Annotated in this window: 54 protein-coding genes, 1 tRNA gene and 1 riboswitch (2 of these 56 running past the window's edge); of the genes, 35 read left to right on the forward strand and 20 right to left on the reverse strand. The window is 68.2% G+C overall.

All coding sequences use genetic code 11. The features are described from left to right. On the forward strand, nt 1–1,189 hold the final stretch of the coding sequence (gene clpB, locus TFU_RS00995) for an ATP-dependent chaperone ClpB (protein WP_011290647.1). Its footprint begins 1,415 nt before the window's first position; the window shows 1,189 of its 2,604 coding nt (coding positions 1,416–2,604); its start codon lies off the left edge, out of view; the stop codon is at nt 1,187–1,189. A 283-nt stretch (nt 1,190–1,472) separates the two neighbouring features. Continuing rightward, nucleotides 1,473–1,667 (forward strand): hypothetical protein, encoded by a 195-nt coding sequence (locus TFU_RS01000; RefSeq protein WP_011290648.1) that lies wholly within the window; start codon nt 1,473–1,475, stop codon nt 1,665–1,667. A gap of 254 nt (nt 1,668–1,921) precedes the next feature. Here TFU_RS01000 and TFU_RS01005 read toward each other — a convergent pair whose 3' ends face one another. Beyond that, nucleotides 1,922–2,485, reverse strand: coding sequence for a hypothetical protein (locus TFU_RS01005; protein WP_011290649.1), 564 nt, complete (start codon nt 2,483–2,485; stop codon nt 1,922–1,924). A gap of 336 nt (nt 2,486–2,821) precedes the next feature. On the opposite strand from TFU_RS01005, the gene TFU_RS01010 reads away from it, so the two are divergent. The 4 genes from TFU_RS01010 to mpaD are packed head-to-tail and all read left to right on the forward strand — an operon-like array spanning nt 2,822 to nt 6,979. Beyond that, on the forward strand, nt 2,822–3,784 hold the full coding sequence (locus TFU_RS01010) for an LLM class flavin-dependent oxidoreductase (RefSeq protein ID WP_011290650.1): 963 nt from the start codon (nt 2,822–2,824) through the stop codon (nt 3,782–3,784). Further along, nucleotides 3,781–4,884, forward strand: a complete 1,104-nt coding sequence (gene mpaB / locus TFU_RS01015; protein ID WP_370492316.1) for a daptide biosynthesis RiPP recognition protein — start codon at nt 3,781–3,783, stop codon at nt 4,882–4,884. Before TFU_RS01010 ends, mpaB begins: the two co-directional genes overlap by 4 nt. Then, the gene (gene mpaM, locus TFU_RS01020; RefSeq protein ID WP_011290652.1) at nt 4,884–5,687 is read left to right on the forward strand and encodes a daptide-type RiPP biosynthesis methyltransferase; all 804 of its coding nucleotides are present in this window, start codon (nt 4,884–4,886) and stop codon (nt 5,685–5,687) included. Before mpaB ends, mpaM begins: the two co-directional genes overlap by 1 nt. Continuing rightward, complete coding sequence (mpaD, locus tag TFU_RS01025) at nt 5,684–6,979, forward strand: daptide-type RiPP biosynthesis aminotransferase (protein ID WP_011290653.1); 1,296 nt, start codon at nt 5,684–5,686, stop codon at nt 6,977–6,979. The genes mpaM and mpaD overlap by 4 nt, the downstream gene beginning before the upstream one ends. On the opposite strand, the gene TFU_RS01030 is transcribed toward mpaD, so the two are convergent. Beyond that, on the reverse strand, nt 6,867–8,228 hold the full coding sequence (locus tag TFU_RS01030) for an AfsR/SARP family transcriptional regulator (RefSeq protein WP_011290654.1): 1,362 nt from the start codon (nt 8,226–8,228) through the stop codon (nt 6,867–6,869). The two genes, mpaD and TFU_RS01030, sit on opposite strands and share 113 nt — an antisense overlap. 288 nt (nt 8,229–8,516) lie before the next feature. On the opposite strand from TFU_RS01030, the gene TFU_RS15655 reads away from it, so the two are divergent. The 3 genes from TFU_RS15655 (at nt 8,517) to TFU_RS01045 (ending at nt 11,600) form a co-directional block, all read left to right on the forward strand. Next, nucleotides 8,517–8,900 carry a nuclear transport factor 2 family protein gene (locus TFU_RS15655; RefSeq protein ID WP_081430382.1) on the forward strand — a complete coding sequence of 128 codons (384 nt, stop codon included), beginning with the start codon at nt 8,517–8,519 and terminating at the stop codon, nt 8,898–8,900. A 240-nt stretch (nt 8,901–9,140) separates the two neighbouring features. Beyond that, complete coding sequence (locus tag TFU_RS01040) at nt 9,141–9,662, forward strand: hypothetical protein (protein WP_011290656.1); 522 nt, start codon at nt 9,141–9,143, stop codon at nt 9,660–9,662. Nucleotides 9,663–9,776: 114 nt separating this feature from the next. Beyond that, complete coding sequence (locus TFU_RS01045) at nt 9,777–11,600, forward strand: acyl-CoA dehydrogenase (protein ID WP_011290657.1); 1,824 nt, start codon at nt 9,777–9,779, stop codon at nt 11,598–11,600. Nucleotides 11,601–11,647: 47 nt separating this feature from the next. Here the strand turns inward: TFU_RS01045 and TFU_RS01050 are convergent, their stop codons facing one another. Continuing rightward, entirely contained in the window at nt 11,648–12,859 is a 1,212-nt protein-coding gene (locus TFU_RS01050) for a hypothetical protein (RefSeq protein WP_370492645.1), read from the reverse strand. Between the two features lie 543 nt (nt 12,860–13,402). Here TFU_RS01050 and cysS point away from each other — a divergent pair. The 4 genes from cysS (at nt 13,403) to TFU_RS01070 (ending at nt 17,016) form a co-directional block, all read left to right on the forward strand. After that, nucleotides 13,403–14,803 (forward strand): cysteine--tRNA ligase, encoded by a 1,401-nt coding sequence (gene cysS, locus TFU_RS01055; protein WP_011290659.1) that lies wholly within the window; start codon nt 13,403–13,405, stop codon nt 14,801–14,803. 75 nt (nt 14,804–14,878) lie between these two features. Then, a complete protein-coding gene (gene rlmB / locus TFU_RS01060; protein WP_011290660.1) occupies nt 14,879–15,853 on the forward strand; it encodes a 23S rRNA (guanosine(2251)-2'-O)-methyltransferase RlmB in 975 nt (324 codons plus the stop codon). A gap of 39 nt (nt 15,854–15,892) precedes the next feature. Then, a tRNA-Thr gene (locus tag TFU_RS01065) sits at nt 15,893–15,965 on the forward strand. A gap of 217 nt (nt 15,966–16,182) precedes the next feature. Then, nucleotides 16,183–17,016, forward strand: a complete 834-nt coding sequence (locus TFU_RS01070; RefSeq protein WP_011290661.1) for a tyrosine-type recombinase/integrase — start codon at nt 16,183–16,185, stop codon at nt 17,014–17,016. A gap of 101 nt (nt 17,017–17,117) precedes the next feature. Here the strand turns inward: TFU_RS01070 and TFU_RS01075 are convergent, their stop codons facing one another. Both TFU_RS01075 and TFU_RS01080 read right to left on the reverse strand, forming a co-directional pair. After that, the gene (locus TFU_RS01075; RefSeq protein ID WP_011290662.1) at nt 17,118–17,300 is read right to left on the reverse strand and encodes a DUF397 domain-containing protein; all 183 of its coding nucleotides are present in this window, start codon (nt 17,298–17,300) and stop codon (nt 17,118–17,120) included. A 10-nt stretch (nt 17,301–17,310) separates the two neighbouring features. After that, on the reverse strand, nt 17,311–18,147 hold the full coding sequence (locus TFU_RS01080; RefSeq protein ID WP_011290663.1) for a helix-turn-helix domain-containing protein: 837 nt from the start codon (nt 18,145–18,147) through the stop codon (nt 17,311–17,313). Nucleotides 18,148–18,349: 202 nt separating this feature from the next. On the opposite strand from TFU_RS01080, the gene TFU_RS01085 reads away from it, so the two are divergent. From TFU_RS01085 to TFU_RS15995, 3 genes are read left to right on the forward strand one after another with little or no spacing between them, the layout of a single operon-like run. After that, on the forward strand, nt 18,350–18,730 hold the full coding sequence (locus TFU_RS01085; protein WP_011290664.1) for a hypothetical protein: 381 nt from the start codon (nt 18,350–18,352) through the stop codon (nt 18,728–18,730). Then, nucleotides 18,730–18,933: a hypothetical protein gene (locus tag TFU_RS01090; protein ID WP_016188066.1), complete on the forward strand. Its 204-nt coding sequence runs from the start codon at nt 18,730–18,732 to the stop codon at nt 18,931–18,933. The genes TFU_RS01085 and TFU_RS01090 overlap by 1 nt, the downstream gene beginning before the upstream one ends. A 21-nt stretch (nt 18,934–18,954) precedes the next feature. Further along, nucleotides 18,955–19,110 (forward strand): hypothetical protein, encoded by a 156-nt coding sequence (locus TFU_RS15995; protein WP_155983525.1) that lies wholly within the window; start codon nt 18,955–18,957, stop codon nt 19,108–19,110. A 548-nt stretch (nt 19,111–19,658) separates the two neighbouring features. Here the strand turns inward: TFU_RS15995 and TFU_RS01095 are convergent. Then, entirely contained in the window at nt 19,659–19,931 is a 273-nt protein-coding gene (locus TFU_RS01095; RefSeq protein WP_011290665.1) for a hypothetical protein, read from the reverse strand. A 1,014-nt stretch (nt 19,932–20,945) separates the two neighbouring features. Here TFU_RS01095 and TFU_RS01100 point away from each other — a divergent pair. Continuing rightward, the gene (locus tag TFU_RS01100; protein ID WP_011290667.1) at nt 20,946–21,965 is read left to right on the forward strand and encodes a serine hydrolase domain-containing protein; all 1,020 of its coding nucleotides are present in this window, start codon (nt 20,946–20,948) and stop codon (nt 21,963–21,965) included. Here TFU_RS01100 and TFU_RS01105 read toward each other — a convergent pair. Then, nucleotides 21,955–23,205, reverse strand: coding sequence for a S8 family serine peptidase (locus TFU_RS01105; protein ID WP_011290668.1), 1,251 nt, complete (start codon nt 23,203–23,205; stop codon nt 21,955–21,957). The two genes, TFU_RS01100 and TFU_RS01105, sit on opposite strands and share 11 nt — an antisense overlap. A 70-nt stretch (nt 23,206–23,275) precedes the next feature. Beyond that, nucleotides 23,276–24,121, reverse strand: coding sequence for an SAM hydrolase/SAM-dependent halogenase family protein (locus tag TFU_RS01110; protein ID WP_011290669.1), 846 nt, complete (start codon nt 24,119–24,121; stop codon nt 23,276–23,278). Between the two features lie 73 nt (nt 24,122–24,194). Here TFU_RS01110 and TFU_RS01115 point away from each other — a divergent pair, with 73 nt between their 5' ends. After that, entirely contained in the window at nt 24,195–24,512 is a 318-nt protein-coding gene (locus TFU_RS01115) for a DUF3263 domain-containing protein (RefSeq protein ID WP_011290670.1), read from the forward strand. Between the two features lie 131 nt (nt 24,513–24,643). Beyond that, nucleotides 24,644–25,462 carry a trehalose-phosphatase gene (gene otsB / locus TFU_RS01120; protein WP_016188069.1) on the forward strand — a complete coding sequence of 273 codons (819 nt, stop codon included), beginning with the start codon at nt 24,644–24,646 and terminating at the stop codon, nt 25,460–25,462. Nucleotides 25,463–25,704: 242 nt separating this feature from the next. On the opposite strand, the gene TFU_RS01125 is transcribed toward otsB, so the two are convergent. Next, complete coding sequence (locus TFU_RS01125) at nt 25,705–27,144, reverse strand: alpha,alpha-trehalose-phosphate synthase (UDP-forming) (RefSeq protein WP_011290672.1); 1,440 nt, start codon at nt 27,142–27,144, stop codon at nt 25,705–25,707. A gap of 265 nt (nt 27,145–27,409) precedes the next feature. Further along, a riboswitch (SAM riboswitch) is annotated at nt 27,410–27,550 on the forward strand. Between the two features lie 11 nt (nt 27,551–27,561). On the opposite strand from TFU_RS01125, the gene thrC reads away from it, so the two are divergent. From thrC to groL, 3 genes are all read left to right on the forward strand, one after another. Next, nucleotides 27,562–28,830 (forward strand): threonine synthase, encoded by a 1,269-nt coding sequence (thrC, locus tag TFU_RS01130; protein WP_016188070.1) that lies wholly within the window; start codon nt 27,562–27,564, stop codon nt 28,828–28,830. Nucleotides 28,831–28,899: 69 nt separating this feature from the next. After that, nucleotides 28,900–29,178: a MoaD/ThiS family protein gene (locus TFU_RS01135; RefSeq protein ID WP_011290674.1), complete on the forward strand. Its 279-nt coding sequence runs from the start codon at nt 28,900–28,902 to the stop codon at nt 29,176–29,178. A 330-nt stretch (nt 29,179–29,508) separates the two neighbouring features. Next, a complete protein-coding gene (gene groL / locus TFU_RS01140; protein WP_011290675.1) occupies nt 29,509–31,134 on the forward strand; it encodes a chaperonin GroEL in 1,626 nt (541 codons plus the stop codon). A gap of 87 nt (nt 31,135–31,221) precedes the next feature. On the opposite strand, the gene TFU_RS01145 is transcribed toward groL, so the two are convergent. After that, nucleotides 31,222–31,647 (reverse strand): NUDIX hydrolase, encoded by a 426-nt coding sequence (locus TFU_RS01145; RefSeq protein WP_011290676.1) that lies wholly within the window; start codon nt 31,645–31,647, stop codon nt 31,222–31,224. Between the two features lie 132 nt (nt 31,648–31,779). Here TFU_RS01145 and TFU_RS01150 point away from each other — a divergent pair, with 132 nt between their 5' ends. Next, complete coding sequence (locus TFU_RS01150) at nt 31,780–32,091, forward strand: hypothetical protein (RefSeq protein WP_011290677.1); 312 nt, start codon at nt 31,780–31,782, stop codon at nt 32,089–32,091. 40 nt (nt 32,092–32,131) lie between these two features. On the opposite strand, the gene TFU_RS01155 is transcribed toward TFU_RS01150, so the two are convergent. Further along, on the reverse strand, nt 32,132–32,539 hold the full coding sequence (locus tag TFU_RS01155) for a hypothetical protein (RefSeq protein WP_011290678.1): 408 nt from the start codon (nt 32,537–32,539) through the stop codon (nt 32,132–32,134). Nucleotides 32,540–32,600: 61 nt separating this feature from the next. After that, nucleotides 32,601–33,008: a hypothetical protein gene (locus TFU_RS01160; protein WP_011290679.1), complete on the reverse strand. Its 408-nt coding sequence runs from the start codon at nt 33,006–33,008 to the stop codon at nt 32,601–32,603. A gap of 951 nt (nt 33,009–33,959) precedes the next feature. Between TFU_RS01160 and TFU_RS01165 the strand changes: the two genes are divergently transcribed. The 3 genes from TFU_RS01165 (at nt 33,960) to TFU_RS01175 (ending at nt 36,235) form a co-directional block, all read left to right on the forward strand. Then, nucleotides 33,960–34,343, forward strand: a complete 384-nt coding sequence (locus TFU_RS01165) for a cold-shock protein (protein ID WP_011290681.1) — start codon at nt 33,960–33,962, stop codon at nt 34,341–34,343. Nucleotides 34,344–34,479: 136 nt separating this feature from the next. Continuing rightward, nucleotides 34,480–35,298 carry a DUF3027 domain-containing protein gene (locus TFU_RS01170; RefSeq protein WP_011290682.1) on the forward strand — a complete coding sequence of 273 codons (819 nt, stop codon included), beginning with the start codon at nt 34,480–34,482 and terminating at the stop codon, nt 35,296–35,298. A gap of 277 nt (nt 35,299–35,575) precedes the next feature. After that, nucleotides 35,576–36,235, forward strand: coding sequence for an AIM24 family protein (locus tag TFU_RS01175; RefSeq protein WP_011290683.1), 660 nt, complete (start codon nt 35,576–35,578; stop codon nt 36,233–36,235). A gap of 5 nt (nt 36,236–36,240) precedes the next feature. Here the strand turns inward: TFU_RS01175 and TFU_RS01180 are convergent, their stop codons facing one another. The 3 genes from TFU_RS01180 to TFU_RS01190 form a co-directional block, all read right to left on the reverse strand. Beyond that, entirely contained in the window at nt 36,241–39,300 is a 3,060-nt protein-coding gene (locus TFU_RS01180) for a sacsin N-terminal ATP-binding-like domain-containing protein (protein WP_041427573.1), read from the reverse strand. Nucleotides 39,301–39,373: 73 nt separating this feature from the next. Further along, nucleotides 39,374–40,858 carry a DUF7059 domain-containing protein gene (locus TFU_RS01185; RefSeq protein ID WP_011290685.1) on the reverse strand — a complete coding sequence of 495 codons (1,485 nt, stop codon included), beginning with the start codon at nt 40,856–40,858 and terminating at the stop codon, nt 39,374–39,376. A gap of 38 nt (nt 40,859–40,896) precedes the next feature. Further along, nucleotides 40,897–41,241 carry a DUF2530 domain-containing protein gene (locus TFU_RS01190; protein ID WP_011290686.1) on the reverse strand — a complete coding sequence of 115 codons (345 nt, stop codon included), beginning with the start codon at nt 41,239–41,241 and terminating at the stop codon, nt 40,897–40,899. 130 nt (nt 41,242–41,371) lie between these two features. Between TFU_RS01190 and TFU_RS01195 the strand changes: the two genes are divergently transcribed. From TFU_RS01195 to TFU_RS01215, 5 genes are all read left to right on the forward strand, one after another. Further along, the gene (locus tag TFU_RS01195; RefSeq protein WP_011290687.1) at nt 41,372–42,853 is read left to right on the forward strand and encodes an NCS2 family permease; all 1,482 of its coding nucleotides are present in this window, start codon (nt 41,372–41,374) and stop codon (nt 42,851–42,853) included. Between the two features lie 145 nt (nt 42,854–42,998). Beyond that, entirely contained in the window at nt 42,999–43,448 is a 450-nt protein-coding gene (locus TFU_RS01200) for a MarR family winged helix-turn-helix transcriptional regulator (protein ID WP_038043139.1), read from the forward strand. Nucleotides 43,449–43,586: 138 nt separating this feature from the next. Then, nucleotides 43,587–44,861 (forward strand): MFS transporter, encoded by a 1,275-nt coding sequence (locus TFU_RS01205; protein WP_011290689.1) that lies wholly within the window; start codon nt 43,587–43,589, stop codon nt 44,859–44,861. Continuing rightward, on the forward strand, nt 44,861–45,409 hold the full coding sequence (gene thpR, locus TFU_RS01210; protein WP_011290690.1) for an RNA 2',3'-cyclic phosphodiesterase: 549 nt from the start codon (nt 44,861–44,863) through the stop codon (nt 45,407–45,409). The genes TFU_RS01205 and thpR overlap by 1 nt, the downstream gene beginning before the upstream one ends. 223 nt (nt 45,410–45,632) lie before the next feature. Beyond that, nucleotides 45,633–46,697, forward strand: coding sequence for a hypothetical protein (locus tag TFU_RS01215; protein WP_011290691.1), 1,065 nt, complete (start codon nt 45,633–45,635; stop codon nt 46,695–46,697). A 105-nt stretch (nt 46,698–46,802) separates the two neighbouring features. On the opposite strand, the gene TFU_RS01220 is transcribed toward TFU_RS01215, so the two are convergent. From TFU_RS01220 to TFU_RS01230, 3 genes are all read right to left on the reverse strand, one after another. Then, the gene (locus TFU_RS01220) at nt 46,803–47,801 is read right to left on the reverse strand and encodes a glycerophosphodiester phosphodiesterase family protein (protein WP_011290692.1); all 999 of its coding nucleotides are present in this window, start codon (nt 47,799–47,801) and stop codon (nt 46,803–46,805) included. Nucleotides 47,802–47,901: 100 nt separating this feature from the next. Continuing rightward, entirely contained in the window at nt 47,902–49,023 is a 1,122-nt protein-coding gene (serC, locus tag TFU_RS01225; protein ID WP_011290693.1) for a phosphoserine transaminase, read from the reverse strand. Nucleotides 49,024–49,180: 157 nt separating this feature from the next. Continuing rightward, entirely contained in the window at nt 49,181–50,287 is a 1,107-nt protein-coding gene (locus TFU_RS01230) for a citrate synthase 2 (protein WP_011290694.1), read from the reverse strand. A 140-nt stretch (nt 50,288–50,427) separates the two neighbouring features. Between TFU_RS01230 and pdxH the strand changes: the two genes are divergently transcribed. The 3 genes from pdxH (at nt 50,428) to TFU_RS01245 (ending at nt 54,505) form a co-directional block, all read left to right on the forward strand. After that, nucleotides 50,428–51,093, forward strand: a complete 666-nt coding sequence (gene pdxH / locus TFU_RS01235) for a pyridoxamine 5'-phosphate oxidase (RefSeq protein WP_011290695.1) — start codon at nt 50,428–50,430, stop codon at nt 51,091–51,093. A gap of 253 nt (nt 51,094–51,346) precedes the next feature. After that, nucleotides 51,347–52,057 carry a metal-dependent transcriptional regulator gene (locus TFU_RS01240; RefSeq protein WP_011290696.1) on the forward strand — a complete coding sequence of 237 codons (711 nt, stop codon included), beginning with the start codon at nt 51,347–51,349 and terminating at the stop codon, nt 52,055–52,057. 186 nt (nt 52,058–52,243) lie between these two features. Further along, on the forward strand, nt 52,244–54,505 hold the full coding sequence (locus tag TFU_RS01245; protein ID WP_011290697.1) for an ATP-binding SpoIIE family protein phosphatase: 2,262 nt from the start codon (nt 52,244–52,246) through the stop codon (nt 54,503–54,505). Nucleotides 54,506–54,564: 59 nt separating this feature from the next. Here TFU_RS01245 and TFU_RS01250 read toward each other — a convergent pair whose 3' ends face one another. Continuing rightward, on the reverse strand, nt 54,565–55,566 hold the full coding sequence (locus tag TFU_RS01250; RefSeq protein ID WP_011290698.1) for a YihY/virulence factor BrkB family protein: 1,002 nt from the start codon (nt 55,564–55,566) through the stop codon (nt 54,565–54,567). Between the two features lie 82 nt (nt 55,567–55,648). After that, nucleotides 55,649–55,819 carry a hypothetical protein gene (locus tag TFU_RS16140; protein ID WP_011290699.1) on the reverse strand — a complete coding sequence of 57 codons (171 nt, stop codon included), beginning with the start codon at nt 55,817–55,819 and terminating at the stop codon, nt 55,649–55,651. A 262-nt stretch (nt 55,820–56,081) separates the two neighbouring features. Here TFU_RS16140 and TFU_RS01260 point away from each other — a divergent pair, with 262 nt between their 5' ends. Continuing rightward, a protein-coding gene (locus tag TFU_RS01260) for an acetyl-CoA C-acetyltransferase (RefSeq protein ID WP_011290700.1) crosses the window boundary here: on the forward strand, nt 56,082–56,214 show its beginning. The gene runs 1,010 nt beyond the window's last position; the window shows 133 of its 1,143 coding nt (coding positions 1–133); it begins with the start codon at nt 56,082–56,084; its stop codon lies beyond the right edge, outside the window.

Raw genomic sequence — 56,214 nt, forward strand, 5'->3', positions numbered from 1 at the left:
CGGTGAGCTCAAGGAGAAGCTGGATGAGCTGCGGGGCCAGGCCGAACGCGCCCAGCGCGACGGCGACTTCGAGGAAGCCTCCCGGTTGATGTACGGGGAGATCCCGCAACTGGAGCGGCAGTTGGAGGAGGCTCTCTCCGAGGAAGACTCGGCCGAGCACGCTACCATGGTCAAGGAGGAGGTCGGCGCCGACGACGTGGCCGATGTGGTGTCGTCGTGGACCGGTATCCCCGTGGGGCGGCTCATGGAGGGGGAGAGCGCCAAGCTGCTCCGGATGGAGGAGGAGATCGGAAAGCGCCTGATCGGGCAGCGGCGCGCTGTGGCCGCCGTCTCCGATGCGGTGCGGCGGGCCCGCGCGGGGATCTCCGACCCTGACCGGCCGACCGGCTCCTTCCTGTTCCTCGGCCCCACCGGCGTGGGTAAGACGGAGCTGGCGAAGGCGCTCGCCGAGTTCCTGTTCGACGACGAGCGCGCGATTGTGCGCCTCGACATGAGCGAGTACTCCGAGAAGCACTCGGTGGCCCGACTGGTCGGTGCGCCCCCCGGCTACGTCGGCTACGAGGAGGGCGGCCAGCTCACCGAGGCGGTGCGGCGGCGCCCCTACACGGTGGTGCTGCTCGACGAGGTGGAGAAGGCCCACATCGAGGTCTTCGACACCCTGCTGCAGGTCTTGGACGACGGGCGGCTCACCGACGGGCAGGGCCGCCAGGTGGACTTCCGCAACACGCTGCTGATCCTGACCTCCAACCTGGGGTCGCAGTTCCTCATCGACCCCACGCTGGACGACGCCCAGCGGCACGAGAAGGTCATGCAGGTGGTGCGGAACACCTTCAAACCGGAGTTCTTGAACCGGTTGGACGACGTGATCGTGTTCGACGCGCTGTCCACCGACGACCTGACCAAGATCGTCGACCTGCAGGTGGATCGGCTGGCCCGGCGGCTGGCGGACCGGAGGCTCAAGCTGGAGGTCACTCCGGCTGCCCGCGAGTGGCTGGCGCTGGCCGGCTACGACCCGGTCTACGGTGCGCGTCCGCTGCGGCGGCTGGTGCAGACCGCGATCGGCGACCCGCTGGCCCGGGAACTGCTGGCGGGCAACCTCGTTGAGGGCGACACAGTCCGGGTGGATGTGGACGAGTCCAAGGATTCGTTGACAGTGGGTCCGGTGAAGGAGCCCGCGTCCGCCGCATAAGCGGTGACCGTAACCGGGGGCGGTGACATGCCGTTGTCACCGCCCCCGGTTGTTTTTTCTGCCCCGGTTTCCAGAACGGCCCACCGCGGCGCGGTTTGTGCAGGGGAGATATTCGGCGCCAAGGAATCCGAAATAGCTGTGACGTCGCATTTTCCTTCGGATGGGGCCGAAAACCCATTTTCAGGGGATCATCGGACATATCTCTGCAAGGACACGGAAAGTGATAAATTGAATACAGTCTTTTCTGTTGTGAGAACGCCGGAGTGATACGAAGGGGATAGTGATGGCGAAGAACGGTTCCTGGCACCACAACAACACCAACCTCGCAGGTCTCCTCGGCTTTGTTGCCGTGGCCAACGGTGTTGCCGGTCTCTTTTTCGGCGACACCGTCAAAATCGTCGTCCTCGTGCTGACCGTGATCATTGTCGGATGGGCCGTCTACCAGATGGCGTCCAATAAGAAGGCCGGACGCGCCTGAGCGCACAGCGGAGCCTTCGCGGACTCCAGCCACTGGATCCCGCGGAATCCCTTTCTGCAGGAAGCGGCCGTACTCAGCAATGCCGAGAACCCGGAACAAGATCACGCCGCGGACCTGAGTGGCCGAAGTCTTTTCCAGATTTCCGAAAAAACCGTCCGCTTCCTTCACCAGTCCCTACGCCGCGAGGGCGGCCGGAGCACTCCGGCCGCCCTCGCGGCGTAGGGGACGGCTCCGCGCCGTCACAGCCATCCCCCCTAGATCGCGGCTTCGAGACCGGCCAGCCACGACCGGCTGAGCGAGACCACCACGGCGTCGCCTCCCCGGCGCACCAGCTCCTGGCTGAGCTCCGGGTGCTTGACCACCCGGTCCACCGACGCCATCAACGCGACATCGTCGCTGAGCAGAGCCGCGCGGACCAGCCGCTCCTCCAGACTCGCCCGCATCTGCACCGCGAACGGGCTGTAGCTTTTCGGCAGGAACGGCCCCCGGTAACGGGCGACCGCCTCAGCCAGCCGGCCCTCTTCCACCAGCTCCAGCACTTCGACAACGTCGCAGCGCACCTCACCCGCCAGCAGATAGCAGCAGCGGTCGCGGTCGTAGCGCACGTCGATGCCGAGTTTGCGGGCCCGCAGCGCCAGCGTCGGCAAACTCGACGGGGCGGGGTCGCCTTCGAACAGAGTGGACAGCAGCCAGTCCCGCGGCGCCGACCCCTTCGCCAACGCCAGCACCGCCACGAGCTCCAACGCCCGGCCGTGCCGTACCGGGACCCCGTCCACCCGGCATCCGCCAAGCGTCTCCACTACGCGTGCATCGTTCATCGTCACACCTCGCATCCGTGGAAGCCGCCGGGACACAGCCCCGGCGAAGGCCACTCGAAGTCGGCTCCACGGACCACGGTGCCGCGCAGCAGCATCCACTGCCTATCCACGGGCTATCACTCCCGCCTGCACCACCAGCCCCACAGGACATCGCCCGGATAGTCCCCCTTTGACCTGGCACAACGGAGAAAAGCAAAAAATTCTGCGGGTGCGACAGCGGTGTGAAGCCCGGGCGATCGCCGACTGACAGATTCAGTGCCGTCCACCGGAGACGGCACACAGCCGGATCCACGAAACCCGGGGCTATGGCAGCCCGCCCACACCAAGGAGCCTCGCATGACCGACTATTCGGTACTCGTCCCGTTCCTCCCACGCCGCCCGGAGCAACTGCTGCCCTACGCCGCGCTGGTGAACTGGACCCGTGCGGAGCGCCTGTGGCAAGGGCAGGCCCTGCTGATCGAACCCCACCAGGGATTCGCCTACGCGGCCGGGGCAGGCTTCCGCGTCCCCGCCGGATTAGGCGTCACCCTGATGCCCTTCCGCCACCCCTACGAGGCGGCCCTCCAAGCCCGATCCCTGGCCATGGCCACCGGGCACCCCGCCATCGCCGGCTTCGGACCGGGAGCGCGCAGCCTCCAGCAGGGCATCCTGGGCGCCCCCTACCGCAGTCCGCTGACCGCGGCACGCGAATACCTCACCGCGGTCCGCGCTCTCCTCTCCGGGAAAGTGGTCCGGCTCGACGGCGAATACTTCACCGTCCACGCCCAACTGCCTCCCGCGGCAGCTCCCGAGGTCAAGCTCGGCCTCGGCGTGCTGCGGCCGGGAATGGCCGGAGTCGCCGGAGAACTCGCCGACGTGGCGATCACCTGGCTCACTCCCGCCGCCTACATCAGGGACACCCTCCTGCCCGCCATCCGCAAGAGCGCGGTGGAGGCCGGACGTCCCGCACCGACCGTCACCGCGATCGTCCCGGTGGCCTTGGAGCGGCCCGGCACCGATCCCGCCGAGGTAGCTCTCGCCAGCAACGCCGCGCACCTGCAAGGACCCCACTACCTCGACATGCTGCGCCGCGCCGGAGTCCACGTCCACGGCAGCAGCCCGCAGGACGCCGCCCGCGCCCTGATCAAAGGCGGGGCCTTCGTCAGCGGCGACCTGGACACCGTCTGCGCCGAACTCGACCGCTACCGCGAAGCCGGCGTGGACGAGGTCGTCCTCAACGTGACCGGCGTGTACAAGGCGTGCGGCCACCAGGCAGCCATGGACGACCTCAAGCAGATCCTCGCGGCGGTAACGCGATGACCACCCCACAGACGACCCACCCCACGACAGCGACGGGAAACACGATGATGGACAAGACCGAGTTGCGGCGGATCAAGCGGCACCTGATGTCCTGGAGCACCGGCCAGTTCGAGGTCGGCCTCGCCAACCAGGACTCCTGCTCGACCATCGTGGTGGCCGACCCGGCCCACCTCGCAGACCTCCTGGACACCGACCTCGTCGGCGACAACACCGTCGTGCTCGCCCCCGAAGGGCACGGAGCAGACCCCTCCCGCGTCGTCGGCTTCGCGGGCACGCTCGACGAACCCAACGCCGAGATGTCCATCGGCTACGACTTCTTCCTCCAAACCCAGGACTACGCCACCAGCCCGTTCATGTCGGTCCTCGGTCCGACCCTGGTCCGGGTGACCGGGCCCGACGACCTGGAACTCTTCCTCGCCGACGCCGACCGGGCCCGCGAAGAAGGCGTCTTTCCCGACATCGCTGTCGTGCCCGCAGTCCGCATCGCAGACCTCCCCGGGCTGGGAGCAGGCCCGGGAGTCGACGGTCCTCAGCTACGCCTCTACGTCAACGCCGAAGGCGAAATCTCCACCTCGATCGGTGGCTGCAGCCTCGGACGTGTCGGCGACACGCTCGCCTCCCTGCGAGCGAACTGGGACCGGCGCAACGCGGCAAGCACCGCACCGTGTGCGGTCTGCCTCCGAGCCGTCCTTCCCGAGGCAGACCGCACACGGGAACTGCTCGCCCGCCCCTGGCTCGGCCGCTACCTGGCCGCTGTCGACGGCCTGCGGATGCTCGCCACCCGCGAAATCGTCGGACTCCGCGTCTCCGGGTTCGGCCAGCGGCTCAACCCCGCCCTCGACCACCACCCCGACTCGGCTGACGCTGCCACGCCCCTGCTGTTCTGGAACGACGAGAGCGGATACGTCTACGAACCCGCCAGCGGACGCACCTTCCAGGTCAACCTGGCCGCCGCCACAGCAGTAGAAGCCCTCCTGGTCACCGGGTCGGCAGAGCAGGCGAGCGAATACGCGTCGCCCCGCAGCCTGGCCGCCGTGGACCGCTTCTTCACCGAATCCGGCGTGACCTTGACCGGAATCGGATCGGAGGTGGCTGTGTGATGGCTGCAACCACCCTCCTGCCCCCTGGCCGGGCCGGGCAGCTCGTAGCCGAACTCGGCGACCGCGCCCGCCTGTGCGACCTGTACGGGCCGCACGGGGCCCCCATCTACCACGACATGTCCCTCCGCGACACCGGCGAAGTCCGCCACCTGGTTGGACTGGTCCGCCCCCACCCGGGCCCGGTGCTGGACCTCGCCGCCGGATCGGGGCGGATCACCCTGCCCCTCCTGGCCCTGGGCCGCGAGGTCACCGCGTTGGACCTGTCCGCGGACATGCTGGCGCTGCTCCGGCAGCAACTCGACCGCGCCCCCGCCCACCTGCGGGAACGCTGCACGGTGGTCCAAGCCGACATGGCGGACTTCCGGCTCCCCCGCCGCTACGCCGTCATCGTCCTCGGCACCACCTCGATCTCGCTGCTGGACCGGGCGGGCCGCGCCGGACTGTACCGCTGCGTCGCCGAACACCTCGCCGACGGCGGACGGTTCTTCCTCACCACCCTCGACCGAGGCGCGGACTCCCCCGAAGAGGAAGTCGAGATCACCGCAACCGGGGCCAGCGGGACCGCCTACCGCCTCTACGAACACTGGCCCGCCGGTGCCGACGTCCGCACCATCACCGTGCTCCCCAGCGAGCTGCCCGACGGCCCAGTGCCCGTGTGCACCGGCCACGTACGGGTGCTCCCCCCAGACCGCCTTGCCGCCGAGCTCACCCAGGCCGGGTTCACCGTCCAGCAGCGGCGCACGCCGCTCGAAGACGCAGGCCGGCACCGGGTGACCCTGATCGAAGCGGAGATCCAGCGATGAGCCACACCACCAGCACCGCGCTCTGGCCCTACCTGCTGCCGCCGAGCGCCCACGGAGACGACAGCATCTGCGCGGTCTCCGCCCGCGGCCACCGGGTGCGCTTCGCCGACGGACGCGAACTGCTGTGCGGGGCGAGCGGGCTGTGGAACGCCAACCTCGGCTACGGGAACCCGGCGATCGCGCAAGCAGTAGCCCAAGCCCTCCACGACGCCTCCTACCTGAGCGCCTTCCGGTACGAGAACGTCTACGCCCGCCGCGCCGCCGCCGACCTGATCGAGGTGAGCGGACCCGAGCACTACTCCCGGGTCCTGTTCTCCTCCTCCGGTGGCGCCGCCAACGACGCGGCCATGAAAGTGGCCCGGCACTACCACGCCCTCCTCGGCCGCACCCGCCGCTCCCTCGTCGTCAGCCTGCGAGGCAGCTACCACGGCCTCACCTTCGGCGGCTTCGCGCTCACCGGCGAAGACCTGGGGCAGCGGCTCTACGGGGTCGACCAGCGGCTGGTCCGCCACGTGCGGCCCAACGACACCGCTGAACTGAACGCCCTGGTCTCCCGCGCCGCCAAGCAGATCGCCGCCGTGGTCGTCGAACCGGTCGTAGGCACGGGAACGATCCCCCTCACTGACGAGTACGTGGCGGAACTCCTGCGGCTGCGTGCCGAGCACGGCTTCCTCCTCATCGCCGACGAGGTGGCCACCGGGTTCGGCCGGACCGGCAGCTTCTTTGCCTCCCAGCGCTGGCCGGAACAGCCTGACCTGCTGATCACTTCGAAAGGGCTCACCAACGGCACCTGCCCGGCCTCGGCCGTCATCGTCTCCCAGCGTGTCGCGGACGCCTTCACCGAACACGACGCGGTGCTCTCCCACGCCGAGACCCAAGGCGCCACCCCCCTCACCTGTGCGGCGATCAGCGCAACCATCGCTGAAATGCGCCGACTGGACGCTGTCGCCGCAGGCCAAGCGCTCGGCGAAAAACTGGGTGCCGGTATCGCGGAGCTCATGGCAGAAATGCCGCAGATCATCGGCACCACCGGGGTCGGCTGCTTCCGCTCGCTGCGCATCGCGGACGCCTCCGGCGCACCGCTCCCGCAGCACCGGGTGCCCGCCCTCGTCGCCGCAATCCGCGACGCAGGAGCGATCGTCCACCCCGGCCCCTCAGGGGTGCAGCTCGTCCCGGCACTCACCTACAGCGACGCTGAACTGGCTGAACTGCTGGACTGCGTCCGCCGCGGAATCCTGTTGATGAGCTCGTTAAGCGCGCCCGGAGGCAGGTGGCTCCGGGGATGCCGGTGAGCCGGGAGCGGGAGGTGATGATGACTCCGCAGCCGCGGCCGCCGGGGATGAGCGGGAGGACTTGGCTTTCGGAGACGGCGTCGTCGAGGACGACGAGGACGCGGCGGGTGGCGAGCAGCCCGCGGTACATTGCGGCCCGCTCGTCGGGGTCGTCGGGGATGGCTTGACCGGGGACGCCGAGGGCGCGCAGGAACCGGCCGAGGATGTCGGAGGGCGGGAGCGGGGCGCCGCGGCTGGCCCGCAGGTCGCAGTAGAGCTGGCCGTCCGGGTAGTGGTCGGCGGCGAGTTGGTGGGCGGCGTGCACGGCGGTGGCGCTTTTGCCGACGCCGGGCCGGCCCAGCAGGACAGCGACGCCGACGGCGCCGTCGCTGTTCAGCAGGGTCGTCCGGATGGTTTCAAGGGCTTCGGTGCGGCCCACGAAGTCGGCGGTGTCGGTGGGGAGCTGGTAGGGGGTGACGCCGCGGGTGGGGGAGGACGGCGGGGGTTCGGGCGGGGCAGCGGGCGCCGGGGGGTCGGCGGGGCGCAGGGCAGGGTCGCCCGCGAGGATGGCTGCTTCGAGGGAGCGCAGTTCGTCTCCGGGTTCCAAGCCGAGTTCTTTGATGAGCAGTTCCCGGCCGGTCCGGTACACCTCGAGGGCTTCGGCTTGGCGTCCGGACCGGTACAGCGCCAGCATGAGCTGGGAGCGCAGCCGTTCCCGGAGCGGGTGTTGTTCGACGAGTTCGGTGATCTCGCCGATCAACTGGCTGTGGCGGCCCAGTTGGAGTTCGAGGTCGAGGTAGGTCTCGATCGTGGTGAGCCGGTCTTCGTCGAGCCGGGCGGCTTTGGCCCGCAGGATCCGGCTGGGGACGCCGTCCAGGGCGGGGCCGTTCCACAGTCCGGCCGCGGAGCGGAGCAGGGCTGCGGCTTCGCTGATCCGCCCATGGTTGCTGAGGTCCCGTGCTTCGTCGACCCGCTGGGAGTAGACCTGCGCGTCCACGGTCAGGGGGTTGACGCGCAGCAGGTAGTTGGGGGTGCGGGTTTCGATGGCGGCGCCGGTGGGGGCGAGGAGGCGGCGGAGGCGGGAGACGCAGATCTGGACTTGGGTGCGCGCGGTTTCGGGAGGGTCGTGCTCCCAGATGGCGTCGACGAGGTAGTCGGTGGAGACCTGCCGGTTGACTTCGAGGAGCAGGGCGGCGAGCACGATCCGCTGGCGTCCGGGCGGGATGCGGATGGGGCCGGACGGGCCTTCGACCTGGAGAGGACCGAGCACCCGGAAAATCACGGGCGGGTGCTCGCCTGGGATTTCAGGAACGGTGCCGATCGCTTACCCCCAGATCGGATAAAAGTTGAATAAGTGGTCCAATAGGTAACACTTGTGATGTTCACGGATTTATATCACAAAGAGCGCTTTCTGGTTCACTTTTTGTATTGTCCACTTTCGGCCGCCGAGGGCGGTTCAGACGGGATAGCCGCGCGATAGTCCGGCAATTGCGCTGTTCGCAATAGTGATGGAGCGGATGGCGGATGCTGTGCGGCGTCGCGAGCTAAGGAGGACCGCTTGTATCGCTCTGGAGGACGCGCTCTTTCACCCAGCGCTCGCGTCACCGTGGTCGGAGTCGAGCATGCACGGCTCCTCTACCTCTATCTGGACCGCGGTGACCAGGACGGATGTGCTTCTCTGCTGGACGAACACGTTCACGTGCGGTTTCCCGGGATGTCGGCCGTCCGCGGCCGGGAAGGGGGAGTCGCGCTGGCGGCCGGGGCCTGCGGGACGGGCAGGCACCGGGTGCGCGGGGTCATCGCGGAAGGCGTGGATATGGCCGTGACGGGCGTCTTCCAGGACGGCAACGAGGCCGAGAAAGATTTCGTTGATATTTTTACAATCTCTGATTGTGGTCTGCTGATTTCCTGGCGCAGGTTTTACGACGCGAGTAGGGAATAGCGCTGCGGCACCGTTCCTGGCGTTCTGATGCCTGCCGAAGGCGTCACGCTTCTTCGGGCTTTCTGACGGACTTCTCACCAGGGAAGAAAGCGGGGAAAGACAGCGGCGTTCTCGGGAATGCCCCGCCTGGAAACGGGTGGGGCGGGCGTGTTCCCGGCGTGTGGCCGCTTGGGAGGCTTCTTACTGCTCCGCTGCCAGGGAGGACAATGGTTTCCAGGCGCTTCGCTGGGAGGAGCAGGTATGCGTGCGAGGCAGGTGCTGCGCCGGGAGGGGGATACGCCCCGGCGCCACCACCACGAGTTCACCAACGTCGTGTTGCGCGCGATCACGTTCCACCTCGGCCCCCGGTTCTTCACGTTGGCCCGTGACCGGCAGCTCGCCGAAGGGTTACGTGGCGCGTGGCAGCGCACCGGGGACGCGCTCCCTGCAGAGCAGCGGCTCTCTTCGGCAGGGCTGACCACGATTTTCACGGTTTGCGGCACGTTGGAGGCGGCCGTTGTCGTGCTGCCGCAGCCGATGCGTCCGGGGGAGGCGTACCTGGTATGCGGGATCCGGGACAACGACCCGTTCCACGGCCCGGGGGACCCGGACTTCTACGTGCTGGAAGCCGACCGCACGTTCCGGGGCAGCAGTACCGAGCCGCGGACGCGGCTGATCCGCTGGACCCGGGACGGCCGCAACCTCGACTTGGGCGAAGGGCCGCTGCCTGAGGTCGGGGCAATGCTGGATGCGATCATCCGCGTGATGTCGATCGGGTCATAGGGCTGTCACTCTCGGCACCCTGGCCCGAGACTTCTACTGGGTAGTAACATTGATTTTGTTACCAGTCAGTAGATCGCTGTGTGAGCAGCGGTAGTGACACAGCGGAGCGCGGGCATGACGCACTACAAGAGCAACCTCCGGGACCTCGAGTTCAACCTGTTCGAGGTGTTCAACCGTCAGGAGATCATGGGCTCCGGTCCCTTCGAGGACTTCGATGAGGACACCGCCCGTGACATCCTGGCCGAAGTCAACCGGCTGGCCACGGGAGTTCTGGCGGAGTCCTTCGCGGACGCCGACCGCAATCCGCCGGTCTTCGACCCCAAGACCCACTCGGTCACCATCCCGGAAAGCTTCAAGAAGTCCTACCAGGCCTACATGGACGCCGAGTGGTACCGCCTGGACCTGCCCCCCGAGCTGGGCGGCAGCGGCGCCCCCCGCTCCTTGGTGTGGGCGGTAGCCGAAATGATCCTCGGCGCCAACCCCGCCGTGCACATGTACTCGGCGGGCCCCGGCTTCGCCCACGTGCTGTGGCAGGAGGGCAACGAGCAGCAGAAGAAGTTCGCCAAACTGGCGATCGAGCGCGGCTGGGGCGCCACCATGGTCCTCACCGAGCCCGACGCGGGCTCCGACGTGGGCGCCGGCCGCACCAAGGCGATCAAGCAGCCCGACGGCACCTGGCACATCGAAGGGGTCAAGCGCTTCATCACCTCGGCCGAGCACGACATGGCCGAGAACATCTTCCACCTCGTCCTCGCCCGCCCCGAGGGCCACGGCCCCGGCACCAAGGGCCTGTCGCTGTTCCTCGTCCCCAAGTACCTGGTCAACGAGGACGGCTCGCTGGGTGAGCGCAACGGCGTCTACGTCACCAACGTGGAAGAGAAGATGGGCCTGAAGGTCTCCACCACCTGCGAGCTGACCTTCGGCGCCAAGCACCCGGCCATCGGCTACCTCGTCGGGGACAAGCACGACGGCATCCGGCAGATGTTCCTCATCATCGAGTACGCCCGGATGATGGTCGGCACCAAGGCCATCGCCACCCTGTCCACCGGCTACCTCAACGCGCTGGCCTACGCCAAGGAACGCGTCCAAGGCGCCGACCTCACCCAGCAGGCCGACAAGACCGCCCCCCGGGTCACCATCACCCACCACCCGGACGTGCGCCGCAGCCTGATGCTGCAGAAGTCCTACGCCGAGGCGATGCGCGCCCTGGTCCTCTACACCGCCACCTTCCAGGACGCAGTCCAGATCGCCACCGCCCGCGGCGAGGACCCCGCCGAGTACGAGGCCATGAACGACCTGCTGCTGCCGCTGGTCAAGGGCGTGGGCTCGGAACGCTCGTACGCGCTGCTCGCCGAGTCCCTGCAGACGCTGGGCGGCTCCGGCTACCTGCAGGACTACCCGATCGAGCAGTACATCCGGGACTCCAAGATCGACACCCTCTACGAGGGCACCACCGCTATCCAGGGCATGGACCTGTTCTTCCGCAAGATCGTGAAGAACAACGGCCAGGCGCTGGGCAAGCTCATGGGTGAGATCCAGGAGTTCGCCAAGAGCGACCCCGGCAACGGCCAGCTCAAGAACGAGTGCGCCCTCCTTGCCCAGGCGGCCGCGGACGTTCAGGCGATGGTGGAGAGCATGGTCGGCAACGCGATGCGCTCCATGGAGGAGCCCCGCGAAATCTACAAGGTGGGCCTCAACACCACCCGCCTGCTGCTCTCCCTGGGCGACCTGGTCCTCGGCTGGCTGCTGCTGCGCCAGGCCGAGATCGCGCTGGCCCGCATCGACGGTGCCGACGACAACGACCGGAACTTCTACCTCGGCAAGATCGCGGCGGCCCGGTTCTTCGCCGACCAGGTCCTGCCCCGGCTGTCCGTGGAGCGTGCGATCGCGGAGCGCACCACGCTCGACCTGATGGACCTGCCGGAGGAGGCCTTCTAAAGCAGCCCGCATGCACCAACGGCGGGGGCCGTACGGCCCCCGCCGTTTCACTCTTCCGGCGGTGTCGGGCTGCTCCGCACCTCACTGGAGGGCGGGCGCAGCGGCGGAGGACTGCTCCGCCGGGGCCGGAGCACGATAGGGCGGCGCCGAAGCCGCGGTGCGGGCGGGGGCGACTGCTCCGGCACGGAAGCCGCATCGTCCGCGGCGGCCTCCTCCCGGGATACGGGGTGTGGCGCACCAGCAGCCGAAGAGCGTGGGGCGGCCTGCGGCGCAGCAGCGACCTCCGCGGGCTCGGAGTGCGTCTCATCCTCGCTGGGATCGTCGGCGAGCGGAGTGTCACCGGTCTCCCAGTCGTCCTCCGCGTCGGTGATGCTCTCCCAGTCCGCGTCGTCGAGCTCCGCGTCCACGGCACTGCCGGCGGACAGCTCCGCAGGCTCGTCCGCAACCGCAGCGGGGGGACGGTCCGAGGGTTCTGCGGCCCGACGGATCGCGCTGCCCTCAGCCGGGGGGACGCGTTTCGGTAGGCTTCCCCGCTCATCCGCGGCACGGTCAGGCTCGGGCGGGGCGGTGGACTGCTCTGCCGGGGCCGGGCGGACCGTGTCGTCGCCCAGGTCCGCTTCCGCGGAGATGTCGGCTGCCGCAGGGCGCGGCGCAGGGGTCGAAGACACCAGTGGGGCTGTCTCCTCGCTGCTGGACGGCGCTGCCGTCGCGGCGGGAGACGTCTCCGTGCGCGGGAGCACCGCGAGCGGCTCAGTGGGGGGTTCTGCCGGAGAACCGCTGTCTACCGCCACCGGCTCCTCTTCCACGGCCGGGGCCGCTGGGCTGTCCGGTGCGGGACCGGCTGCCGGCTCCTCGGCTGCGGGCTCTCCCGCCACGGCGACGCGTTCGCCCCGGACCTGCGCGACAATCCACAGCAGCAGCCGGAACGAGATCAGCAGCGCCAGCCACGGACCGCCCGCGACGACGAGAGTGGCGGCCCACTCCACCAGCTCGTAGTGGAGCGAGTGGAGCGCACTGGCGCCCGCCGCGGCCAGGATCATCGCCAGGACCAGGAGGTCCACCCAGATCCGGCGGCGCCGCGGGGCATCCCGGAGCAGGTAGATGGCCCAGAACGCCATCAACAGCAGCAGGATGAACATCCCCGGGTACAGGTGCGCCGCCCAGCCGGTTACACCACCGCGCAGGGCGATCTGGAAGATGCCGTTGTAGGACAGCAGAATGGCGCACGCAGCGATCGCGGTGACGCAGAGCACGGCCATCGCGATCACGGCTACGCGCGACGACGTGCCCGTCGCGGGCGGAGCCGGGCGACGGGGTGTGCGGGACGATCGGGAGGATTGAGCTGCCATCGTGCGGCAGGCTAACCCAGGATGCGCTGCTCGGACGAGGCTTCTGGCCGAAAACGGCAGGACAGGACCGTGTCCGCTGTCACACGCCACGGCGCTGTTCCCCGCGCACACCAGTCGGCCGCAGGCAGGGAAAGCCGGTACGGCAGGGCCAGGTCTAGGGTCGGAAGCAGGAGTGCACGAGTGCCTCCCCCTCCCGCCCCGCCCGTGGCACGCGTCCTGCAGACCGGACCAATCAGCGAATTGTGTGCCCGCATGTGAGCGAAAAACGGAACGCCGCAACCCGACGCCGGGCGCCCGGCCCGGATCCCGACAGTCTCTTGGCGCCGCGGCAGAACGGACAGAGGGGGCAGTGCAGCCCTGCGGCACTGTGCGGCAGTCGGCATTACCACGAATTCCGCAGGGGAAGACCAGTGCGATCGCCGAGACGGTCGGAAAGCGGCTAACCTTAACCCCGTGAGTCTGCGCTTCTACGACACCCGAACCCGTCAGGTCCGTGACTTCGTCCCGCTGCGTGAGGGATGTGTCTCGCTGTACCTGTGTGGTGCCACCGTGCAGGCTCCCCCGCACATCGGGCACATCCGCTCGGGCGTCAGCTTCGACATCCTCCGCCGCTGGCTGATGTACCGCGGCTACCGGGTCATCTTCTGCCGCAACGTCACCGACATCGACGACAAGATTCTCAACGTCGCCGCGTCCGAAGGCGTGCAGTGGTGGGAGGTCAGCGAACGCAACTACCGCGCTTTCGCTGAGGCCTACGACACCCTGGGCTGCCTGCCGCCCACGGTGGAGCCGCGCGCCACCGGGCACATCCCGGAAATGATCGAACTGATGCGGCGGCTCATCGACCGCGGGCACGCTTACGTGGCCGAGGACGGCTCCGGTGACGTGTACTTCGACGTCACCTCCTACGCCGAGTACGGGTCGCTGTCCAACCAGCGCCTCGAAGAGATGCGCGCCGCAGAGGACGGTGACGCGCGCGCCAAACGCGACCCCCGCGACTTCGCCCTGTGGAAGGGCGCCCGTCCCGGGGAGCCGTCGTGGCCCACCCCGTGGGGGCCCGGCCGTCCCGGCTGGCACTTGGAGTGCTCGGCGATGGCCACCAAATACCTCGGCCCCACGTTCGACATCCACGGCGGCGGCGTCGACCTGGTCTTCCCCCACCACGAGAACGAGTCGGCCCAGTCCCGAGCGGCCGGGGACGGTTTCGCTCGCTACTGGCTGCACAACGGCCTGCTCACCACCGGCGGCGAGAAGATGAGCAAGTCGCTCGGCAACTCGCTGCTGATTCCCGAGATCACCCGGCGGGTCCGCCCGGTGGAGCTGCGCTACTACCTCGGCCAGGCCCACTACCGCTCCAACCTGGACTACTCCGAGGAGTCGCTGCGCGAGGCCGCCAGCGCCTACCAGCGCCTGGAGAACTTCCTGGTGCGGGTCAACGAGATCGCCGGACCGATCCCCGACGACGTCCCCGTGCCCGAAGAGTTCGCCGCCGCCCTCGACGACGACCTGGGCGTCCCCCAAGCGCTGGCTGTGGCCCACAACCACGTGCGGGAAGGCAACTCTGCACTTGCGGAAGGCGCCAAGGAACGCGCCGCCCAGATCGGGGCCCGGCTGCGGGCCATGCTCGCGGTCCTCGGCCTGGACCCGCTGTCCCCCCAGTGGGCGGGATCGGACGACTCCGGCCTGCACGACGTGGTCGACTCGCTGGTGTCGGTGGTGCTGGAGCAGCGCCAGGAGGCCCGCAAACGCAAGGACTACGCCACCGCCGACCGGATCCGCGACCAGCTCGCCGAGATGGGGATCGCCGTAGAGGACACGCCTCAGGGACCGCGCTGGGAACTGAAGCGCAGCTAAGACACCAGGTTCCGACGGCGAGCACCCCTGCCAGGGGACTGCCTAGCCACCGGGACTTTCGTTAAAGGACAGGACATGCCGTCGAAGAGGACGAAGAAGGGTCCCACCAAGGGCAGCGGCGGCAAAGGCCGTCGTGCCCTCGCAGGCAAGAAGGCCACGCTTCCCGCGGAAAAGCGGCACTGGTATGCCGAAAAGCAGCGGATCAAGGCGGCCGAGCGGGCCCAGTACCTGGCGACGCGGAAGGTGCGCGTCGTCGAAGAGCTTCCTGGGGCGACCGTGCGCGCCCGGGACGGATCTGAGCTGCTCATCGGTCGCAACCCCGTGGTGGAGGCGCTGCGTGCCAAAGTGCCGGCGGTCCGGTTGCTGCTCTCCAACAGCCTCGACCCTGATGAGCGGATCACCGAAGCGGCGCGGCTTGCCGGCCAGCAGGGGATCGCCATCGCGGAAGTGGCCCGCCCGGAACTGGACCGGCGCTGTGAACGGCTCGGCCTGCCCAAGGCCGCGCACCAGGGCTTGATCCTCCAGGTGGAGCCCTACGAGTACGCGACGGCGGACGACCTGCTGGCGGAGGCCCGCAAAGGGGAAACCACCCCGTTGATCGTCGCTTTGGACGGGGTCACTGACCCGCACAACCTGGGCGCGATCGCGCGGTCGGCGGCCGCGTTCGGCGCGCACGGGCTGCTGGTGCCGGAGCGGCGGGCCGCGGGCGTCACCACGGCCGCGTGGAAGGCGTCTGCGGGCACTCTGGCGCGGATCCCGGTGGCGCAGGTGGTCAACCTGACCCGGACGCTCAAGCAGTTCCAGGAGGCCGGGTTCTTTGTCAGCGGCCTGGACGCCGATGGTGACACTCCTCTCGACCAGTGGGAGCTGGCCACCGAGCCCTCCGTGGTCGTTGTGGGGTCGGAAGGCAAGGGACTGTCCCGTCTGGTCCGCGAGACCTGCGATGTCGTGGTCTCCATCCCCATTCACGGGGTGGAGTCCCTGAACGCGTCGGTTGCCGCGGGTGTGGCCCTGTATGAGGCGGTCCGTCGCCGTACGGCAGCGAAGTGACATCAGAACCGGTACCATTCACCTGGGTGCCCGACACCGGCCGGCATAGCTCAATTGGCAGAGCAGCCGCCTTGTAAGCGGCAGGTTAGGGGTTCGAGTCCCCTTGCCGGCTCTAATACAACTTGACCTGGGAAAACTGGGCGGCGACAGATAGCATCTGTTGGCTACACCGCTCTTACAGGAGAAAACTGTATGGCTCCCAGGACCCGCTATGAGAGGAACCTCACCCCACCCCGGTCCCTCGCACCGCACATCACGTCGTTCGTGCTCTACCTCAAGTCGATGGGGCGCGCCGACAAGACTACGCGGATGTACCGGCAGGCCGTCGAATGGTTCGCTGCCGAGTACCTGGCCACCGGCGGCCAGCCCTGCACGCCCCCGACACGCCCGAGCGTTACACCTTCGACCCGGTCACCGACTGGGCTGATGTCACCCGCGCCCACATCCGCGGATGGCTCGCTTGTCTGTTCGCCCGCGGCTACACCGATTCCTACGTCAACAACCAGTACAGGTGCCTCCAGCAGTTCTTCCGCTGGTTCGCCGAGGACGAAGAAGTCCCCAACATCATGCTCGGCATGACCCCACCGCGCGTCGCCGAGAAGCCCGTGCCCGTGTTCTCCGACGACGAGATCCGGGCGCTTTTCGCCACCGTGCAGGGCCGCGACATCTGGTCCCGCCGGGACCTCGCGATCCTGCTGTTCCTCCGCGACACCGGTGTGCGACTGTCAGAGCTCTCCGGCCTGCAGCTCGACGACGTCGACGTCGTCGAGCGGGAAGCGACCGTCACCGGCAAGGCAAAGCGCACCCGCACCGTGAAGTACAGCTTTGAGGCCGCCCGCGCCCTGGACAAGTACCTGCGGATGCGCGCCAAACATGCCCACGCGCACGTGTCCGCGGTGTGGATCGGCCCGAAGGGGCCGCTCACCGACTCCGGGATCTACCAGCTCGTGCAGCGCCGCGCCGCCCAGGCTGGCCTCCAGGGAGTCCACCCGCACCGGTTCCGCCATCATTTCTCCCACACGTGGCTGGACCGGGGCGGCGCCGAGGGCGACCTCATGGAACTGAACGGCTGGAACTCCCCACAGATGCTGCGCCGCTACGGCAGGTCCGCTGCCGCGGCCAGGGCACGCCGCGGCTATGACCGGATCATGGGCAGCCAGTAACTAGCCTCAGGAACCGGACAGGGGTACTATCGGTTTCGGAACGAAGTGCAAAGCCCCGACCCGCATGGGCCGGGGCTTTTCCCTTTACGGGCTTAGAGCAGTTAGAGCAGGTCGCGCTTCGCGGCCTTCACGAACGCCACCCACTCAGCGGACGGGAACAGGAGCATGAGGTCGCGGTGCTGGGTGTCACGGACAGCAGTGGCACCGGGCAGGTCAGCGACTTCGACGCAGTTCTCGTTCTGGGAGAACGAGGACTTGCGCCACTCAATGTGGAACGAGTGCATGATGTGGTCCTCACAAGGTCAGCAGGGAGCGGAGGAATTCCACTGTCCGGTCCGGTGGCAGAGCCGCATCACGGATGCGGTCCCATAGCGACCGGTACTGGTCGATCTCCTCTCGGCGCTCCAGGAACAGGCCATCTGTGTATGTTTCCAAGTACACGACCGGGGATGCTGGTTCCGGGAAGTCCAGGATGACAAACGGTCCCATCGCCCCCGCGTGCACCCCGACACGGGTGCGGAGCACCTGGAGCGTCACGGAGTTCCGGCCGGCCATATGCAGCAGGTGCGCGACCTGCTCAGCCAGCACGTCAGGGGTGCCCCTCAGCCGCTCCAACGCATGTTCCTCGATGATGGCATACACCGCGGGCGGGGACGTCCGGTCGAAGATCTCCTGCCGCTTACGGCGGCTCTCGACAGCGCGCTCGACATCATCCGGGTCACGGTCCAGGCGGGCCTGCTGGAGCAGCCGTGTATAGCCGGGCGTCTGCAACAGCCCCGGGACTACGAACGCCTCGTAGGTGCGGATCTCGGACGCCTCAGCCTCCAGCTCGATATATGACCCGGGGAACAGGTCGTCGTACCGGCGCCACCAGCCACGCGCCTGGGCCTGCCGGGTCAACATCAACACAGTCTCGTATCGAGGGTCCTCGGGCGTCACCCCGTACTCGGCCATCAACGCCTTCACTTCGAGCACGGACGGTTTCTTGCGCTGTCCGGTTTCGATGTGCCCCACCTTCGCGCGCGACCACTCCAGGCGCGCAGCTACGGCATCAAGGCTGAGCCCCGACGCCTTCCTCATCTCCCGCAGGATCGCGGAGAGCTGGCGGCGGCGCACCGTGGGACTGGCCATCCAGCAGCGCCCCCTCCTCCGTCGTCTCGCATGCGTCCTGGTGGTGCCGATGGTAGCCCCCTAGGCGTGAAATCGGACATTTAGATGTCTACGAATTAAAATCTACCTCTCGATCTTGAAATCGTAGACTTCTACGATGATGATGGGTGTTGCACTTCGTTCCGCCGTCGCCCTGCGGCGGCCTGAACTCTCTGGGAGAGCTATGCTTCGCGTTCTGTTGGCCAGCCTTCTGATCTGTGCCGCAGCGCTGCTCATGCCCGCTCCGGCATCCGGGCATTCCCGGGCAGGACGGGTTTCTCGGCAGGCCACCCCCGCCGAAACGCCGCGGCGACAGGCCCGCATTATTCCGCAGCGTATTCCCAACTACGCCGAGTTCGCCGCCTGCGCCGAGCAGCACTCGGCGCTGTGGGAGATCACCTATGAGTACGGCAACCCGCGGCCGTACACGGCGCGCAACCGTGTCACCGGACACACCGTGGCCGTCGATGACCTCGACCTGCTCGACCACATCCTCGGCACCTACGAGCCACCCCATCCGGTGCGCGGCTACTACGGCCAGCAGGTCGTCGGAGGAGGTGCCTGATGGCGGACCACACCCTCACCGCCGAGCAGGTAGCGCTTCTGGCAGACGGCCGCGCCACGGTTGAGCCCCATGCAGAGGGGATTGCAGTAGTGCTCGGCGACGATCGCCTCGTGATCCCCCTGCCCAGCGTGGAGCAGGGGGTGACCGCCGCCGTTCACGTGGACACACTGATCGGCGACGCACTCAGCCTCATGCTCCGATAGCTGCCCGACAGAGAGGACGCCGTGACCGTGACCGAGACCGAGTACACGTTGACCGCCAACCATGTCGCCGCGGCAGCAGCTCCAGGAGAAGTCTCTGTGGATCTTTACGAGAACGGTTCGCGGCTGCTCGGCCCGGACGGTGACCCTGACGTTCTCGTGGTCCGAATCGGGGGGTGACGGTTCGGCTGACGCTCGCCAATCCCCAGGATCGGCGCACTGCCGCCGAGCTCCTGCGACGGGTGCACGTCGCCACTGCGTATGCGTATCAGCGGGTGACCGGGTACGCGATGCCGCCCTACCGGGCGATCGGCCCTTCGTAGCTGCCGCCCCGCCGCGCCGCGTTCTCTGTCACTCCTCCCGAGGCGGCGGCGGGGCGGCTCCCAATGTTCCGGATGTGTGCGGCGCGGCACACACCGGTCACCTAAGGCCCGTCCACACATCCGGTGGACGGGCCTTGCCTTTTCTTATAGGTCGACCCATCCCCGGAAATGCCTCCCAAACGCGAAAAAGCTCCCCGCATACGCGGGGAGCACGGCGCGGTCAGCGGTGATGGTCTGACCGTCGGGGGATCATCCCCGCATGCGCGGGGAACACCTGACGTGCTCAACCTTGCTGCGGCAGGTGGTCGGATCATCCCCGCATGCGCGGGGAACACACTGAACGACCAGCGACTTTACCAGCCCGCAGCGCCGATTTCATCCACTTCCCTCATCTACTTCCCGAGGCTACAGGTTCACGACGTGAAGCGGCCCGTACATAGCGGTACGCCGCGACCCGGGGCGGACCACGTCCACCCTCCACACCCGAGTGCCCGGATCTGCCAGAGCGGTCCGGGACACCTCAGCGGTTGCTGCTCCGCCCGCCGCGTCGGTGATGGTGATCTCCCCGGTGCCGGTGGACAGCACCACCACCCCCGGCCCGTCGTCAGGCGTGTCCGCGGCGGGTTTGATCAGCAGTTCCAGGTTCGCGTCGGTCAGGTCGTAGGGGTCCCCGTCCACCGTCGTGACCGCCAGGTCGATCGTCTTGTAAGCGGCAGGTTAGGGGTTCGAGTCCCCTTGCCGGCTCTCACTCTTCCTTCCTGGGAATACGTGGCCAGGCGCGGTGCGCACCGCGCCTCCGGCGCACGCACAGCCCGCTTCTGGGAGCTGCTCTCTCCGCGCGCAGGAAGAGAGCACGGTGTGTCGGGTGTCCCGGTTCTTCCCCGCAGCAGGAGAGCCCGGGAAGCCTGCCCGGCAGGCCACTGCCGCAGCGGGAGTCCCGGAGCGTGCGGAACGGGCTCGTTCGGTTCTGTCCCAACGCGGCCTCGGAGCAGAGGCCGATGCGGCCCAGTCTGCCCCCCAGCGGAGGTCCGACGAGGCAGGCGGAGCCGGGACGGTCTTCCGAGGGGCGCACGAACCCTGGAGTGCCCCCGACGACAGGGCAGAAGCCCGGGGCCGGTCTGCTGGTCTCCTGTCCTCAGCGTGGCGAGAGTCGATGAGGGGCGGACTTCAGCTGTGCCGCATGGCCCCCGAACTTCCCCTTCCCCGTGGAGTACTCCTGTGGCGGCTGGTCGACGCAGGCCGTGCGCAGCCGCCCGCGCAATAAAGAAGCAACGGACTCTTCAAGCGGTCTCTCAACTATTCAAGAGGTAGCTTTCCTAGCAGCAGAATTCTGAAACAGGGAAATTCCAGGGCTGTGCGCACGCCGCGGGGGATCGGAAGCGCCACGTCTTTCCCGAGGAAATTCAGGGATTGGGCTGAGCGGCCGGTGCCCGGCCTACGAATGTGGCTACGGCGACCCTCCAGTGCAGTGTGCGGGCGGGCTGGTGCTCTGTCGCGCGCGGGGACATGCGGCGACGCGCTGGAGGGAACAGGCGGTCTTCCCGCAGCCGGACCGGTGCAGACTCGCTGCCCAGAACACAGGATTCCCCCAAGCATTCAAAAAGCCAAGCTCCTTTGCGGGGGAATTTTTACCCTCTTTCCGGAAGATCCCCTCCGCCCGGGGTATCCAGGGGGCGGAAGGGGGGAGAACGTGTGCGCGATGGGGAGTGGGTAGCCGACACCGGCACGGAACTACGCGGAATCCTCAAAGTCATGGTGGACGTCGGGTGGCTGCCCGGCGGCGTAGCGGTAGTCGGCTCGGGAGAGGTGTGGGAGAACGTCGCGGTCGGCCGTGTCGGTGTCGAATGCGGGGAAGCGGTCGCCGCGCCCGACACCCGCTACGACGCGGCCGAACTCACCAAAGTGATGGCTACCTGGCCGCTGGTGGGCCAGGCTATCGCCGATGGGCTGCTCGACCTCGATGCGCCCATGGCGCACTATTTCCCCGGCAGCTATCCGGGGAGCAAGGTGACCATCCGGCAGATCCTCACCTACACCTGCCGACTGAGCCCGGTGACCTGGCTGGAACGCTACGTCGGCACCGACCAGCCGCTAGCGGAGGCGATCCTCGTCGAGGAACTCGAGAAGCCCGGGTACTGCGTCACCGACCGGGGGTTCATCCTCCTCGGGCTCCTCTTGGAACGGGTGCGCCGGCAATCCCTGGACCAGCTCGCCACCGACCTGTGGCGGCACATGGGGCTCTCCGCTACCCGGTACGGGCCGCTACCGCGCAGCCCGTCGGTGGCGCCCACGGAACGCCGCATCCCGGGAGCACCCGCCACCTGGGGTGTGGTCCATGACGAGAACGCGGCCCTGATGGGCGGGGTTGCGGGGCACGCCGGAGTGTTCACCACCATCATCGACCTGGGGATCTTCGCCCGGGAACTGCTGGCCTGGCATGCGGGCGAGCACGGCACGGCCCAGCTCACCGGTTTCGTGCGGCAGAGCTGGCTGCCCCACCAGCCCGTGGACGACCGTTTCGCCCGGGGCCTGGCCTGGAAGGTCACCGACGACGGCCTCGTCTACCACAACGGGTCCACCGGAACGAGCCTGTTCCTCCACCCGTCCACCGGCCGCTATATCGGACTGCTCACCAACGCCATCCACTACGGACGACGCTGCCCCGGGCTCAGCGACCTGAGAGCAACAATCCGAGCCGTATTCACCTACTGACACCGCGCCGTCCGCGTCCGCGGCGCCGACGGCCCCGCACCGGGCGCCGCGCGGTCGGTACGGGCTCCGGCTCTTCCGGTTCTTCCGGCTTCCGCTTGCCGAAACCGTAGGGGTCGGCGGCGCGCCGGTGGGCGACCACCATTGCCACCACGGCCGCGACGATGAGGAGCACAGCCCCGCCCGTCCACAGCATCCAGTAGGGGATGAGCGGCTCTTCCTCGAGCTGCTCGGCCAGCTCCGGGTCGAACGGCGGCACGTGGTCCGCGGTCGACTTGGCCGTGGTGAACGCGTCCGGCGCGTTCACCACTCCGGCTCCGTAGCCGGGCTGCCCCGCTGCGGCAGGGTCGGCAGCCTGCGCGCCCGAGGTGATCGCCTCCACCACCTGCTCCGGTTTCAACTGCGGGAACTCGCCGCGGATCAGCGCGGCCACGCCCGCGACGAACGCCGCGGCCGCGTCGCTTCCGGAGACTGTGGTGTAGCCGCCGTCCGGGTCCACCACGGTGATCTCCTCGCCCGGGGCGGTCACCGCGATGTGGTCGCCCCGGCTGGAGAACTCGGAGAGGGACCCGTCGGGGCCGACCGAGCCGACGGCAAGCACGCCCGGGTAGGCGGCCGGGTAGCTGGCCTCCCCGAGGGGACCGCCGGAGGCGACGACTACCACCCCGTGGTTCACCGCATAGGCGATGGCCTCCTGGTCTGCTTCGTTGGCTTGGACGGAGAACTCTGCGCCAGCCAAGGGCAGGCAGATCACCTGGGCGCCTTCGTCCACGGCGTAGCGGATGCCTGCGGCCAAGGCCCCCGGGTCCACACTGTCCCGGTCAGGGCCGTCCGGTTCCGCGGTGATGCGGATCGCCAGGATCTCTGCTTCGGGGGCCACTCCCATCACACCGCCGGTGTGTTCGACACCGTGCCCGCTGGCCGCCACGATTCCGGCCATCATCGTGCCGTGGATCCCGTAGCCGTCGCTGTCTGAGGACAGGTCGTGACCGGTGAAGTCGGGGCCGACGGTGACGTCCTTCAAGTCGGGGTGGTCGGTGACAACACCGGTGTCGAGCACGGCAACCGTCACCCCGGAGCCTTGGGCTTCCTCCCACACCTCGGCCGCACCGACCATGTCCAGGCCCCACTGTTCAAGACGCAGGTCGGAAACGTCGGCTGCTGCCGGTGCGGCGGACAGGCCGACAGCGAGCGCCGAGCAGAGAGCCAGCGCGGCGGGAGTCCAACCCCGTGTCGTGCACATCGCGGCTTCAACCTCCCCCGAAGCCGGTGACCTCCCAGAAGGCTCCGGCCGAGACTGCTGTGGGCGCACGTCATTCTTTCATGGGCTCTGAACTGGTCCGGGACAGGACTACGGGCGCCCCCACGCCCAAGCCGAACCGCTGGGCGGCGCTTCCCCCGTTCACCGCGAGCGCCAGCAGCCCGGCCGAGTCGGTGAGGAGCACCGGCTCGCCGAGGGGGACCGCGCCGAACGTTGCGGCGACGGCGACCGTGTGCGAACCGTCCGGCAAGCGCACCGCCACCCGGTCCGGGAGTCCCGGAGCCGCGACAACGGACCGCAGGTCTTCCGGGTGCAGCGACAGTTGGCAGTTGCCGAACCGGTCGATGGCGTGCACTTCGCCGCGGGCCACTCCACCGCTGACGTCGCGGAGCGGAGCGGACAGCCGCACCAGGACCGCCGGGTCGAGGGCCTGCCCCGCTTCGGACAGGGGAAGCCCGGCCGCGATTCGTGCCCCCACCGGGGCGTAGATGTCCCGCCCGTGGAACGTGCGGGAGACCGGGTGCCGCCACAGCGACTCGTTGGTCAACTCCACGGCCGTGTCGATCCCGCCGAGGGCTTCCGCCGCCCAGACCAGCAGCCCGTTGTCCGGCCCTACAAGGACGTGGCCTCCGGCGGCAAGGGCCACACTGCGCCGCGCGGTCCCCACCCCCGGGTCGACGACGCCGATGTGGACCGCGGCCGGGAACTCGGGAACCGTGTCGGCCAGCACGGTGGCGCCGCGCCGCACATCCCCGGGCGGGATGTCGTGGGTGATGTCGATGACGGGGAGCCCGGGTGCGTGCCGCAGCATCTGGGCGCGGCAGGCGGCCACGAAACCGTCCTGGGTCCCGTAATCGGTCAGGAAAGTGAGACAGGTGTATCCCCCATGGTCAGTCATGCGGCATTCCCCTCGATCTCTCCCGTGAAATCGCTACGATAAATCGCCCGATCCGGACGATGGAGGGCGGTCAATGGCAGACAGCGGATCCCAGGCACCAGACCCGTCCGATCACGGCTTACCACGGTCGGACACCCCGTCTGCGCTGGACGAGCGCGACCAGCGCATCCTCGCCTTCGAACGGCAGTGGTGGAAACTCGAAGGCACTAAAGAGCAGGCCATTCGCGACGAGTTCGGCTTCTCGCCCACCCGCTACTACCAGCTTCTCAACCAGATCATCGACCGGCCGGAAGCGCTCGCTTTCGACCCGATGACCGTGAAACGGCTCCGCCGGAGGCGCAGCGAACGCCAACGGCAGCGTGTCGCCCGCAAACTGGGGATTCAGTTGTAGCCCCGCTGGGCTGTCCTGCGGCCGGGCAGCCGCGGACGCCGGGGTGCGGTGTCGCACACTCGGTCAGGGTTGGGGTGCGAGCGGTTTCGGGCATACCTCCAGCGTTCAGTCCACCGAGTGGAAAGCCGTCTATGTCTCTTCTCCAATCGACGACACAGAGCGGCAAGGTCGCGCTGGATCGCATCCGCGACATGCCGGACCGCGCAGTGTGCGCGTTCGACTTCGATGGGACGCTCGCGCCGATCGTGCCTGATCCGCGGGATTCCCGCGCCCACCCTGGCGCGGTTCCGGCGCTGCGCGCCCTCGCGGGCCGGGTGCGCGCGGTCGCCGTCATCACCGGGCGGCCCGCCCAGACCGCAGTCGACTACGGCGGTCTTGACGCGGTGCCGGGGATCACTGTGCTCGGCCACTACGGTCGGGAGCGCTGGGAGGACGGGAAGCTCACCGTTCCCGAACCGCCGCCCGGCGTGGCCATGGTGCGCGAAGCCCTGCCCGGCCTGCTCGACGAGGTGGGCGCCCCTGAAGGCACGTGGATCGAGGACAAGAAGCACGCGTTGGCCGTGCACACGCGGCGTACCGCCGACCCGGAAGCCGCGTTGGAGCTGTTGCGCGCTCCTCTAGCGGATCTCGCCAAGCGGGCGGAGCTCGCTGTGGAGCCCGGGCGCATGGTGATTGAACTGCGGCCGCCCGGGGTGGACAAGGGGGCGGCGCTCACCGACCTGGTCACCCGCCTCGGCGCGGAGGCGGTGCTGTACGCCGGAGACGACTTGGGCGACCTGGCAGCCTACGACGCGGTGGAGCGGCTCCGGGAGCAGGGCGTAGCCGGGTTCAAACTGTGCAGCGGTTCCGCCGAGGTCACCGAGCTCGCCCGGCGCGCCGACGCGGTGGTGCCGGGGCCGGAAGGAGTGGTGGCGTTCCTGGAGGAACTCGTGGCAGCCGTGGGCGGGTGAGCCGACCGCCCACGCTGCGCGACGGGAAAGCTCCTGCCCCGGGCTGCGGCTCCGCCGGGAAAGCGGTCGAAACGTGGCAGGCTTCGCCGGAGGAGGCGCGGCCGCGCCAGCGTTCCGCGAGGGCTGCGGTGCCCGGGGCACTGCTCCGGCTCGAGGCAGGCCGGTTAGGCCGGCGTCCCCGGCCTAGGGGGTGCGTCCTCGTCCGGTGGCAGGCCCGGGGCGGAGCTGCCACCGGGGAAGGCTCAGTCCAAAGCCCGCAGCTGGTCGGTGAACCACCGCTGCGGGGGCAGGGCGGCAGCGGCCTCCGCCAGACGTTCCGTGCGCTGCCGTCGCTCCTCTTCGTCCATGGTCAGCGCCCGGTGCAGCGCCTCGGCGGTCTCCGACACGTCGTAGGGGTTGACGAGGATCGCGTCGGCGCCCAGGTCGTCGGCAGCGCCCGCCTCAGTGGACAGCACGAGCGCTACGCCGTTGAGCGACAGCACCGGCCCTTCCTTTGCGACCAGGTTCATCCCGTCGCGGATCGGGTTGACCAGCAGCACGTCAGCGATCTGGTAGGAGGCGAGGGAGCGGGGGTAGTCGTCGTTGACCTCCAGCACCACGGGGGTCCAGTCGTCGGTGCCGAACTCGGCGTTGATCGCTTCGGCCGTGGCCCGCACCGACTCGGTGTAGGCGCGGTACTCCGCGACACCGCTGCGGCTGGGGTATGCGAACGCCAAGTGGGTGACCCGGTTCCGCCATTCGGGGCGCTTCCGCAGCAGTTCACCGAAGGCTTCCAGGCCGCGCACGATGTTCTTGGACAGTTCGGTGCGGTCCACTCGCACGATCAGCTTGCGGTCGCCGACCCGTTCCCGCAGCCGTTCCCGCCAGCGCGCCACATCTTCGGCGGCGGCCCGCTCCCGCAGCCCTTGGGCGTCTGCGCCCAGGCCGTGGACTCCGACACGGATGACCCGGCCGCCATGCTCGACCGTGCGGGTGCCCCAGTTCACCGGGGCGCGCAGGAACACTTCGCAGCACCGCAGGAACGCGTCGGCCCAGCGCACGCTGAGGAAGCCCAAGTGGTCGGCGCCGAGCATGCCTTCGAGGAGTTCCCGGCCGATGTCCGCGGGAAGCATCCGGAAGTACTCGGGGGGAGCCCAAGGGGTGTGGGAGAAGTGGGCGATGCGCAGGTCGGGGCGGCGTACCCGGAGCATTTTCGGTACCAGCGCCAGGTGGTAGTCCTGGACGGCGACCTTCGCCCCCTCGTCCGCGCCGGTCAGCAGTGCTTCCGCGAAAGCAGAGTTGTAGGCCCGGTAGTCCTCCCACTCGGCGCGGAAACGGGAGCCGAACGACGGCTTGTTGGGGGTGTCGTAGAGCATGTGGTGAACAAACCACAGTGTGGAGTTCGCCACAGAGTTGTAGGCATTGTTGAAGACGTCGGCGGGAATGTTGAGCATGCGTACACTCGCCCCGCCCACGTCGTATCCGGCCTTGTCCAGCCGCCCTTCGGGGGCTGCTGCGGCGGCTTTGCGGTCAGCGTCGGACAACGCGGCGCACACCCACAGGGTTTCGATCTCGGTGGCTACCGAACTCAGTCCGGAAACCAGGCCGCCACCGCCGCGCCGGGATTTCACGGCGCCGTCGTCCCCGATTGAGAAGGACACGGGTCCCCTGTTGGAAGCGACGAGGATCTGTGCCTTGTCCACCTGTTGGTCCACCTCTCAGCGGTCGGAGTCCGATGACCCATTTGACTACATGGCCCTTGGGGCGACGGGAGGCGGGTCGTGTCTCGCGTTCTGTTTAGTCTCGCCCGGTGCGCTGCCACGCAAACCGGCCCTTCGGGTAGAGCTCTGTCACAGCATGGACGGAGGGGGAGAACTGGGAGCACATGGCCCCCCGTGGAAAACTGGTACGCGGTCCGTTAGAGTGACCGACAGGTCTCGGGACACAACCGAGCGGAAAACTTGAGATTGCTCATCCAGAGGGGTGGAGGGACACGGCCCTGTGAAGCCCCGGCAACCATCCCGGTGGACGTTGCTCGTCAGGTGCGAGGCGGCCGGGACAGGTGCCAACTCCGTCCCACTGTCAAGGTGGCAGTGGGGAAGATGAGGGGAGAACGCCTCATGGCGCTGACCGCCACGGAATCAGTCACGTCTGCCACCGGCTCTTTCGGTTCTGCTTCCGCACTGTCGTGCCGCGAATGCGGCGCCCGCTACGATCTCGGTCCGATTTTCGCCTGCATCGAGTGTTTCGGCCCGCTGGAAGTCGCCTACGACTTCGGAACCGTTACCCGTGAGTCCATCGAGCAGGGGCCGAAGAACATCTGGCGGTACAAGGCCCTGCTGCCGGTTCCCGTCGACGTCGAGAAGCTGCCGAACATGAACCCCGGCCTGACCCCGCTGGTCAAGGCCGACCGGCTCGCCGCTGAACTGGGGCTGCGCTCCCTGTACGTCAAAGACGACTCCGCTAACCCGACGCATTCGTTCAAGGACCGGGTCGTGGCCATGGCAGTGGAAGCTGCCCGGGTCTTCGGTTTCACCACCCTGTCCTGCTCGTCGACAGGGAACCTTGCCGGGGCGGTGGGCGCTGCCGCGGCCCGCGCCGGGTTCCGCTCCTGCGTGTTCATCCCGGCAGGGCTGGAGGAAGCCAAGGTCGTCATGGCCGCGGTCTACGGTGGCCAGCTTGTGGCGATCGAGGGCACCTATGACGACGTCAACCGGTTCTGCTCCGAGCTGATCGGCGACCCGGCGGGGGAGGACTGGGGTTTTGTCAACGTCAACCTGCGCCCCTACTACGCCGAAGGGTCGAAGACGCTCGCCTACGAGATCGCCGAACAGTTGGGGTGGCGCGTCCCCGACCAGATCGTGATCCCCATTGCCTCCGGGTCCCAGCTCACCAAGATCGACAAGGGATTCCAGGAGTTGATCGCGCTGGGGCTGGTCGAGGACAAGCCGTACCGGATCTTCGGGGCGCAGGCGACCGGCTGCGCGCCCGTGGCCCGTGCCTGGGAGAAGGGCTACACCGTGGTCCAGCCGGTCAAGCCGGACACCATCGCTAAGTCGCTGGCTATCGGCAACCCGGCGGACGGCCCGTACGTGCTCGACGTCTGCCGCCGCACGGGAGGCGCGGTCGAACACGTCAGCGACGAGGAGATCGTGGATTCGATCCGCCTGCTGGCGCGCACGGAGGGGATCTTCGCCGAGACTGCGGGCGGGGTCACCACTGGTGTGCTGCGCAAACTGCTGGCCAAGGGAGTGCTGGACCCCGAGGCCGAGACCGTGGTGCTCAACACCGGGGACGGCTTGAAGACGCTCAACGCTGTGTCCGGTACCGGTGTCACCGCGACGATCAAGCCGTCGCTGAGCGCGTTCAAAGACGCCGGGCTGCTCTGACCGCCGCTGGTCTATTCGCTGGTCTGTTTCCCCCTTTGCAGAGCCGAACCCATCAAGGAGTCCACAGCGATGAGTGTCAGCGTCCGCATTCCGACGATTCTGCGCACCTACACCAAGGGGCAGGCCGAGGTGTCCGCCGAGGGGGCCACCCTCAAGGAGGTGCTGGCTGACCTGGAGGCCAACTACTCGGGGATCCAGGCCCGTATCCTCGGCGACGACGGCGCGATCCGCCGTTTCGTCAACATCTACGTGGGTGACGAGGACGTCCGGTTCGCCAGCGGTCTGGACACGCCCACCCCGGACGGGGTCCAGGTGTCGATTATCCCGGCGGTGGCGGGAGGCTGCTGACCGGGACCCGTGTCGTGCAGGTGTGGTCGGGGTGTGACACGCCCCGGCCACACCTGTTTTTCTGGGAGCGGAAAAGTCCCTGAGGGGTGGTTAATCCGCTCTGAGCTGGGGGTAGGGAGGGCGGCGGCGGTGCTCCGGACGTTTGCACTCCCCCCAGGGGAGTGCTAAAAAGTAACCGTTAGCACTCTCCGCAGTCGAGTGCTAAATCGCGGATCGAGACGATGAGGTCGTGACATCCGGCAGACGGGTGCCGGATCGGCGCGACCATCCGTCGCGGGCGTCGGCTCGTTCCCTCGCGTATCAGCCCGGTCTCGGGAGGACTAGAACTCTATGGCAGCCAAACTGATCGCGTTTGACGAGGAAGCCCGGCGCGGCCTCGAGCGCGGTATGAACCAGCTCGCGGACGCTGTCAAGGTGACGCTCGGCCCCAAGGGCCGCAACGTCGTCCTTGAGAAGAAGTGGGGCGCGCCGACCATTACCAACGACGGTGTCTCCATCGCTAAGGAGATCGAGCTCGAGGACCCCTACGAGAAGATCGGCGCCGAGCTGGTCAAGGAGGTCGCCAAGAAGACCGACGACGTGGCCGGTGACGGTACCACCACCGCCACCGTGCTGGCCCAGGCCCTGGTCCGCGAGGGTCTGCGCAACGTAGCCGCTGGTGCCAACCCCATCGGCCTGAAGCGCGGTATCGACGCCGCCGTGGCCCGCATCAGCGAGGAGCTGGCGAACCTCTCCAAGGAAGTCGAGACCAAGGAGCAGATCGCTTCCACCGCCTCCATCTCCGCGGGCGACCCGCAGATCGGCGAGTACATCGCCGAGGCGATGGACAAGGTCGGCAAGGAAGGCGTCATCACTGTCGAAGAGGGCCAGACCTTCGGCCTGGAGCTGGAGCTCGCCGAGGGTATGCGCTTCGACAAGGGCTACATCTCGCCCTACTTCGCCACCGACCTGGAGCGCATGGAGACGGTCCTCGAGGACCCCTACATCCTCATCGCCAACCAGAAGATCTCCAACAACAACGAGTTCCTTCCGGTCATTGAGAAGGTTCTGCAGGCCGGCCGCCCGCTGGTCGTCATCGCCGAGGACGTCGAGGGCACCGCGCTGCAGACCCTGGTGGTCAACAAGATCCGCGGTACCTTCAAGTCCGTCGCGATCAAGGCCCCCGGCTTCGGTGACCGCCGCAAGGCCATGCTGCAGGACATCGCGATCCTGACCGGCGGCCAGGTCATCACCGAGGAAGTCGGCCTCAAGCTGGAGAACACCGAGCTGGACATGCTCGGCCGGGCCCGCAAGGTCGTCGTCACCAAGGACGAGACCACGATCGTCGACGGTGCTGGCGACGCCAGCGCGATCGCTGGCCGGGTCAACGAGATCCGCGCCGAGATCGAGCGCACCGACTCCGACTACGACCGCGAGAAGCTGCAGGAGCGCCTGGCCCGCCTGGCGGGCGGTGTGGCTGTCATCAAGGCCGGCGCCGCCACCGAGGTGGAGCTCAAGGAGCGCAAGCACCGCATCGAGGACGCGGTCCGCAACGCCAAGGCCGCGGTGGAGGAGGGCATCCTGCCCGGCGGTGGTGTCGCGCTGCTGCAGGCCAGCATCGCTGCTTTCGAGAAGCTTGAGCTGGAGGGCGACGAGGCCATCGGTGCCAGCATCGTCCGCCGCGCTGTTGAGGAGCCGCTGAAGCAGATCGCGATCAACGCCGGCTACGAGGGCGGCGTTGTCGTGGAGAAGGTGAAGAGCCTGGAGCCCGGTATCGGCCTGAACGCGGCCACCGGCGAGTACACCGACCTGTTCAAGGACGGTGTCATCGACCCGACCAAGGTCACCCGCTCCGCGCTGCAGAACGCTGCCTCCATCGCTGGTCTGTTCCTGACCACCGAGGCCGTCATCGCCGAGAAGCCGGAGAAGCCGGCCGCGAACAACGCTGGCGGCGACATGGGCGGAATGGACTTCTAGTCCGACCGGTACTACACGTCCACTGGGGACGGTCCCTTCCGGACCGTCCCCTTTTTTGTGCTGTGGGCGGCCGCGGGGCGGGCCGGTTCAACGGGTGACGAGGCCCCGCTGGGCAAGCTCGGCGAGGACCCGCACCCCGGCCGGGGCGCACCGGTCGGCGTCCGCCTGAGTGAACCAGGCGAGCTCGGCGATCTCGGAACGCGGGGCGAGATCCCCGGTGCACTCCGCGGTATAGCACGTCAACCGGACCCGGGTGCCTTCCGGATAGCCGTGCGCCGCCGCGTCCACCACGGTGAACAGTTGCAGCGTGGCGGGGTCCAGTTGCACGGACACCTCTTCGGCGACTTCCCGGATCAGCGCTTCAGCGTCGTTTTCTCCCGGTTCGCGTTTCCCACCCGGGAAGTAGAAGACGTCCTTGCCCTTGGGACGTACTTGGAGCACCCGGCCGTCGCGGACGTGCACCCAGGCCAGCGCGTCCACGACCGCAGGCGTTGCGGAGTCAACAGCACCCATGGCCTCCACCCTAAGCGCCGGGGCGGTTCATCCGGTTTGCTGGGAGCTGGGCGCACGAGTCGGACTTTCCGGGGTACCGTCAAGGTGTGTCGCCCTTGACAACTCGGACCGTCCGCGTCTGGGAGCGTCACGGTGCTGGCGGCATGGGCCGCGGACGTGGGCCGCGGCCGTATCTCCGCGTCGGCTTTCACGGATTCAGGAGACAAGGTGTTCTGCGGTGACCCGCTGGAGCAGGGCTACCAGAAGTGCGTCGACCAGATGGAGCTGTTCGCCTTGGCTTCACTGATTCCCGCGGTGCTCGCCTTGGCGCTCATGGTGGCCGCCTTCACTACACCGGTCCTGCGGGCCAAGCCGGCCTTGCGCGCCCAGACCCTCGGCTACTCCCTGGTGGCCTGGATGATCGCGGGAGGCACCGTGCTGATGGGCTGGCTGCCCGCGATCTAGGCACGCGCTGCTCCGGCCTGCGCGTCGCGGCGGGGCGGGCTCAGACCGTGCTGAGCATGATGAACAGCACGAGCAGCAGGATGAGGAAGCCGAGGTGGATGAAGTTGCTCAACCATGCCCAGCGGACGTAGCGGTCGAACTCTTCCGGGTCCTCGTCCTTGCTGAGGGCGACGGCGGCCAGCACGATCCCGATCACGTCGGTGATGCCTACGCAGGTCAACGTGAGGATGATCGCGATGATCAGGGCGAGGACCGCGTTGCCTTTGGCCAGCGGGGGACCGGGAAACGACGGCTCTCCCGCCGGGGGAGGCGGGGGAAACCCGGGCTGGGGAGAAGCGTGCCAGGAGAAGCCGGGAACCCCGGGCGGGCCGCTTCCAGGGTGGTGCGGCGGAGGAGAGGCGGTGCGGTCGCCCCAGGGATTGCCCGGGCCGGGCCACTGGCTGTTCATGGATTCCGCCCTCTCTTCAGTCCAGGTTCTCCACATGGCGGAGCGCAGGTTGCGATAGCGGTCAGTAGTTCACCCCCGGTGAGATTGCTTCCTCTACCCACGATCCTGCCTGGGTGAGGAGAACACCGAAGGAGATGAGCATGACCAGGAGCATCACTGCGCCGGCTCCAAGGCAGTACCAGGAGTACCTGGTCAGAGTTTCGGCCTGAGTGTAGAGCCCTTGGTCGCGCTTGTGCGCGGCACGCACCGCGAAAACGATGCCGAGGATGCCGAACAACCAGTTCCCGCAGCACAGGAAGGTGAGTGCGTGCAGGATGAGCGCCATCGTGGAGCTGCTCGCACCGGAGGGACGGAAGGCCGCATCGCCCTCCGCGCGGTCCCCGTCCTGCGTGCCTGCGGTCCGGCGGGCCCGAGGCAACGGTTCGTCGCGGGGGTCGGCGGCTCCCGGGGGCAGCGGCGGGTTGCTCATGGGGGAGAAACCTCGATTCCGTACACCAGAAGTGGGTTGATCCCATCACATCAGAATCTGCGGCGGAGTGCCGAACAAGCCCGTGGCTTGCCGAGGGCTGCGGGGAGCGGCCCGCGCCGCCGACGGGGCCGGGGGATGCCGTGCCCCGCCTGCCCGCGGCAGTACCGTGCGGGATCGGTCATGACCACGATGGGGATTGTCCCCCGGTGACCGGAGCGGTTCACCGCGAGCGGGTGCGGGCCGCAGTGGCATGGCAGCTCGGAAGGGCTGCAGGGACCGCTGCGGATCGGTCACCGGGTAGCGTAGCGGCATGTGACGACAGAGTCGCGGAATGCCACAGGGGTGTGTGCGAGGTGCGTGCGAGGGCGCGGGCGTGCAGCGGGCTGTCCGGCATCAACCAGAAGCAAACGATCCGGAATATCACCGCATATGCCCGGTTGGCAGGCGTGCGCTACGGGAGTGATGAGAGACGATGGCCCTGCGTCCCGGCCCAGAACATGGCTGTCTCGGTGGGTCTGTCTGTCCTGCGAGTGCCGAGGCCCGAGGACGACGGTTGCCGGCCGCCGGTGGAGCCCGTCACCGCAGCGGCCGGCAACCGTGGCGGCAGCCCGGAGAATCGCCGGATCCCGTCCCACAACTCCGCAACCGGTGGTACGCGCGGGCGGCCGCAAGCGGAGAGGCCCGGAACACAGTTTTTCCGGGCCTCTCGTCCGTTTTCGTTAGCAGCTTACGGATAGGAGTGGAAAACTCGCCCCAGACCGGCCACAGTGGGAATTAGCTTGCTTTTTGGTCGTTTTAAAGAAGTTATCTAGTGGCTGTCCTGGACAGCCGCGGTTAGCCTGAAAGACCCGTCCACTGTTGGAAGGACGGGGGCCGTTCCCCACTGATCCGGTATGACCGGAGTGGGTGACGGGTCCCGGTGTTTCGACTGCGAAAGCGAAGAGGTCACACGTGCCCACTGGCAAGGTCAAGTGGTACGACGCGGGCAAGGGGTTCGGCTTCCTCACCAAAGATGACGGCGGCGAGGTCTTCCTGCACGCCTCGGCGCTTCCGCCTGGCACGACCACACTACGGCCCGGCCAACGGGTCGAGTTCGGCATTGTGGAGGGGCGCAAGGGCACTCAAGCGCTCCAGGTCCGGTTGCTCGACACGCCGCCCTCGGTGGCCAAAGCGCTACGCAAGAAGCCAGACGAGATGGTGGTCATCATCGAGGACCTGATCAAGCTGCTTGACAATGTGTCCAACACCTATCGCAGGAACAAGTATCCCGACCGTCGCGAAGCGACCAAGATCGCCAAAGTCCTTCGGGCACTCGCCGACGATATCGAACTTTGACACCCCGCACGCAACGCGCCCTGTGGCGTCCGCCACAGGGCGCGTCCACACTTCTCAGGCGCGATAAGCGCGTAACGGTCAGTTATCGATCCCTTTCGTGGTCAAGCCGGTGGCGGTCATCAGTGACAATGGAGACGTGAGACGCACCCGTCGATCCCCCGTACCAGACAAGGCGTGCATTGAGGCGCAGGATCTCGCCCGTGCAGCGGCCGTGGAGATCGGGCGCCCGGAGTGGGTGGGTGAACACCTCGGCACCAAGGTCGAGGACACCCGCCTGGTCACCCACTTCTTCGAGTGCCTGAACCCCGCCTACCCGGGGTGGCACTACGCGGTCACGGTGGTGCGTGCCGCCCGGGCCAAGTACGTCACCGTCAACGAGTCGGTGATGCTGCCCGGCCCGGATGCGCTCATCGCACCCGAGTGGCTGCCGTGGAAGGAGCGCCTGCGCCCGGGCGACCTCGGGGTGGGAGACCTGCTGCCGACCCCTGAAGACGACGAACGGCTGATGCCGGGCTACGCCCAAGTCCCCACCGAAGAGACCGACGCAGACGGCGAAGACCAGCAGATGCTGTGGGAGCTGGGACTGGGGCGGGCCCGCGTGCTTTCCGAAGTGGGACGGCAGGCAGCGGCGAAACGCTGGTACGCCGGCCCGGGCGGTCCGAAGAGCCCGATCGCCACTGCAGCCCCGGCCCAGTGCGCTACCTGCGGTTTCCTTGTCCCGTTGGCGGGCAAGCTCCGGCAGATGTTCGGGGTGTGCGCCAACGAGTACGCGCCCGACGATGGCCGGGTGGTCTCCCTGGACCACGGCTGCGGGGCGCATTCAGAGGCCGCGGTGCCGGAGCGCACCTCTGAACGGCTCACGCCGGTGGTTGACGAGATGGGCTACGACACCATCGTGTTCGACGACACCAGCGAGCTGGAGCTGGTCTCCTCTGACAAGCAGGCCCGGCAGTGACGTGGGGCCTGGCAGCACCGCCGGGCCCCACGCCTGCCGCGGCGGCAGCGCGGTGTCGCTAGCGCTCACCTTGAAGGCAAGGGAACCCGCCGCGGGCCCGCGGACGTCCGAGGACTAGGGCTACGGGCCCCGTCCGGGGGAGCAGGACGCCTAGCAGGCACGCGGTGCTGGCCGTGGTGTCCCTTACCTTCGGGCCGGAAAGGACGGCTGTCCGGCAGCCGCCGCCCGCAGGGCGAACACCGCGGGCGGTGCCGCCATCGTGGAGGAGAGTAAGCGCGTGCGGAGTGAACTGTTCAACCAGGCCCAGGAGAACGACCTACCCGGGATGTCGCTGCAGAACCCCCGGATGCTCCGCGTCGTCTGCGACGGGGAGTTCTACGCACGCAAAGGCGCGATGGTGGCCTACCAGGGCGACATCGACTTCGCCCACCAGGGCTCGGGGCTCGGCCGGTTCACCAAGAAGATGCTCACCGGCGAAGGCCTGCCTCTCATGCGCGTGTTCGGGAAAGGCACGGTCTTCCTCGCCCGGGACGCGTGGGAGATCCACATCCTCGACTTGGAAGACGAGTCGATCACCGTCAACGGGAACAACGTGCTCGCTTTCGAAGCGGGCCTGGAGTGGGACATCCACCGGGTGCGGGGCATGGGCATCATCGCTGGCGGCCTGTTCAACACGGTGTTCCGGGGCCGGGGCCGGGTCGCGGTCGCCTGCCACGGCACCCCGGTGCTACTCAACGCCGACCAGATGACTTTCGTGGACACCAAAGCCGCGGTCGCCTGGTCCACGTCGCTCACCACCAGCCTGCGCAGCACCGTCAAAGCGGGGGCGCTGATCGGCCGCGGCAGCGGGGAGGCGTTCCAGCTCGCTTTGGAAGGCCGCGGGTTCGTCCTCGTGCAAGCCTCGGAAGGAGGCGTGCGGGCCATGCAGCAGGGGTGAGCCGGTCACTCCAGGTCGGCTTCGGCGTGCAGCAGCGGCAGAGACTGCGGGTCGCGCAGCAGCGCCGCGACCAGGTGGCGGCGCGGCCACTGGCCGGTCGCCCAGCACAGGGCGCGGGCCAGCCCGTCTGACGTGGCGGCATGCAGTTGGCCGGACGTGCAGCGCCACTCCACGGCCGCCCCGTCCACCAGCAACTCGCCGTGGTGCAGGTAGGTCAACGGCACTGTGCCGAGGAACGCCCGCACCTCTTCAGGAACAGGGCGGGCCTCCCCAGTCGAGGTGACCCGGCCTGCCACCACTTCGGAGGCCAGGTCGAGGTCGAGAACGTCGGCGAGGTCCACGGCACGGTCGACCGGGGCCAGGATTACGGGACGGTCTGCGAGCAGCGGCAGCAGGTCCGGGGCGTCCACGACCACGGTTTCTTCGGCGTCGGCTACCACCACGGAGCCGCCGTGCACCGCGCGCACCCGATCCGGGGGCGTGACCCGGTCCGGGGGGACGTCGGCCAGCGCCGCCCACAGCCGGCGCAGCTCAGCGCGGGAGATGTGGCGGTCCGGATCGCCCAGGCGCTCCAGGAGGTCGTCAGGGCCGTCCGGGTCGGCGAGCAGGTCGTCTAGGCGGGAACGCACTCCCAGGGCGCGGGCGAACTCCGGGTCCACGTCCACGGGGAGCTCGTCGTAGAGGCCGGTGAGGGCGGGGTCCGCGTCGGCGGTGCGCAGCTCGCTGGGGGTGCGGTCGCCGAGCAGCGCACCGGTGCGCAGCCACCATGCCGTGTAGGAGGGCACGTCCACAACCCGGCCGTCCCCGGTGAACACTCGGGTGGGTTCGACGATGGCGGCGCGCGGTCCGGGAGCGGACAGGAGTTCCAGGGCTTGGGGCCAGCGGTCTTCCCGCACGAACTCCAAGTCGCGGACTCCCACGAACTCGGGGACGACCGGGGGGAGTTCAGGGTCGCCGAGCAGGGCCGACACGGCGGCCGCCCATTCGTCCACGCCGTCGAGTGGGAGGTCGTCGAGGCTGTCTTCCAGCCCGGCGCCCAAGGTCACGTCGTGGGCGCGGTGGACAGTGAAGAGCCGCATCACCCCCACCGACTCCAGCGTCTCCGTGTCGTACGCCTCCGCCAGGTCGGCGGCGAGCACCCCGAAGGGGGCGTCGTCGGTGAAGATGTCCACGAGCGGGCTGTCCGGGTGCAGGAGTTCGGCGGCGGGCGCATAGTCGCCGTCCGCGTCCCGCAGCGCCAGCTCTGCCAGCCACGGCTCGTCAGCGACCGTCACCCCGGAGGCCGCGACCAGTTCGAGGACGGCCCGGGCGATCAGGTCCGGGTCGTTGGCGTCCAGCGAGTTCTCTACGGCGGCCCGGGTCATCGGGTCGGTGAGGATGGCGCGTTCGTTGGCTTCTACCGCTCCCAGGCGGACGAGCAGCGGGTCGACCGCTTCCGGGTGCACGATCCGCAAGCCCAGCGGTTCGAGGGCCGTAGCGTCCAGGATGCCTGAGGTGAACGCCTCCCCCGTGGGCAGCAGCAGGCCCCGGGGCCCGCGTACCAGCCGTCCGTCCCACAGCGGCACCGGCAGCGCCCCCAGGTTGTCCAGGGCGGCGCCGCGCTGTCCGACCGCGCGCAGCGCCGCGTACAGGCGCGCCCACCAGGCGGGTTCCCGGTCGACCCCGGTGAGCAGGTCGGCCAGGTCGGCAAGCGAGACTCGGCGCAGTTGCAGGGCGCGCACCCCGGGGTGGTGCAGGTCGGTGTCGCCGGGCAGCGCGTTCGGCACCAGGCCGTCCAGCACGTCCAGCAGGGTGTCGCCTCCTTCGACGAGCACCGCGTCGCGAGGGCTGAGGGAGACTCCGGTGACGGTCTGCAGGAACGGAAGGTCCGGCAGGAGTGCCGCGACCCGGGCCCGGAACCGGGCGTCGAATTCGTCGCCGCTGAGCCGCTCCAGCGGAATCAGGTCCCAGGTGGCGGGGGCGGCTATGCGGCGCAGCAGCTCGGTGTAGGCGTCGGCAGCCGCGTCGAGCAGCACGTCGGTGGCCGGGCCGAAAGCGATCCGGCGACGGTCGGGGGACAGCGGGAAAGTGCCGATCAGCAGGGCGGGGACGTGGAGTTCGTCGTCGCTGGGAGTGGGCGCGTGCACGACCCGGGGCACGTCTGGGGGCAGCACGGCTGCCCCGCTGGCCGGGTCGAGCGCCACTGCCCAGGTCAGCGACCAGTCGCGGCGTTCGCGTTCTTCGACGGGCCGGTCGGCGAGGTCTGCCTCGGTGAACTGTCCGGACCTGGTCACCGTGGACCAGCGGGTGACGTGGTCCCCCGAGGCATCGCTGCTGCGGATGGTGACCGTGCCGTCGGGCTCCCAGGTGGAGCGGAGAGAACGGACGTGGCTGTCCGTGTCGATGGTGATTTCGGCGAGCCATGGGAGGGCCAACAGCAGCGCTTGGCCGGTCTCCGCGAGCTGCAGGGCCAGACGGGCGCCAGCGTCCGCGTCGCGGAGCTGCAGGATGACTGCGCTGTCGAAACCGTCGGGCGGGCGGGTGCGGTCGGCGAACGGCAGCCGCAGCAGCGGCACCCGGTTGTCGCGGCGGGCCAGTTCTTCCGCGAGTTTCGGGTGGGCCCGGCCCGTGGCGATGAGCTCGTCGTGGACGAGGGCGGCGGCCCGGTCGCGGTTCCACCGCACTGCCCCGTCCCGGGACGCAAATACCACGTCGTCGCTGAGCGAGGCGACCGCGGTGAAGCCGACCCCGAAGCGGCCCACCGCAGCGGCGTCGCGTTTCGCGGAGGCACGCAGCGTGGACAGGGACTCCACGCCTTCGGCGGTGAGCGGGGCACCGGTGTTCGCGGCGGTGAACTCTCGGCCGCGGAGCCGCAGAACGAGGCGTCCCCGCCTGCCGGCGCGCTGGGCGGCGTCCGCGGCGTTCTGCGCCAGTTCCACGACGACACGGTTGCGGTAGCCGCCGAGGGCGTAGTCGTCTTCAGCGTTGGCGTCTTCCCGGAAGCGCGCGGGGGAAGCAGCCCAGCTGTCGAGGATCCGCGCGCGCAGGTCGGCGACGCCGAACGGGTCGGCCATAGTGTGCGTCATCCCAGAAACACTCCGCGACGATCGTGACATCTTCGGGCCTCCGGAGGCGGGAGAGAGCCCGGAATAGCTAAGATCATCGGGCTACTCGGAAAAAGCCTTCCGCGATGAGCCCACGCAACGACGCCGGGGTCCGCTCCCGCAGCACCGCTGGATCCTGACCGATCAGTTCCGCGATCGCGTCCAGGAGCGGTCCCACCGGGATTGTGCCGTCGCATACCCCAGCGAGCGCGGCCTCAACCGTCCCCACTTGGGCTACTCTGCGCAGGCCTTGAGTCTGGCGGAGCAGGATCCGTTCCGGGTCGGGCGCACCCGGGACGCTGATCCGCTCCTCCCGCACCCCGGGGGCAAGGGCGACGCGGGCCGCCAGCAGGGCTGCGTCGGTGAGGCGGTGCGCACTCATCGCCCCGTCCACCACGTCCGGCAGGTAGGGGCCCACCGGCTGGTCGATTTCGTGCCGCAGCTCCTCCACGCGCACGGTGGCGTCCTGGGCGGCGTCGTTGCGCAGGCAGATCCACCCGAAGCCGATGCCTTTGACGCCTTCCCGCTCGAAGTAGTCGAGCCAGGCGTCGTAGCGCTGGGCGTATTCAGGGCTGCCCGCTTCGCAGGAGTCGCGCAGCCACAGTTCCACGTATTCGGCAGGGTCTTGGACGTCGCGCTGCACCACCCAGCCGGAGCAGCCGGTCCCTTCGACCCAGCCGCCGACCCGGTCCCGCCAGTCTTCTCCGTCCACGTGCAGCCAGTTGGCGAGCAACTGGCACCAGCCGCCTTCCGTGAGGTGCGCGGGGGCAGCGGAGACGAGGGCGGCGCACACCGCGTCGCCGGGCAGGTCCGATTCCCGGTAGGTGTAGCGGGCCGTCTCCGGGGTGATCACGAACGGCGGGTTGGAGACGATGAGGTCGAACCGTTCTCCCTGCACCGGCTCGTACAGCGACCCTTGCCGGGTTTCGACATTGTCCACCCCGGAGAGGGCGCAGCTCAGCCGGGTCATCCACAGGGCGCGCGGGTTGACGTCGGTGGCGCAGACCCGGGTGGCGCGTTCCGCCAAGTGCAGCGATTGCACGCCGCAGCCGGAGCCCAGGTCGAGGGCGCGTTCGACTGGACCGTCCACGATGAGCTGGGCGAGGGTTGCCGAGGCGCCGCCTGCGCCGACGACGTGGTCGGGGCGCGGCTGCCCCTGCCCGGGGCGCACGGTCAGGTCGGAGACGGTGTAGTAGGGGCGGCCGTCGGCGAGTTCCCACGGTTTGATCTGCACGAGGGCGCGGGCTTGGCCGTCGCGGATCGTCAACAGGCCCGCCTCAGCGAGGTCGGTGAGCGGCAGGGAGCGCAACGCGGTCTGCGGTACCGCTTCGCCGAGCCACCACAGGCGCAACAGCAGGCCGAGCCGTTCTTCTCCACCGGTAGCGCGCAGGGCGGGAACCACTTGTTCCCGGGCGAGGGCTCGCGCCGCGATGTCGCCGAGGCGGTCGCGGACACCGGAGACGGTGTAGTCGGCGTCGAGCAGGGCGTGGCGGAGCCGGTCAGCGAGGTGCGGTGGAAACGGGCGGAACGTTTCGGACACCCGTTCATTATCGGGGACATTCCCCGAAACGGCGCGGCTCAAGGGCGGGACTGTCGGGAAACTTTCCCGGTCGCCGGGTCGGACGCGGAGTCAGACGGGGGCGAGGAGGAACGGTCGGAACCGGACGCGGCGCGCTGGGCCCGGCGCCGCTCTTCGGCTTCGGCGCGGCTGCGTAACAGGCGGGGGACGTACCAGAAACCGAACACTCCCAGGGCGATCCCGGTCACGCAGACCCAGATCCACCACCGGCTGTCCTCAGGAATCCGGTCCCCTTGGAGGAGAAGGACGATCAAGGCGATGGTCCATGCTGCGGTGCCTACCGCCGCGGGGATGCGGTAGTCGGATTCGTGGACCTCAGGGTCGGGCTGCCGGGGTTTACGCACACTTTCAGGCTAGACGATCCGCGCGGTGGGGCCGCCGAGCGCCGACTGTCCAGTGTGACCCTGCTGACGTGTGAGAACTCGGAACGGATCTGATGTTTGCCCGTGATCAGGCTCTGTCAAATTAGACCGAGTGAGTGAGTCCTCTACCCCAGTTGCGCCGGTGCCGCCCACGAAGCGCACCGGTTTTGCTGCCGCGCTCGACCGCTATTTCCATGTCACCGCGCGCGGCTCGAACTTTGCTCGCGAGATCCGCGGCGGGCTGGCCACGTTCTTCGCGATGGCCTACATCGTCGTGGTCAACCCGCTGATCATCGGTACTGCTCCGGATATCAATGGCGACACCCTCGGCTTGGAACGGGTGGCGGCGGTCACCGCACTGGTCGCCGCGGTCTCCTCCATCCTGATGGGTGTCATCAGCCGCTACCCCTTCGCGATCGCCTCGGGCATGGGCCTCAACGCGATCGTCGCCTACGTGCTGGCACCCATGATGACCTGGGCCGACGTTATGGGCCTGGTGGTGATCGAGGGTGTCATCATGCTGCTGCTCGTCTTTTCCGGGTTCCGGAAGGCGGTCTTCAACGCGGTCCCCGCCTCGCTGAAGAGCGCGATCGGTGTCGGGGTGGGCTTGTTCCTCGCCCTGATCGGTTTCGTCAACGCCGGTTTCGTGCGGCCCGGAGACGGCACCCCCGTCCAGTTGGGGGTGGGCGGATCGCTGAACGGGTGGCCGATCCTGGTCTTCGTCCTCGGTTTCGTGGTCACCATCGTCCTCATGGTCCGCCAGGTCAAGGGCGCGGTGCTGATCGGCATCGTCTTCGCCACGGTGCTGGGCATCGTGGTGGAGCTGTTCGCCAAGGTGGGGCCGCGGGTGGATGAGGCGGGCCAGGTGAACGATCTGGGCTGGGCGCTGAACGTCCCCACGGTGCCCACGTCGGCAGACGACCTGGTGTCGCTCCCGGACCTCAGCCTGGTCGGCCAGTTCAACCTGCTCGCCGACTGGCGGGGCGTGGGGATCGCCACCATGCTCATGCTGGTGCTCACCCTGCTGCTGGCGGACTTCTTCGACACCATGGGCACGATGGTCGGTGTCGCCGGCCAGGCGGGGCTCACCGACAAGGACGGCAACGTGCCGAACTCGCAGGGGGTGCTCGTCGCCGACGCGCTCGGCACTGTCGTGGGTGGTGCTGCTTCGGCGTCGGTGGCCACCACCTACGCCGAGTCTGCCGCGGGTGTCGGGGAAGGCGCGCGGACCGGTATCGCGCCGATCGTCACCGGCCTGCTGTTCATCGGGGCGATGTTCATTACGCCGCTGGCGGTCCTCGTGCCGGCTGAGGCGGCCACCCCGGTGCTGGTCGCGGTGGGCTTCCTGATGATGACCCAGATCACCAAGGTCGACTTCACGGACCTGGGGATCGGGATCCCGGCCTTCCTGGCCATCGTGATCATGCCCTACACATATTCGATCGCCAACGGTATCGGGGTCGCGTTCATCGCCTACACCATCGTGCGGACGGCTCAGGGCCGGTGGCGTGACGTGCACCCGCTCATGCTGCTGATCTCCCTCGTCTTCCTGATCCACTTCGCTGAGGCGCCCATCCAGGCGCTGCTCGGCTAAGCCCGCAAGTCCGCTTCGGCGTCCCATTCCGTCGGGATGGGACGCCGTACTTGTACGCACACTTTGTGTGAGTGGCGTTACCCGGGAAAATCCCAGGGAATCTTCCCTCCCGGGATATTGTTAGCAAGAGTAATGAGTCATGCTAATGAATCAGCCTCACCCATCCACGCCAGCCAGCACTGACGCGAGCCTGGCCGCAGCGCTCCGTATGGCCGTGGGGCGGCTCGCCCGACGGCTCCGTGCCCAACGGCCCGACTCCTCCCTGTCCCTGGGACAGGGATCAGCGCTCTTCACGCTGGCGCGACACGGGACGATGACTCCTGGCGCGCTCGCCGACCACGAAAAAGTGCAGCCGCCGTCGATGACCCGCATCATCGCCGCGCTTGAAGAGCGCGGCCTGGTCCGCCGTAGGCGTCACCCCGACGACGGCCGCCAGCAGTTGGTGGAGATCACCGAGGAAGGCATCCAGCTCGTCCAAGCCGACCACCAGCGCCGGGAAGCGTGGCTCACCCGGCAGCTTGCAGAACTGAGCCACGAGGACAAGGAGGTCCTCAGGCGGGCAGCGGAGATCATGGACCGGTTGAGCCAGTCGTGACCTGGGCGGCGGGAGGGTGACAACCCGGAGGAGCGAGTCGCTATCAGCAGCACAACACCGCGTTCGGATCGTCGCGTAACAGCGGACGAGCAGTCCGCAGACTCGGCAGAACCCGCACAGTCCAAAAACCGTCCCAGCATGTTCCGGTCGCTGGCCAACCGCAACTACCGCCTCTTCGCGCTGGGCCAGGTGATCTCCAACCCGGGCACCTGGATGCAGCGCATCGCCCAAGAGTGGCTGGTCCTGCAACTGAGCGGCGGTAGCGGGATCGCGCTCGGAGTCGCCACCGCCCTGCAATTCCTTCCCACGCTCCTGTTCGGCCTGTGGGGCGGTGCACTCGCCGACCGGATGTCCAAGCGGCGGCTGCTTATCACGAGCCAGAGCATGATGGGCCTGCTCTCCCTGGGCTTGGGCCTGCTGGTGACGTTCGGCACGGCCCAGGTGTGGCACGTCTACCTGTTCGCCCTCGGACTCGGCCTGGTCACCGTCGTGGACAGCCCGGCCCGGCAGAGCTTCGTGGTCGAAATGGTGGGACGCGAGGATCTTCCCAATGCGGTGGCGTTGAACAGTGCCAGCTTCCAACTGGGCCGCGTGGTCGGCCCCGCCGCCGCAGGCATCCTCATCGGCCTTATCGGCACCGGGCCGGTCTTCCTCATCAACGCGGTCTCGTTCGCCGGGGTCATTACTGGATTGCTCATGATGCGCCCCAGCGAACTCCACGTCAGCGAGCTCGCGCCGCGCTCCAAGGGGCAAGTCCGGCAAGGGATCCGCTACGTAGCCGGACGCCGGGACCTGCTCCTGCTGCTCGCCACAGTCGCCTTCGTGCAACTGTTCGGCTCCAACGTGCAGAACCAGCTCGCCCTCATGGTCAACAACGTCTTCCAGGCGGGCTCTGAGGCGTTCGGGCTGGCCGCGACATTCCTCGCCCTCGGCTCCTTCACGGGCGCGCTCATCGCGGCGCGGCGCGAAGCACCCCGGCTGCGCACCGTGCTCATCGGGGCGCTCCTGTTCGGCGTCCTCCAGGTCGTCGCCGGGCTCATGCCCGGCTACACGGCGCTGCTCGTCGCCCTGGTGCCCATGGGCATCTGCTTTATGACCTTCACCACCTCTATGAACGCCTACTTCCAGTTGAACGTGGAACCGCAGATGCGCGGCCGCGTCATGGCGATGTACATGCTGGTGTTCCTGGGGGTCGCCCCCATCGGCGCGCCTATCGTCGGTGTGCTCGCCGACCTGTTCGGCCCCGCAGTCAGCATGGTCGTCGGCGGAACGGTGAGCGTCACCATCGCCGTGAGCGCCGCCATGCTCCTGGGCCGTAGTCTCGGAGTGAAGGTGCGCCTCCGCGCCCGCCGCCCCTTCGTCGACGTCATCCGAGACAAGGGCCCGGAGCGCCGCCCTGAGCTGGAGGAATAATGCGTCTCTTCACGGCTGTCACTCCCCCCGCCGCGGCGCTCGACGCCTTGGACGCGGCGGTGGCGTCCGCCCGACCCACGGCCCGTGGACTGCGCTGGGTGGCCCGGGAGCAGTGGCACATGACCCTGGTGTTCCTCGGCGACGTGCCTGACGACCAGGTGGACACGGTCGCCGGGGAACTGGGACGGGTGGCGGCCCGCCACCCCGCGATGTCCCTCAGCCTGCGCGGAAGCGGGACGTTCCCTCCCCAACCGGTCCGCTCCCGGGTACTGTGGGCGGGTGTGGACGGGGACACGGCGGCCCTCACCGCACTCGCAACCGACCTGCGCGAGGCCGCTGTCGCCCTGGGCATCCCCGTGGAGAACCGCCGCTACGTGCCCCACGTGACCGTGGCCCGGGCCCGCATCACCACCAACCTGACCGCGCCCTGCGCCCGCCTGGAAACCCTCGCCACCGAACCGTGGCAGGCCGCCGAAGTGCACCTCGTGCACAGTCGGCTGGGCGCTGTCCCCCGGTACCAGACCATCGCCACCTGGAAACTAGCCTGAGAACACCGGTGCCCGATCCGATGACCGCCAGGCAGTGATCAGGAGAAGACGGAGCGACCCATGAGCATGCTCACCAACAATCGGAAGCAACGCTGGCTGCTGCCCACGGTGCTCGCGGTGATCATGCTGATCGTGATCATCGGGTCGCTGGTGTAGGCGAGCCCGCACCCACCCCGGCGGAGGCAGGAAACCGCCGCGCTCCCGGACCGGCCAGGATGGCAGGATGGGCGCCATGACCAGAGGCGTCCGCGGCGTGGGGGTAGTCGTCCTGCTCGGAGTGTGCTGTATCGCGGGGGCTGCCGCTCCCGCACCGGCCACACCAGAGCCTTCCCCAACCTCTCCGAGCAGAGCAGTGCCGGAAGGGACCGAGCAGCTCTTCACCCTCACCGATCCGCGGATCGCCGAATCCAGCGGGCTGGCGGTCTCCCACCGCCACGAAGACATCTACTGGACCCACAACGACAGCGGCCCCGACTACGGCCCCACCCTGTATGCCGTCAACGGGGAAGGCGATACGGTGGCCACCGTCTGGCTCGCCGGGGAGGGGGTGGAGGCCCGCGACTGGGAAGCCATCGGGATCGGTGTCGACGAGCATGGAGAACCCGCGATCTACGTCGCCGACATCGGAGACAACTACCAGGGCGGGTGGCCGAACGTCCGGGTCTACCGGATTCCTGAGCCGCGGGAGCTGGTCGACCAGACCGTGACCGCGACCACGTTCACCTTCGTCTACGAGGACGGGGGACGGGACGCGGAAGGACTGCTCATCGACCCGCGGGACAACCGCCTCTACCTCGTGTCCAAAGAGTTCACGGGCGGGGTGTACGCCGCGCCTGAGCAGCTCGACCCGGACGGGGTCAACACGCTGACCCGGGTGGGCAGCGCCCCGCTGTTCGCCACGGATGCGGCATTCTCCCCCGAGGGGAGCTACTACGCCATCCGCACCTACTGGAATGCGACCCTCTACGACGCTTCCGAGGGGGTGCCGGGACGGCGGATCGCTACCGTCACCCTGCCGGAAAGCGATCAGGGCGAGTCACTCGCCTTCACCCGCGACGGGAGCGCCCTGCTCGTCGGTAGCGAAGGCACGCACAGCCCGGTGTGGCGGGTGCCTGTGGACGAGTTTCTGGACGCTCCTCCCGAGGCAGCGGACGAAGAGCCGTCGCCGGAAGCGACCGAGGAAGCCGACCTTTCCGGCGGGGGCGGCGCGGGCGGCCTCATCCTCGTCGGGGCCGGGATCGCGGCCGTGGCGATTCTCGCCATCGTCTGGCTTGCGCGTAACAGCTAGCGAGCGCCCCGCAGGCGGCGGCGCCGGGGCCCCGGTAACGACGGCTCAGGACGCGCCGGTTGCCGCAGCGCGGCCTGAGCCGGGACGAGACAGAGTCAGGGCAGGTCAAGCCTGGGCCAGGAACATCTCCCGGGCCAGGAACGCGTGCCGGGAGTGGTCGGTGAACACCCCGTCGACCCCCGCTGCGAAGAACGCCTCGTATTCGGCGGCAAACGACCCGTAGGCGGTCGGGTCGTCCCCGGAGCGCAGCTTCGGCGGCAGGAAGTGGTTCTCGCTGCGGAACGTGTAGGGGTGCACGAGCAGGCCGGCCTCGTGGGCGTCGGCGACAAGCGAGGTGGGTTCGCCGAGTCCGCCCTCCTCAGTGACCGGGATGACGAGGGACTTCTCCGGACCGATCGCTTGCGCGAAGGACGCCACTTCTGCCAGCCCTTCCGGGGTGGTGTAGCGCTGCCACTGCTCGCCGGTGCCCATGAGGAACACCAGCGGCACCTCCAGTTCCTGCAGTTTGCGCAGACTGTCCGCCTCAAACGACTGGAGGAACACGGGGAGCCGCGGCTCGGGGCCGTGCAGCCCGCGCTCCCGTAGCAGGGCGATCAGCGGCGGCTCCAGATCCAGGCCCAGGGAAGCGTGGTAGGAGGGGTGCTTGGTCTCCGGGTAGACCCCGATCGGCCGTCCCAGCTCCCTGGTCAGCTCATCCGCCAGGTCGACGATCTCTTCCAGGGTGGGAATCTCGTACCTGCCGTTGAGCTCCGCGTTGTACGGGCGCACGTCCGGGAGCCGTTCGACCGCGCGCAGCGTCTTGATCTCCGCCAGGGTGAAGTCGTGCGCGAAGAACCCGGTGACCTCGCGCCCGTCGATGGTCACTGTGCGGCGGCGGTCGGCGAACTCGGGACGGGACGCCACGTCCGTGGTCTGCCCGATCTCCGGTTCGTGGCGGGCGATGAGATGCCCGTCGGCGGTGGCCACCAAGTCCACCTCGATGAAGTCGCCGCCGTAGCGCGCTCCCAGTTCGTAGGAGGCCAGAGTGTGCTCGGGACGGTGTCCAGACGCGCCCCGGTGAGAAATGATCTTGAGGTGCGGAGGTTGCGGCTTCTTCTTGGGCATGGCCGAGACCGTTCGTGATCCGTGCTGCGGACGCGTCGGCCGGCCCGGAGAGCCCCGGACCGGCCGACAAGGACTTGCGATAGGGGTGTGTGGTGTCAGCTCAGCCGAGCTTGCCGACCACGTAGTCGATGCACTCGGTCAGCGCGCGCACGTCCTCCGGTTCGACAGCCGGGAACATGCCGATACGCAGCTGGTTGCGGCCGAGCTTGCGGTACGGTTCGGTGTCGACGACGCCGTTGGCGCGGAGCACCGCGGCGACCTTGGCGGCGTCCACCTCGTCACTGAAGTCGATCGTACCCACCACCTGGGAACGGAGCGCGGGATCAGCGACGAACGGCGTGGCGTACTCGGACTTCTCCGCCCAGCTGTACAGGATCGACGACGATTCCGCGGTGCGGCGGGCCGCCCACTCCAAGCCGCCCTGCTTGTTGAGCCATTCGATCTGCTCCGCGAACAGCAGCAGCGTGGACACGGCCGGAGTGTTGTAGGTCTGGTCCTTACGGGAGTTGTCGACCGCGGTCGTCAGGGAGAAGAACGCCGGAATGTAGCGGTCGGTGGCCGCGATCTCGGCCATCCGCTCCAAGGCGCGCGGCGACATGATCGCGATCCACAGTCCGCCGTCCGCCGCAAAGCATTTCTGCGGAGCGAAGTAGTAGACGTCCGTCTGGGTGATGTCCACGGGCAGCCCGCCTGCGCCGCTGGTGGCGTCCACCAGCACGAGCGCGTCCTCGTCAGCGCCTGCGATCCGCTCGATCGGCGTGGCCACACCGGTGGAGGTCTCGTTGTGGGTGAGCGCGTAGACGTCCACGCCGGCTTCCGCGCGCGGCGGGGCGTAGGAGCCCGGCTCCGCGGTGATGACGGTGGGCTCGTCGAGCCACGGCGCACCTTGAGTGACCTTGGCGAATTTGGACGAGAACTCGCCGAACGACACGTGCTGGGATTTGCGGCGCACCAGGGTGTGCGCGGCGATGTCCCAGAAGGCGGTGGTGCCGCCGTTACCCAGCACCACTTCGTAGCCGTCCGGGAGAGAGAACAGTTCGGCCAGTCCGGAACGCACCCTGCCGACGAGCGACTTCACCGGCTTCTGGCGGTGCGAGGTGCCGAGATAGGTGGCACCAGAGGAGGCCAGGGCGGTCACCTGTTCAGGACGGACTTTGGACGGGCCACAGCCGAAACGGCCGTCGCCGGGCAGAAGGTTCTCTGGAATGTGGATCTCGGTCACTCGGCCAGCCTACTCCGGTGGACCGCTGGATCGCGGGAGAGGGGCCGTCCTGCGGCGTGATTCCCCGCACCGGAGCGGGGGGACGGCTAGGCGCGCGACACACGAAGTGAACCCCGGCCGGTGACCGGGGTTCACGAGTGTGCGAAACCAGACAGCTTTAGATGCCCTGGGCGAGGGCTTCGTCGGCGCCTTCGACGCTCTTGATGTCGCGCACAGCGGGGCCGACGTAGCGGGCGCTGGGCCGGACCAGGCGGCCGGTGCGCTTCTGCTCCAGGATGTGCGCGGACCATCCCGCGGTGCGGGCGCAGGTGAACATGGACGTGAACATCGACGCCGGGATCTGCGCGAAGTCCAGCACCACCGCGGCCCAGTACTCCACGTTGGTGGCGAGCACCCGGTCGGGCTTGCGGGCCTGCAGTTCTTCCAGGGCGGCCTTCTCCAGGGCGCTGGCGACTTCGAAGCGGGGGGCGTTCAGTTCCTTGGCGGTACGGCGCAGGACCCGGGCCCGGGGGTCTTCTGCGCGGTAGACACGGTGACCGAAGCCCATCAGGCGCTCGCCCCGGTCCAGGGCCTGGGTGACGTACTTGCGCGCGTCACCGAGGCGTTCCGTCTCGTCGAGCATGTGCAGCACGCGGGCGGGTGCGCCGCCGTGCAGCGGACCGGACATGGCACCCACGGCTCCGGAGAGGGCGGCGGCCACGTCGGCACCAGTGGAGGCGATGACCCGGGCAGTGAACGTGGAGGCGTTCATGCCGTGTTCGGCAGCGGACGTCCAGTAGGCGTCAACGGCCTTGACGTGGAGGGGGTCCGGTTCGCCACGCAGTTGGATCATGAACCGTTCGACGATGGTCTTACCTTCGTCGACCCGGCTCTGCGGAACCTTGGGCTGGTCCCCGCGGGCGGACTGGGCGATGATCGACAGGGCAGCGGAGGCAGCGCGGGCGACGTTGTCGCGCGCTTCCGCCTCGTCGATGTCCAGCAGCGGCTTGAAGCCCCACCGTGGTGCCAGGGTCGCCAGCGCGCTTTGGACGTCGACACGCACGTCACCGGTCGAGACCGGCAGGTCGATCGGGTCCGCGAAGGGAAGTCCGGGGTTGAAGCTGTTGTCTACCAACAGCCCCCACACGCGCCCGAAGGTGACGTGGCCGACGAGCTGCTCGATGTCGACACCCCGGTACCGGAGGGCGCCGCCCTCTTTGTCCGGTTCGGCGATCTCGGTCTCGAACGCCACGACTCCTTCGAGCCCGGGTTTGAAGTCCGACATACCGGCTTCCTCCGTCTCCTCGGTCCTCGGATTAGTAATCCATTGAACCGTTCGAGGATCTTTTGCTGACATGCGAGGTGCCGTTAACGGCCCGCCCACTGCTGGCGGCTACCCCACGGATCGTGTGAGGATGCACCACTGTGGACTATTCTGACCCTGCTGAGCTGCGTGAATCATATGACGGAGCGCCGTTAGACCCCCGTGGCCTGGCACCGCAGCCGATGGACCAGTTCCACGCCTGGTTTACCGAGGCCTGCGAGGCGGAGCTGTCGGAGCCCAACGCGATGGTGCTGTCTACGGTGGACCCCGATGGTGCGCCGAGCGCCCGGACCGTGCTCCTGAAAGGGTATGACCGGCGTGGCCTGCGGTTTTTCACGAACTACCGGTCGCGCAAAGGGGTGGCGCTCGCCCGCGAGCCGCGCGCTTGCGTCGTGTTCCCCTGGCATGCGATCCGCCGCCAGGTCATCGTGTACGGCTTTGCTGAGCGGCTTAGTGACGAAGAGAACGACGCGTATTTTGCGCAGCGGCCGCACGGGTCCCAATTGGGGGCGTGGGCGAGTGAGTACCAGTCCGCGCCGGTAGCGGACCGTGCAGAGCTGGACCGGGCGTATGCGCGTTGCGCGGAGCAGTGGCCGCCGGGCACGCCGGTGCCTCGCCCGGAGTATTGGGGCGGGTTTCTCCTGGTCCCGCAGGAAGTGGAGTTTTGGCAGGGCCGTAGTGACCGGATGCACGACCGGTTCCGCTATCGGCTGGTCTCCGGCACGCCGAGTGAAGGGGCGTGGCAAATCGACCGGCTTTCACCATGAAAGAACGGACAGTATTAAGAGATTCACCAATTTGTTAAGTGGTATAGGTCACGTTTTCGGAAAAAGAGTTGCGCGCCGTCACGCTATGATCGGAGGGGACGGTGATGTTTCCACGGTCAGATGCGCGTTTTAGACTCACGGCTGGCGAATACCCTCACCCACGCGTGCAACCCCGGAACAGGCGCGCACTGATCTGTGTTGAGACAACTGTCGTTGGCCGCTCTCAACCGGGCTCAGAAGGGGAGAGGGAGCCTTGACCGCACAGGGACTTATTGACACTACGGAGATGTATCTCCGTACGATCTTCGAGCTTGAGGAAGAGGGGATCGTCCCGCTCCGCGCCCGTATCGCCGAGCGTCTGCGCCAGAGCGGCCCCACCGTGAGTCAGACGGTTGCGCGCATGGAACGCGATGGCCTGGTGCGGGTGGAGAACGACCGCCACCTGGTGATGACGGAAGAGGGACGTCGTCTGGCCACCCAGGTCATGCGGAAGCACCGTCTGGCGGAACGGCTGCTGGTGGACATCATCGGGCTGCCGTGGGAGGACGTCCACGTCGAAGCCTGCCGGTGGGAGCATGTGATCTCCGAGGCAGTGGAAGAACGGCTGATCGGACTGCTCAAAGAGCCGTGGACGTGTGCTCACGGGAACCCGATCCCCGGCCTGGACGAGCTGGGTGTCGAAGGCTACGAGCCGGAGCCGTTCGCGAGTAGCTCCATCGTGCCGATCCCCGAGGCGCTTTCTGACACGCCGACCAGGGTGACGATTCGCCGTATCAGCGAACAAATCCAAAGCGACACCAAGACCATGCTCGCTCTTAAACGCACCGGGGTACAACCCGGCAAAGAAGTGACGCTCGAGGCGAGCGATGACGGTGTGCGAGTGATTGGTGGTAACGGCAAGGATGGCGAGTCGATCGAACTGCCCCGGCAGGTCGCCAGTCTTATCTTCGTTACCCGGGTCTGACCGGAGCGTCGGTCTCGCATCCAGCCCACGAGATCAGCCGTTGCTCTGCGCACACATCCTCACAGTTGCTAGTCTCGCCACATGGCGTGGACCGGAACGAATGGAACCGCGCGCGCCTGCCTTGGGGCGGCCGATGCGGTGCTCGTCGGTCATCAGTACGGTCCGTGACGGCGAGGTGGCTGTGTGATGAAGCGGTGGGGGGAAGCCTTCTACGACGATGCACTGTCAGGAGCCGAAGTCCTGGAACAGGTGCAGATCGCCGTGGTGGTGACGGACCGCTTCAGCAACCTCCGCTACTGGAACTCTTACGCCACCCAGCTTTTCGGGCTCGATGACGGGCGCGACTACCTCGGCACCCCCCTCGTAGACATCGGTATCCACGAAGCCGACCACGAGCAGCTCGCCCAGCTCGCCCGCAGGGTCCTGCGTGGGGACACCTGGGAAGGCACTTTCGCGGTGCTGCGCAAGGACTCCACCTGGATGCACCTGCGGGCCAGCGCGGTTCCCCTCCGGCCGTCCTCCGGTGCCGTGGAGGGCGTGGTCCTCTTCATCACCGAGGCGCTGCGAAGCGGCCGGATTGAGGAACAGTACGGGCTGCTGGACCGGATCGGACGGCGACTGGCCAGTTCGCTCGAGTTCGAAGCCACCGTGAAGGCTGTCGCGGAGATCCTGGTCCCCCAGTTCGCCGACCACTGCTTCATCGACCTCAACGACCACGGCAGGCTGATCCGCCGTGTCTCCGTGCACGCCGAGGGGTGGACTCCGCCGCCGGGCAGCTGGCCTGACGTCGGCGAGGAGGTGCACTACCCCGAGAAGCACTTCGTCTCCAAGGCACTGCGCCGGATGGAGACGGTCGTGGTCAGCGACTACTCCAACCCGGGCTCCACGGCCGGAGTGTTCCCCAACCGGCGTTCCGTGCGCGTCTCCGAACAGGTCGGAGTGACGTCGGTGATCGCGGCGCCGCTGCGCGCCCGCGGTGTCACCTTAGGCGTGCTCACCCTGGCCCGGTCCGGGCTCACGTCCCGCGACAAGACCGACTACGACAGTTTCGACCGCGACCTGGTCGGCACGATCGCGTCCCGGGTCGCCGTAGCAATCGACAACGCCCGCCTTTTCGAAGAGGAACGCGACACCGCACTCGCCTTCCAGAACAGCCTGCTGCCCCGGGAATTCCCCGAATTCGACGGACTGTCCATCGCCCACGACTACATTCCCGCCAAACCGCTGGAGGCGCACGGCCAAGGAATCCAGACCCAGGTCGGCGGGGACTTCTATGACGTGATTCCGCTGTCGGCGGGGCGGGTCGGCATCGTCATCGGCGACGTCGAAGGCAAAGGCCCCCACGCAGCAGCGGTCATGGGCCAACTGCGGGCCGCGCTGCGGGCGTTCGCCCAAGCTGACCGGGAACCCGCCGAGATCCTGCGCGAACTCGACGAGTGGGTCCGCCAGTTGGGCCGCCCGGACGGGGAAGGCAACACCTGGGTACCGAGCGTCAGTTGCTTGTACATGGCGTACGACGCCTGGTCTCGGGAGCTGACGTACGCCAACGCGGGCCACCAGCCTCCACTGCTGATCTGCGGCGGCAAGGTCGACGACCTGGACATGGCGATCCGCGACAAACTGCTGGGCGTCAAACCCAAGGGGGTGCCCGGCGACTCGGTGTACCGGCAGGGGGAGCTCACGCTGCCGCCGGGGGCGACGCTGCTGCTGTACACGGACGGCCTGGTCGCACGCCGGTCGTACGACGGCACCGTCGACATGGAGGCCGGACTGGAGCAGCTTCGGTCACGGGTCCGGGAGGTCGCCGACAAGGACGTCCACCAGATCCTGGAGGTGGCTAAGCGCGCGGTCCCCGGAGTGGCTGACGACGACACCGCGCTGCTCGTGGTTCGCTCCCACCCGGAGGAGCTGGCGCTCAAGCAGGAGTGGTTCCCCGCCGAGGCGCCTACGGTGGCGGAGGCCCGGCACTTGGCCGTGGACACGTTCAAGGAGTGGGGGATGGACCGGGACCAGGCAGAGCTGGCCTGCCTGCTGGTCTCGGAGATCGTCACCAACGTGGTCATCCACGCCACTCCCCACCCGGTGACCCGCGAGTTCACCGACGACGGGGTCAAGGACTCCGACGAGCAGCTGCCGCTGGACGGTTTCGACGAGTTCGACGAGGACTGGTCGGATCTGCTGGAGGAAGCGGCCGAGCAGGATGAGGAGCCGGTGCCCACCAGCCGCGAGTTCCTGCTGCGGCTCCGCCGCGGCGCCTCCTCGGTGTGGGTGGAGGTCTTCGACCACGACCTGCGGCTGCCGCGGATCCGTACTGCCGGTGCGGAAGACGAAGGCGGCCGTGGCCTCTACCTCGTGGACCAGCTGGCCGAGCGGTGGGGGTCCAGGCCCACCCCCGACGGCAAGGCCGTGTGGTTCCAGATCCCCATGCACCAGCCGGACAGCGAGTGACGGCGCACCACGGTCGGTAAGACAGCCCTTCTCCCAGGGCGGTTGTTGGCGACCCTTCCTCACTCCGGTTTCGGCCGGTGGTGGAACGGCCGGGGTTTCGGCACGTCCCGGGGTTCCACATAGGGTTCCACGGTGAGGCGCTGCCCCGCCTGGAGGGCCCGGCTCCGTTCGATCTCCGCGTTGTATTCGATGCCCAGCAGGATCGCGATGTTGGAGATCCACAGCCAGACCAGGAAGATGACGACCGCGGCGAGACTACCGTAGGTGCGGTTGTAGTTGGCGAAGTTCGCCACGTAGAAGGCGAAGGCCGCGGAGGCGCCGAGCCAGATGAGGACCGCCACGATGCCGCCGGGGCTCACCCAGCGGAAAGGTCGTTTGACGTTGGGGGCCGCCCAGTACAGCACCGACACCATGAACATCATCAGCAGGACGAGGACCGGCCATTTGACGATGTTCCACAGGGTGACGGCGGTAGGACCGGCCCCTATGAAGTTCCCCACCCACTGGGCGACCCCGCCGCTGAGGATGACTGCGAGCGCGCTGATCGCTACCAGTGTGAGCAGGAGCAGGGTGATGCCGACCCGGACCGGCAGGGTCTTCCAGAACGGGCGGCCTTCCCGGATGTCGTACACGATGTTGGCGGCCCGCATGAACGCGGCGACGTAGGCGGAGGCCGACCACACCGCCAAGGCGAGGCTGAGCAGCCCCACCAGGCTGGCGGTGGCCTGGTTGGCTTGGAGGTTGGTCAAGACTCCGGTGACGATCTCCACGGTCTCGTCGGGGGCCACCGCGCTCAGTTGGTCGCTGATCGTGTCGGTGGCCGACTGGCCGGCCAGGCCGAGCAGGGACACCAGGACGAGGAGCGCCGGAAAGATCGACAGCACCGCGTAGTAGGTAAGCCCGGCGGCCAGGTCGGTCAGGTTGTCTTCCTTGAATTCCACGACGGTGCGTTTCAGCGACGCCCACCATGAGGTTGCGGGAAGTTCGGCGGGAGACTCGGGCACCGCGGCACCGGTACCAGCAGCCGGGGATCGACTCGATGAGGCCGAGCGCTTGCTCATCCCACTCCCCTTGTCGTCGTCGGCTTTGAGACACGACTGCCCCACGAGACGGCGATGAATCGTGGCGCGGGGAGGAGCGCGGTCACGTCGTGGTCTGGTACGCCCACAGCAGCAGCACAGCGAAGATGAAGACCACCGCGATCCCTTTGGTGCTCCACGGCACGTGGACCCGTTTGCGGAGCCAGCGGACTCCGAGGACGACGAAGAGGACCAGCAGGCCGAGGAGGATCGCGCCGTCGTATGCGCCGCTCATGAGCAGACCTTTCCGCTGAGTTTCCGTCGGTGGGAGGAGGGACGCCGGGCAGGCCCGCGGCCGTGGGACTCCCGGGAGGCGGGGAGGACACGACCGGAGCACTGCCGGGTGTCGGCGACAGGGATAAGTCCATCACGGATTCCTACCCACGCGGCGAAGGCGGGCAACGGCGTGAAAAGGAGCGGGTGCAACGGGTTGCCCCCGCCCCTCAACCGAATATCGTTCGGTATGGAGGTTTGCTCACGCGACCGAAGGAGGAACCGTGGCCGAGGCATACATCGTCGGAGCGGTGCGCACCCCGATCGGGACCAGGAAGGGGGCGCTCGCTGCGGTGCACCCGGCCGACCTGGGCGCCCACGTGCTCAAAGAACTGGTGAACCGGACCGGGATCGACC

Source organism: Thermobifida fusca YX, from assembly GCF_000012405.1.
In the GTDB taxonomy this organism is placed as follows: Bacteria; Actinomycetota; Actinomycetes; order Streptosporangiales; family Streptosporangiaceae; genus Thermobifida; species Thermobifida fusca.

Excerpts from the sequence above, each read along its gene's own strand:
- rlmB (WP_011290660.1), top strand. The coding sequence starts at position 14,879 with ATGCCGTCGAAGAGGACGAAGAAGGGTCCCACCAAGGGCAGCGGCGGC.
- TFU_RS01205 (WP_011290689.1), top strand. The coding sequence starts at position 43,587 with ATGTTCCGGTCGCTGGCCAACCGCAACTACCGCCTCTTCGCGCTGGGC.
- TFU_RS01105 (WP_011290668.1), bottom strand. The coding sequence starts at position 23,205 with ATGTGCACGACACGGGGTTGGACTCCCGCCGCGCTGGCTCTCTGCTCG.
- TFU_RS01000 (WP_011290648.1), top strand. The coding sequence starts at position 1,473 with ATGGCGAAGAACGGTTCCTGGCACCACAACAACACCAACCTCGCAGGT.
- otsB (WP_016188069.1), top strand. The coding sequence starts at position 24,644 with ATGTCTCTTCTCCAATCGACGACACAGAGCGGCAAGGTCGCGCTGGAT.
- TFU_RS01110 (WP_011290669.1), bottom strand. The coding sequence starts at position 24,121 with ATGACTGACCATGGGGGATACACCTGTCTCACTTTCCTGACCGATTAC.
- thrC (WP_016188070.1), top strand. The coding sequence starts at position 27,562 with ATGGCGCTGACCGCCACGGAATCAGTCACGTCTGCCACCGGCTCTTTC.
- TFU_RS16140 (WP_011290699.1), bottom strand. The coding sequence starts at position 55,819 with ATGAGCGGCGCATACGACGGCGCGATCCTCCTCGGCCTGCTGGTCCTC.
- TFU_RS01070 (WP_011290661.1), top strand. The coding sequence starts at position 16,183 with ATGGTTCGCTGCCGAGTACCTGGCCACCGGCGGCCAGCCCTGCACGCC.
- TFU_RS01245 (WP_011290697.1), top strand. The coding sequence starts at position 52,244 with ATGAAGCGGTGGGGGGAAGCCTTCTACGACGATGCACTGTCAGGAGCC.
- groL (WP_011290675.1), top strand. The coding sequence starts at position 29,509 with ATGGCAGCCAAACTGATCGCGTTTGACGAGGAAGCCCGGCGCGGCCTC.
- TFU_RS01115 (WP_011290670.1), top strand. The coding sequence starts at position 24,195 with ATGGCAGACAGCGGATCCCAGGCACCAGACCCGTCCGATCACGGCTTA.
- thpR (WP_011290690.1), top strand. The coding sequence starts at position 44,861 with ATGCGTCTCTTCACGGCTGTCACTCCCCCCGCCGCGGCGCTCGACGCC.
- TFU_RS01090 (WP_016188066.1), top strand. The coding sequence starts at position 18,730 with ATGGCGGACCACACCCTCACCGCCGAGCAGGTAGCGCTTCTGGCAGAC.
- TFU_RS01160 (WP_011290679.1), bottom strand. The coding sequence starts at position 33,008 with ATGAGCAACCCGCCGCTGCCCCCGGGAGCCGCCGACCCCCGCGACGAA.
- TFU_RS01250 (WP_011290698.1), bottom strand. The coding sequence starts at position 55,566 with ATGAGCAAGCGCTCGGCCTCATCGAGTCGATCCCCGGCTGCTGGTACC.
- TFU_RS01135 (WP_011290674.1), top strand. The coding sequence starts at position 28,900 with ATGAGTGTCAGCGTCCGCATTCCGACGATTCTGCGCACCTACACCAAG.
- mpaM (WP_011290652.1), top strand. The coding sequence starts at position 4,884 with ATGGCTGCAACCACCCTCCTGCCCCCTGGCCGGGCCGGGCAGCTCGTA.
- TFU_RS01045 (WP_011290657.1), top strand. The coding sequence starts at position 9,777 with ATGACGCACTACAAGAGCAACCTCCGGGACCTCGAGTTCAACCTGTTC.
- TFU_RS01220 (WP_011290692.1), bottom strand. The coding sequence starts at position 47,801 with ATGCCCAAGAAGAAGCCGCAACCTCCGCACCTCAAGATCATTTCTCAC.
- mpaB (WP_370492316.1), top strand. The coding sequence starts at position 3,781 with ATGACCACCCCACAGACGACCCACCCCACGACAGCGACGGGAAACACG.
- TFU_RS01155 (WP_011290678.1), bottom strand. The coding sequence starts at position 32,539 with ATGAACAGCCAGTGGCCCGGCCCGGGCAATCCCTGGGGCGACCGCACC.
- TFU_RS01050 (WP_370492645.1), bottom strand. The coding sequence starts at position 12,859 with ATGGCCGTGCTCTGCGTCACCGCGATCGCTGCGTGCGCCATTCTGCTG.
- TFU_RS01005 (WP_011290649.1), bottom strand. The coding sequence starts at position 2,485 with ATGAACGATGCACGCGTAGTGGAGACGCTTGGCGGATGCCGGGTGGAC.
- TFU_RS01145 (WP_011290676.1), bottom strand. The coding sequence starts at position 31,647 with ATGGGTGCTGTTGACTCCGCAACGCCTGCGGTCGTGGACGCGCTGGCC.
- TFU_RS01010 (WP_011290650.1), top strand. The coding sequence starts at position 2,822 with ATGACCGACTATTCGGTACTCGTCCCGTTCCTCCCACGCCGCCCGGAG.
- TFU_RS01215 (WP_011290691.1), top strand. The coding sequence starts at position 45,633 with ATGGGCGCCATGACCAGAGGCGTCCGCGGCGTGGGGGTAGTCGTCCTG.
- TFU_RS01180 (WP_041427573.1), bottom strand. The coding sequence starts at position 39,300 with ATGACGCACACTATGGCCGACCCGTTCGGCGTCGCCGACCTGCGCGCG.
- TFU_RS01080 (WP_011290663.1), bottom strand. The coding sequence starts at position 18,147 with ATGGCCAGTCCCACGGTGCGCCGCCGCCAGCTCTCCGCGATCCTGCGG.
- mpaD (WP_011290653.1), top strand. The coding sequence starts at position 5,684 with ATGAGCCACACCACCAGCACCGCGCTCTGGCCCTACCTGCTGCCGCCG.
- TFU_RS01040 (WP_011290656.1), top strand. The coding sequence starts at position 9,141 with ATGCGTGCGAGGCAGGTGCTGCGCCGGGAGGGGGATACGCCCCGGCGC.
- TFU_RS01230 (WP_011290694.1), bottom strand. The coding sequence starts at position 50,287 with ATGTCGGACTTCAAACCCGGGCTCGAAGGAGTCGTGGCGTTCGAGACC.
- TFU_RS01075 (WP_011290662.1), bottom strand. The coding sequence starts at position 17,300 with ATGCACTCGTTCCACATTGAGTGGCGCAAGTCCTCGTTCTCCCAGAAC.
- TFU_RS01085 (WP_011290664.1), top strand. The coding sequence starts at position 18,350 with ATGCTTCGCGTTCTGTTGGCCAGCCTTCTGATCTGTGCCGCAGCGCTG.
- TFU_RS01200 (WP_038043139.1), top strand. The coding sequence starts at position 42,999 with ATGAATCAGCCTCACCCATCCACGCCAGCCAGCACTGACGCGAGCCTG.